Below are 57671 nucleotides of genomic sequence, written 5' to 3'. Positions count from 1 at the left end.
TCGGTCCAGTCGCCCTGACCCGAGATGTAGCGGTTCTCGCCCGTAGCGAACTGATGCTGGTTGATGCGGATGTCGTACTCCACCTTGGTCACGGTGAACTTCGGCGAGCCGGGCGTGACCGTCACGTTCTCGTAGTCGTTGATGGGATGGCGGTAGGAACCGGCGCCGTTGTCGTCGCCGAAGCTCTTTACCGGCTCATCGTTGGCGTCGCGCGCCAGCAGGTTCACGCGGAAGTACTGCTTGCTATCGTAGTCCTTCTGCACCGAGTCGGCGTCGGTGCCAGCCAGGAGCGCCTTGATCTCGTCGCCCTGGATCTCCATCTTCTTGCCGTCGGAGTAGGTAACCGTCAGCTTGTCCACATACTGGGCCGCCTGACGACGGATCTTCAGATAGTAAGAGTCGAAGTAGTTGTTGGGCATGGTCTGGGTCATGTGCAGCACCATGCCGGTGTTGTAGGTTTCGGCGCCCACAAAGTACAGGTTGCGGCCGCTGAAGTTGTAGGAGCTCCAGGGACCCTGCTCAGTATGGCAGGTGTTCTCGGGGCCGTACTCGTTGTACTGGGTGTTCACCTGGCGGAAATCGGCCAGCAGCGACACCTGGGACTTATAGCCCACGTCCAGGGCATAGTTGTACTCGCCATTGGAGGCGTAGGAGCTGTTGTGATGGCTATGGCAGTTGTCCCATGAGCCATAGGTGTACTGCGAGAAGCGATGACCCGCGCCCGGGGCGTTGGTAGTGCCACTGGCGTTGGAGTCGTACAGACCGGCGCGGTTGATGGTGTCGAAGTACATCTTCGACAGATAGATCTGCGACCGGTCGGCACGGGTGACCGGCGTGCCCAGCATACCGGGAATCATGTTCGCGCCGCGCAACTTCAGCAGGTAATTCTCAGTTGTGGCCGTCAGGTACTTCGAGGTATCGAAGTTCTGATCGGAGAAGCCCTCGAACACCACATTCTGCTCGCTCTTATTCGAGGAGTGGTCGACGGCCATGTCCTGCCACGAGGACAGCTTCACGGTCTTGAGGTTCTTAATGCCCCACTCGCGCAGGGTCTTCTCTTCGATGACGAAATCGCCCTCGTCGTTGAACGTATACTGGTTGCCCTTGGCGTCAACGAAGTAATCGGGCAGCGCCTCTTCGGCCGGCACGGGCGTGCGGCTGGAAGCGCGGTAGTCCGGATCGGGGAAGAGCTCTACCGTCACGGCCGGCTTAGTGTTGGCGCCGGCGCCCTCGTCGTAGCCCGTGAACACAATGGAGCCCACGGTGCCGCGCTTGAAGGTTTCGAACAGCTCGGCATTCACCGTAACGCGCGTGGTATGGAAACCCGTGTAGTCGCTCTTCGACGAGCCGTCCAGCTGCAGCGCCGATTCGTACTCGAGGGGCAGCTGCAGCGTAACGTCCAGGTCGTCCAACGTGGATACCGAGCGCTCGTTGTACAGGTTGGCCCACAGCTTGAAATCGCGGTCGTAGGGAATGCCCATAACCGTGCGCGAGCCATCGGAGCAGTTGCCGTCGCCCACGGCATGCTTGTTCATATAGTCATTGAAGTTGGGGCCGTACTGGCCATAGGTGTGCAGCGCTAGCGCGGGGAAATACACCTTGAAGTAGGCCTGGGCGCTATTCTTGTTGTTGGGGTGATCCAGCGGCGCCGTCTGCAACACCTGAGCCGTGGCGCGCACCTTCGAGTACTCAATGGGTGCGTTCTGGCCGCTGATGGTGCCTTCGGAGAATTTGTTGTTGTACCAGTGGTTCACCTTGCCGGTCAGCTTCACCTTCACGTCGCGGTTATTGGCGGCGTTCACATGTTTCTGACCTGCGGCAAAATGCGGGTCCACTTCGGAGTAGTTGAACTCGATGCGCTCCAAATACAGATCGGCGCAGTCGGCGAAGTCACCCGTGGTCATATCCAGCTCAAAGGTGTTGTCAGCCTGCTTGTTCGCCGTATACAGCGCCTGCAGCTGAGCCAGGGTCAGCTCGACTGTCTTGCCCTTGGCCACGGCCGTCTTCGTGCCGCCCTCGTCCTTCACATCGCGGAAGTAAAAGGTGGCACCCAGAAGAGCACTGCCCAACTTCGAGGGATCGTTGTCCTGGCGCACCGTGGTACCGAAGTTGAACAGAGCGTCGTTGAGAGTGACCGTGCGTGTCTTGAAGCCCTGAACGTCGTTGACCGGGTCCTTCAGGTAGGGGCTCAGGTCGTCGATGTTCACCGACAGCGTGGTGTCGTCGGCGCGGTTGTAGCCCGCATTCTTCATGGTGAAGGTGTAGGCGTTGCCGTCGGAATAATTGGCCACCTCTACCGCGGTGTTAGCGGCGCCGGTTACTTCGGTGCCCAGCTTCGGACGGGCGTTCTTGCTCTTGGTGACCGTCCAATCAATGCTGGAGCCGAACGTGCCGAAGGTCATGGTGGTGCCGCCGGCCATGAGGTTGGTGTTGCCGCTCATGCGTTTGCCGATGGGCAGCATCATGTCGGGGCCGTACGAGGCCGTGGTGGCAAAGCCGCGGATGTTCGTCGACACATTAGTATGGCTGTCGGCACGACCGTACAGGTACACCACCGGAGCATTGCTTCCCGTGGCATGGTCGTTCACCTTGCTGTAGCGCACGCGCACCATCTTCACGGGAGCCTTCTCGGAGGCGCCCGCAGAGACCGTGCCGTTTACCAGGCCATTCGTAGCCACCTTCAACGTAAGAGTTCCCTTGGCGGCATCCATGACCAAGGTGGAACCGTCGCCCATGTCCACCGAGCCGCCCGAGGCGCCCAGCTTCTTCAGGGCCGCGACGATGTCGTAGCTCTTGTTGGGAGCCACCTCTTTTTCGTCCTTCATAATGGTGCCTGTGGCGTTGTGCTGATCAAACACGTCGATGGAGCTGATCTCGCCATACTGGTAGTACCAACGTGTCTCGGTGATGGGCTGGTGGGTAGTCTCATCCTGCATCGGATTGCCTTCGCTATCCAACACCGCCACGGCACCGTACTTGAAGCCCGGCACCACTATGGAGCGCGTCAGGAAGCCGCGCCACACATCGCGCGTGCCATCGTTGGCCTTGGTCAAGTTGTTCACCAGCAAATCAGTGTCGAAATCGCTGATGGAGTAGTTGGAGTCGTTGGTGAGGTTGTAGCGGAAGTAGGCGATTTCGTCTTCCATGTCGCCCCAACGATAGGGTACCGCGCTGGCCTGATTGTTTCCCGCAGCATCGATATAACCGTAGGAGGCGCTGACGGCCGGAGCGATCGGCACATACATGGAGTGCAGCGTGGCGCTGTCGCCCTTGCCTAGGTTCGAGTTCGCATTCTCATAATCGGTACGGAAGTAGGAAGACACCGTGATGTCGCCCACCTCGTCAGGCGTACCGATGATCTCCACCATAGCTTGAGCTTGCTCGACGGTCTTGCTCTTCGAGAACTCTTCCAGGTTGATTTGCACATCCAGCAGGTAGGCAATGCCCAACGGTTCCAAATCGAGGTAGTAGTTGCCCGTAGCAACGCCGTCCTTGTACTCGGGCTTAAAGGAGCTGACTGATACCTCTTTCGTGCGGCGCAGCACATCGCCGGTGTTATTGGTAGCGTAGTAGCCCAAGGTGATCTTCTCGATGGGCGCCACCGCGTTGTCACCGAAGAAACCGGGCCCCAGCTTGATTTTGCTGGCCACAAACATATTTTTACGAGGCGTCGTGGGATCCAGCACCGTATTGCCCGAAGCATCGGTCAGGCGGCGCATGCCGTCGGGAATAGGGCCGATAGTAATGACAGCCGGAGCCATACGCGATTCAGATTCATTGCCAAAACGGAAGCGATAGCCGGCATTAGGCTGCTTAACCAAAGCATTCCGGCTGTCCGCCTCTTTGGCCATATTGGAGTCGGTTGTGCCCGACCCGTCATACATAGAGAATACCTTGTCTACATTCAGAGGCACAGGATTCTTGGGGGCAAAAGCGGCCATCACGGGTCGCGTCGTCACCTTCGGCTGATTGAACTTATTATTCTGCGCGCTCCAGCGACGCTCACCATAGGTGATGTCAGCGTAGTTGTCATACCGACCGCTAGTGCCATTCGATACGCGCTCCATCATGAGGCCCGTAACATCAATCGAGCTAGACACTTTGGTATCAGTGGGTAACTGATGTTTGAACAGCACACGGAACACGCCCGTAAAGACAGCCTCGATCTCGCCATCTTTGAAAGTGTATTTACGACCAGGGATCTCACCGATCTTCTTGGCGCGCAGCATCTGAGCGATGCCACCCCTCACGGTGTCGACCGTGCCTACGCGGTACAAGGCGTAGCTATCGTCGGCGGCGCGTTCCACCTCGGTGAGGGCAGCATCTAGGTTTACCCAGCTTACATTGTTACTCTTGTCTTTAACCTGGAACTGAATGACTCCATTATTTTTGGTGGTGTCGTACCAGTCGGACAGGGCCGCCGAACGATGGGCCTCGTCGCCTTCGCCCACCATCTGAGACTCTTCGCTCGCATTCACACGGATAGTGATGCCTGACAACTGGAAACCATGGGGCAACTGGTCGGACAACTCGGGGCCGTAGGTGGCCTTCGCATCCACACCAAACAGCGGAGTGTTTGATTTATTGTTGATAGAGTCGATCGTGTACGTGACCATCTCGCCAAGCGGAGCATCCTGACGTTCAGCCAAAGCCCCAGTGCTGATATGTTTGGCACTTTTTGCTAGCGTTACCTCATTTTTCGGATTAGCAAACTTGGAAATAGTCTGCTTCTCCTCCATCCATTGGTAGTCATTGGAGTTGCCGTCCTTGTCGTAACCGCGGTTACCGAAGTTCACCGTAGCGTAAGTCTTCAGCTTAGCAGTGGGTAGATCCTTGTCGCCACTGCCGTAGTTTGTTGTATAGGGCATGGCCACCAGCAACGTGTGAACGTTTGACTCATCCTCAGGCGGCGTATAAGTAGGACTTACCGATAGATTAGCCTTATCGGTATGAGAGAACAGGTGTTTACCATACGGCATATCCTCTTCTCGAATATCGACCGCAATCTGGCCCGCCTTGCCGCCCGTACCGTAGGCAAGCTCTTGTAGACCAAAATCTTTCACATTCGAGAAGTCAACAAAGTCAATTTGATTAATCTCATCATCAGTCAGCTTAGACACGTCATACACCAGGGCACCGCCCTGCTTCGGCTTTCCGATATACATGGCCGACTTCTCGTCGTAGGCAACGTTATCGTTCTTGTTGAACGCGCCCGTACCGTTCTTCTGCTTCCAGGTAAGCAAGTCCTCGGCTCGGATGCCGGGGGTAGAGCCCGTGGCTGCATCAAACATAAGTACATAGTTGAGGAAGTCGATTTCGGAGTCGCGCGTATCGGAGGTATTTTCCACCTGCACCTTATATACCGCATAGTTGTACTGATCCCACAACACGGGCGTATTCATAGAGCGGTTGGTGAGCTCCCATTTCAGGTTCGTTTGAATAAAAGTGGCACGCAGCACGTTGGAAGCGCCCTGAGCACGAGGTCGACCAGGTTCAACCTCAGTAGGGCTGTAACCCACTTTTTCGGTGCCATCGGCATTGGTGAGTGTTTGATACTTGTACCCCAAAAGAATGGTGGCGCCAGTGTTATCGGGCACCGTGCCGACGAAGCGCACCTGGCCCGTTAACGTTGAGGCACCAGGAAGCAATTGGTACAGCTTCTCACTACTCGTACCTTTATAGCGAACGTACCAAGTGCCAGAAAGGCCAGTATTGAGGGGGCCCGTCTCCTCATCGGTCATCTCTTCTGCGGTATACCAGTTGTTGCCATCCTGCGAGAAATCGTAACGATTGATGGCATCGGTGTCGGGAAAGTAGGCCAAGCGCTGGTGGTCGTTTTTGAACTTCACCTGGTTTTCAGGTACCAGCTGAGCTTTCTCCCACTCATCAACGCTGAGCGTTTCCTTGGAGCCCTTGGCATCGAAGTAAAGGTAGGGAATATCTAAGCGGAAGATAACGGCCTGATCGCGGCGCTCGTCCATCTCATATATTTCAGACTTACCTAGATAGCCCGATTTGTACGTAGGGTTCGGCTGCAGGCTCATGTACACCTGCTCCGATGTTTTGATCATCACCGTATTGGTAGTGTTGGGCACCGGCGTACCGTTGCCGATATGCAGGTTCGGATCCAAGTAGGTATCGGGCAGCTTGTCCACGCGGTCGTTGGCGAAGGGCATGATGCCGGTCATGGAGGTGAGCAGGAAATCGAAGCCCGTTACCGAGTCGTACAGCTGCGCCGGCGCGCTTTCGGGATGCTCCACGTAGTTGGCCGCGGGCTCTTCGGGCTCGGCCGGCTCTTCGGGCTGGTTGGCCTCGGCCGGCGGCTCGGGCAGATCGGCCCCCTGGGGCTCGTCGGCGGGCTGGTCGCCCTGGGCCGGCTGATCGCCCTCGGGCTCGTCGGTGCTTGCGGGCTGGTTGCCCTCGCCACCGATGGTGGGCAGACCGGGCAGCTGGGGCTGATCGGTTGGCTGAGCAGGCTCTTCTTCGGCCTTCTGCTGGGCCTCGACCTCTTCGTCGGTCATGAAGGCCTCGCCGTACTCGGCGGCCTGGAAGGCTGTCTCGATATCAAAGGACTCGGCGTACACCGTGTTGTCGCCGGCGGCCACTGCGGCCACCTGCACATCGAAATGCGCCTTCACCAGCTGAGACTTGTCCGCGTTGCCCTCGAAGGCCACGGTGTTTTCCGCATAGGGAGCAGCCACATACAGCGTACGGCTCTGACCAGCGTCGATATGACCGTCCTTACCGGAGCGCGACAACTGGATGCGGCCCTCTTCGGTAACAGAGTAGGGCAGCGCCTCCAGGCCCAGGGCCTCAACGGTAGAGGCCTTCAGGGGGTTGATGGAGGCAATTTCCTCGTCGGACAGGCCGGTAACATCCAGCACCATGACGCCGCCCTTACCGGGCACGCCCACGAAGGTGTTGTCCTCGCGCGTTTTCTTGGAGGTATCGACTTCGCCCTTGGAGCGGTTGGCCTCGGGCTGGTCGTCCTTGTTCATCTTGTAGGCCATGAGAGTTTCCAGGCCCAGACCGCCCTTGCCCTGATAGTCGGCCGGGAAGAACGCGCCCAAAGCCACGGCCGTAGCGTCGGGGGCCTTCTCGGGCACCGCGTAGGCAATAAGCTGAGTCAGGTAGCCCGTGCCGCGGCCGTCGGCCGTGCGAGGCATAGCGGCGGACAGCGGCTTCACAGCCAGGTTCGCCTTGGCATCGCTGGTTTCGTTGACCAGGGCGTACATGCCGGCGCTGCCACGCTTCACGTTACCGTACTGGGGCTTGGCGCCCTCCTCGGCGCCCGTGAAGGAGTGGTATTCGTATCCGTAGTAGACGGATACGGGAGCACCTTCAGGTGCTCCGCCCACGAAGCCCAGCTGTACCTGGGGAAGCGCCACGTTGGCGTCGAGCTTGCCGCCGTTGGCGTCGTAGCGCAACACCAGGCGGCCAGACACGCCGGCCTTCAGGTCGTCGGCGGAAAGCTGCAGGTACTGACCGTCATGCTCTTGCCACAACGACCAGCCGGCCGGCAGGGCGTCGGCGAACACGGCAGCGCGCATGGCGCCCTTCACCGTGGCTGCATCGGCAGCGGCGGTGGCAGCGGCGGTCTGGGCGTCTTTCAGCGAGGTGGCGGCATTGTCGGCCTTGGCGATGGCGCGCGAAGCCTCGTTGGCCAGGGCCGTGCGCAGTTTCCATTCTTCCTGAGAGTAGGTGGTGGCTACGTTGCCCTCGTCGTCGGTGTACAGGTACGGAGCCTCAATGGTGAACACGAAGCGATCGCCCTCGCGGGAGCCGGCAATGAAGCCGCCCTCCAGGCTGGCGTCCAAGTTGCCCAGCTCGAAGTTGGCGCGCGCCTTGGTGCCCTTCACGTACAGGCCCTGGGCGCCGCTGTAGGGAACGCCGGAAATGATGAGGTTGGGACGCACGCGCGAAGCCAGGTCGGCCTTCTTGGTTTCCTTCGCCTGATCGGCGTCGACCGTTACCTGGGGGAGCACTTCGGTAGCGGACGTGAGCTTCTGGGGCACCAGCGAGGCCAGCACCTTCTGGTCGAGCGCGGCGCCCTGCACCGTGGTGGCCCAGGCCGTCTTCTCGTCTTCGGCGGCCTTCTGACGCGCCTCTTCCTCAGCGGCCTTGGCGGCCTCTTCCTGATCGGCCGTGTCGGCCATGGGCGTGGCGTTGTCAGCCAGCTCGTCGGCGTAGGAGGTCAGGGCCGTGGCGTCGAACATCGTCAGCGCCAGCAGCAGCGACAGGCACACCGACAAAACCTTCGTCCACGTTTTCGCGGCAAAGGAGTTTATCGGCGCCGGGGCAGCCGGCACCTCCGTATGCCAATGGGCTTGGGAGTCGTAGGCGTTTTCACGCTGACGGTCGCTGCGCCCCTTCGCAAAGGCGCCCGCCAGGCCTCCCTTATTCGTGGCGTTTCCACGATTATTTTGCGTATTGTGTTCCATGGTGTTGCTCCGTTTTTGTTCCTCGCCCTCCGACTTTCCCTGATCGAAACGACCTGAAAAGCCAGTTTGGGCATTCTGATACAGCCGGCTGCGGACGCGTCGCCTTAAAGGCGGCGCCGACCATCACCAAACCGACCGCCGAAACCAACGCCAAGGGAGCCGCCGTGCTCGCAATGTCATTTGAAGCACCAGTCGGGCCCGCTGCCATGGGGGTACGATCGTCGGCAATGGACTCCGTGCCCGTAACCGCCAACGACCGCGAGCTGTCACCGGCCACCGACGCCGCCAAAGGCGTTGCGTTGTCGAGCACCGTGCTCACACGGCCCGTGCTCCCCATGCCGCCGAACACCGTGCAGGCCAAGGCGGCAACCAGGCATAATGCCAACACTATCGTCCAGGCACGCGAGGAGAACGAGCTGAGGGGCGCCGCCGTTGCCGCAACCTCGGTATGCCAATGGGCGTTCGAATCGCAGCGCGTCGCGTCCTCACGCGATGCGCGGGATGGATATGTCGGGGCCAGTTCCATAGGTGCATTTTTAACAATTCCGCGGACAAATGTAAAGAGAATGCGCCCGATAAAAAAGGAACCCGCACGATTCGGCGGGTTCCTTGGTCATGTTTTGCGGGAAGGCAGCGCTTACTGCTGGGCAGCGTCGCCCTCGGCCGCAGCGGCATCGCCCTCGGCGGCAGCGGCGTCGCCCTCGGCAGCGGCCTGGTCGCCCTCGGCCTGGGCAGCGTCGCCCTCGGCAGCGGCCTGATAGCCTTCGGCGGCAGCCTGATCACCCTCGGCAGCAGCCTGATCGGCAGCGGCGGCCTGGTCGGCAGCGGCCTGATCGCCCTCGGCGGCAGCAGCGTCGCCCTCGGCAGCGGCCTGATCGCCCTCGGCGGCAGCAGCGTCGCCCTCGGCAGCGGCCTGGTCGGCAGCCGTAGCGTCGGTGCCCTCGACGGTTGCGTCACCCTCGGTAGCAGCAGCGTCAGCGGCAGCCTGCTCCTCGTAGGGAGTCAGGTCGATGGCGTAGGGCAGGCCCTCGGGCATCGGATTCACCGTGATCTCGGCGTTCTCGCGGTACTCAGCGAACCAAGTGGAGAAGTTCTGAGAGGCGTTGGTGGACTCCATGTAGGTGAGGTACTCCTGGAACTCGCTGGGCAGCTGGTCCAGGGAGGTGATGCCACCCTCGGGCACAGTGAAGGTTTCGGTGCACTTGATGATGTGGTAACCGTAGTCGCTCTTCACCAGCGTGGACACCTGGTCGGTCTCCAGGCCGTTCAGGGCATCCTGGTACTCGGTAACGAAGCTGGTCAGCTTGTCCCAGCCCACGTTGCCGCCCTGCTCGGCGGAACCGGTGTCGGTGGAGTACTCCTTGGCGGCGTCCTCAAAGGCAATCTCGCCGTTGTTGATCTGATCGAGCACTTCCTGGGCCTTGGCCTCGTCCTCGACGCTGAACAGAATGTGGCTGGACTTCTTCGCGCCGTTCCAGCTGTCGGCCATCTCCTGGGCGGTCTGCAGCTTGGCATCGTCGCCACCCTCGGTGGTGTCGGCCGCAGCCACAGCCTCGGACAGCTTGGTCTGCAGCAGGTTGGGCTGGATGACCGTCTCGATGTAGGACTCCTCGGTCATGTTGCTGGCCTCGAGAGCCTGCTGGAAGGCCTCTTCGCTTTCGAACATGGACTTGGTCTGCTCCAGGGCCTCGTCGATGTCGGCCTGCTCGACCGTGACGTTGTACTCAGCAGCGGCCTGCTCGTACAGGTCCTGGTTCACGTAGTAGTCGATAACTTCCTGGCGAACCGTTTCGGGGGTGTAGCCGTTGGATACGAGCCACTGGCCCCAGGCCTCATCGGTTTCCAGCGAGGCAGACTTGCGGAAATCGGCCACGTAGTCGGTGACCGTCTGCTCCATAATGTCCTGGCCGTTCACCGTGGCAGCCACGTCGCCGCCGGCAGCACCGTCGCTGCCGCAGCCAGCCAGGCCAGCGCCAAGCGCCAACGCCAGCGAAAGAGCACCCACGCGCTTGAGCGCCGCGCCCTTCATAAACGAGGTGAATTTCATGAATCCCTCTACCTTTCTTCCTGGAGGCGCCCTATGCGCCTGCATCCTTGCCCAGCCGATGCCATGCCGTCCCTCCCAGGGGCGTCGGGTCATACCAGAATCTGAGCGCTAACTGGATATTGTAACCATTCTGTGGTTAGGCCGCTATTATTCCTCGGCTAATTAACACGGTGTCGCAAATCACAGAGACTACACAGAGTTGCACAATGACGCACATATTCCTGTAAAGAACCTGAAAATGACTGGCAGAGTCAGAGCAACGACGCAAGAGTAGAGCGATCGGAGCTTTCCTTAAGGACCCTTAGGCGCCCTGCAGCATGATGGAGACATGGAAGACGCTGCTCTCATGGGAGAACGTGGCGGTGCCTGCGTGGCGCTCGGCAATGGCGGTTATGCTGCGCAGGCCAAGGCCGCCGTGGTTCGGCTTTGTGGAGCGGTAGGTGTCGCCCCATGGCACGAGGGCTCCTCCGAAGCCGTTGTCCACCGTGATGGCCAGCATACGGCCCGATTGAGCCACGGCAGCACGGACGAAGCGGCCCTCAGGCGCGGCGTCGGCGGCTGCGGCCAGGGCGTTTTCCAGCGCATTGCCCACCACTACGGCCAGGTCGGTATCGGGCAGCGGCACCTTTCCCGGCAGCGCCACGTGAGCCTCGAAGGCCACGCCGACCTCCTCGGCCTTGCGACGGTAGTGGCTGAGCAGCGCATTGAGCGTGTCATCGGCGCCGTAGTGCGTCACGGCGAGCGGCTCCATAAGCGCCAGGTAGTCGTCGAGCTGCTGGAGTGCCCCGGCCCTATCGCCCGCCGCCAGGCGTCCTCGGATGGCCACCAGGTTGTGGCGCACATCATGGCGCACGCGACGGTCAGTTTCCAAGGTGGCGCACAGGTTCTCGTACTGTTCGGCCTGCACAGCGACCAGCAGCGCCGCATCATCGGCCGCCCGGCGCGCGGCCATCTGGTCGTGGGCCGCGCGCACAGTGAGCAGCACCGTGCCGTAGACGAACACCACCAGTGCTAGGAGCAAACAGAAGAGCGCCACGGCCACCGCATTCACCAGCGACGAGAAGCTGATACAGGCGAACACGGCCGCCAACAGCACGAACAGCACGGCCGAAAGCGCCGCCAAAAGACTGCTCTCCCGAACGGAGAGCCCGTCGCGCACGGGCAGGAAGCACCGGTGCAGCACCGCCGTCAGCAGCGGCAGTGCCACGACGTTTGCACCCACGATGAGCCACAGGCTCCAGCTGCGATAGGGCAGCCCGTCGTAGCCAGCCGCATCGAGTTGTCCCGTGGCAAACAGGTTGCACGCCGCCGTCACCGCCCAGGCGCTGGTCAACGCGAAGTCGAAGATGAAGAGTTTCTCCTGCCACGGCGCCCGTACCAGGACCCAGTAGTACCCCAAGCACGGCAAAAGCGCCACGAAGAACGCAGCGTTCACGACGTTGTACAGCTCGATGGTCGGCGGAAGGACAGCTGCGGCCGAGCATCCCACCCCGGCGAACAGGATGCCGAGCACGCCCACCAGGGCCGCCGTGAGCACCGCCGCCGACCGTGGTGCCAGGCGCAGCTGGTCGCGATAGGGATACAGGGCCAGCACGGCAAAGGGAACCACCTGGGCCAGGTAGCCCAGCAGCAGGCGAACGAACACGGCGGCTGTCATCGCAGCCCCCGGGCCATGGCGAACAGGAAGCGCTGGTAGCGCTCGCGCAATTCGGTGCGGTTGCCCCGCGAAAGCGAGATGACGGCGCCGTCGTCCATTTCCACGCTGCCCGAGCCGAACAGGCTCACGCGCGCCATGTTCACAACGAAGCTGCGCTGGACCCTGAGGAACCGCTCCGAGTCAAGCGCGTCGGTCAGGGCGTCGAGGCTCGTGTAGGTGCGCAGCAGGCCCTGGTCAGTGTGAAGCTCGCACACCTTGTTGCGCACCTCGATGTAGCTGATAGCGGCCTCGGGCACTGGCACCGGGCCCGTGGCCGTGCGCACGGTCAGCGTCCGCGGCGCATCGTTGGGAAGGCAGCGAGCAAGGGCCTCGGCCACTGCCTCGGCCGTCACAGGCTTCACCAGGTAGTGGGCGGCCCGCAGCCCGTAGGCCTCGATGGCATGATCGAGGCTCGTGGTCACGAACACCGTGCGCCGGCGCTGCTCGTCACTTAACGAAGCCACCACCTGAGTGCCCACGTCATCCCCTAGGTATACGTCCATGAACACCGCGTCGAAGAAGGTGCTACGTGCGGCGGCAAGGAAATCCTCGGCCGTGGCGTAGCAGACTACCTCGACGGGGTGTCCCTCGCGCTCGGCCCAGGCGCGCAGCAGCCCAGCCAGCTCATCGCGGGCTGCGGGTTCGTCGTCGCACACGGCGAGGCGCATGGGGCGCTCCGTTCTCTTCGGAAAGGGCCCGGCGTAGCGGACCCTGGGCATTCAGTTGCAGGCCGTCAAGCTAGCGGCGTCTTTGGGGGAGACGCCCTGCGGCGGCCCGAGCGCTCGGCGCGAGGCCGGCGGCCCGACGGGAGCGCGCGGCACACGCTGCGAGCGCGGCGGCAGCGGCCACGGCCGCTGCAAGGGCCCACCCCAGCATAGCAGACGCCGCATCCCCCGTCTCAGGAAGCTTCTTCGTCTCATCAGCATCCTTGCCAAAGTCATCGACCCGATCAGGGTTGACCGCCTCCGAGATGTCCGGGGAGGAATCCTCTTCAGCGCCAGCATCATCGGCGTCGCCGCCCGTCAGGCGCGCCTCCACGGCGAGCACGGGCGCGTCGCCCGAGGCCCGGGTGGCCTCGCCGTCGCGGGCCCAGGGCGTCCAGCCGGCGTCCTGCACGTAGGCGCGGTACTCGATGCCGCGCCCGGCGGCCGCCTCGCCGGAAAGCGAGGCCTTCAGGCTCACCATGGGCTCCATCAGCTCGCCGGTGATATCGTCGGAGGCGACCATCTCGCCGAAGCCCGCGCCGTTGTCAGCAGCGTAGTTGATCGTCAGGCCCTCGATGGGCGTAGCGAACCGGATGGCCGTCAGCGCCGGGCCCTTCTCGCTTCCCGTGATGGAGCCGTCGGTGGCCCAGAAGATGCCCGCGTCCTCGCACAGCCACCCGTCCTCGAAGGTGTGTCCCTCGTAGAACAGCGTCGCGTCGGTGGGGCGCATCATGCAGGCCATGGCGCCGTCGGCACCCGGAGCGATCATCCCCGCGTAGGTACCGCCGTTCCAGGCGGCCAGCACCAGGCGCCGATAGGCCTGCCCGTTGGTAAGGTAGAAGGTCATGGAGCCATCGTCGGTGGTGACCACGTCGTAGACGCCATATTCGTTGACGGCCACGGAGTCGTCCAGGCCACGCTCGGCCCCGTTCAAGTCGATGTTCACGATATGGAAGCCGATATCGGCCAGGTTCGTGTCGGCCGGCAGCCCCATGAACGTTACGGGCACAAGCTCCTCCCCGAACGCGTTCACCGGTGTCACTGAGGTGCTTTCCCCGTCGAGATTGCCGTCGTCGGCACCAGTCGTGCCGCCATCGGCACCCGGGGCTGCACCAGCATCGACGTCGGCGCCGCCCTCTTCCGCGAGCGCCGCGACTCCCCCGTCATCCGCCAGCGCGACCGCCACGTCGCTCACCGGCGCATCAAAGGCCACCGCGCTCAACGGCGCCGCAGCCGCTTGGGCGACAGGCTCAACGATCACTCCATTCCCTGCGGGCAGCACCGATCCGCCCGTGATGCGACATGAGTCGACATTAGCGATCCCGCGCCAACTCCTGCCTAAGTTGACCGTGCCGCCAGAGATTAAAACTTGTTGCACCTTGCCAGCGGGTGTATTCCTCTCAGACATGCGAGGCGCTCCACCAAGGGCGAACGGCGACGATGTAGAGAGATTGCCACCGGTTATGATAATCGAGCCAAACGTTCCTCCTTGCCCGGCACCAATAGCCACCCCCCACTCTGTGTCACCGCTATCCCGCCTCACCGTCAACGTTCCCCCTCGCATGACGAATGTGCCGCCTTTCGCATATCTACCCCCTCCTTTTGAGATTCCAGATCCAGCCCCAATGGCGGCGCAGCCCCAACCCTCATCGAATCTCGACGCTGGGTCGCCATAATTGGTCACATTAAGTTTGCCCTTGCCCCCAACCGTAAGCGTAGACCCTTCACCGATGAATATCGTAGGAGCAGTCGCTCCCGAATCTATTCCACCCGTTCTAAAATCATTAGAGCCGTAGAGGGTCAATTCGACCGTTGCGCCCCCCGTCACACTGACGGCTGGAGTGTCGGTGTCTATGTCGACAAACGTGTTTTTCAGATTAACCTTATGATCGCCAGAAAGCACGCTAAGAAGACCGCGGGCGTGACTGACATAATCCGGCATTGTGTCATCCGGTTCGTAGTCCCGATTACCACCCGTAAGCGTCAGGGTGCCTTGATAGTCAGTCCACTCCCGGTCTGGGTAATACCTGTATTGCTTCTGAACGCCCAATTCGTCTCTAAGCTGAATTGGGCCCCAGCGCAGGTTCAAATCAAGCGTCGGATCTTTCACTCCGCGCTCTACGTATTCATTCGGTACATATTGCAAAGAGACACTTAGGCTTTGCTCTCCTCCCCCCAGAATGCCCTCATAAGAGCCGTCGCCAAAAGCAATCTTTATCTTCGCCCCTGCCTTGAGACTGTCGGATTTCGGGAGGTACACGCAAGGAGCAGCCCCCTCGACCAGAGGATTGAAGCCGGCCACGTTGTAGCCAGCCGACGCACCGTTATCGCCTTCCTTGAAAAAGCCGGGGTCGTAAACCGCGCTCTCTCCGATAGTGATCGCAACTTGCGTGAGGTCGAGTCCGGCGGGCAAACCCGTCAACTGGACACCCGTTACAGGGAACGGCGCTGCAGGACCGGTGGCATAGGTGCCATACAGGGTGGGCTTAGCCTGGCCAGACAAGGTGAAACTGCCTCCCGCCACCGTCGCTTCCGCAACGTTAACCGCAGGGCTCTTCCAAGTGCCTCCTGAGGTCAATACCGAAGAACCCGAGAGGAACTCCACCGACCCTGCAGGGTTAGTGTCGAGGACATCCCCCAGTGCAGGCGCTTCGCCCACGCCGTCAAGACGAAGGCTCCCCGTCATGGCCAGGCGCACCGCGCCGAACGGATCGTCATCGTTCCACCCTGCACCGATTGCCGGACTACCGAAGCCGTCTCCGCCCGTCGCGCGCAGGCTGCCGGCGCCCAGGAGCGTCAGTGTGGCGCTCTCGGTCACTCTTATGGCGGCGTAATCGCTCGCACCGGTCAGCGAGACGCTGGCGCCCTCGGCGATGGTGAGGGTGGAGGCGCCCGACTTGAAGTCGAAGACGGGGCCGTCGTTGGCACCCGTGAGTGTGGTGCCCTTGGCAATGATGATGTCCGCGGCGCCCTCCACGGTCACAGACGCGCTGCCGTCTTTGAATTCCAAGGTGATGGGACCCGTGTAGGCCTGCGGGTTCGCGCCGTCGGCCTCGGTGGAGTAAGTCGTCTGGCCGTTCTGCTCCTTGAGGTACAGCTGCGTATCGACCTCCACCGTCGGCGAGGCGACAGACAGAGGCTCAATGCTTACGCCGGCCAGTTCGGCAGCTGGCCTCTCTTCACTGCTGCCGTCCGATACTTGCTCAGGATCTTTTGAGCCCTCATCGCCAGAGTCACCCTCGCGCACGGGGATGCTGCTGCCGGCGCCATCAGCCCCTTCGCCCAGAGTGCCGGAGTCGTCGCCGTGCGCGGGCCCCTTCTCTCCTGAAGCGCTGTCCTCGAGGCCCGAGCCGGCATTCCCGTCGGTTTCCCCCGTCGAGCCAGCCTCGCCGCCGGCCTTCCCGGCCGAGTCGGCGCCTTCGCCCGTTGTCGTCACCAGCGCTTTCGCATTCTCTGTGGGCCCGGGCACGTCCGACAGCTCCTCGCCGAAGGACATCGCAGAACCTTCGCCGGTGCCGAAAGCCGCCACCGGCAGCCCCAGGCCCAGGGCGAGCACCAGCGCGAGGGCCGCCCTTCCCGCCGCTACCCGGCGCTTTTTTCCGCTTTCCATCGTTCGCGTACTCATCGGCAGGCTCCTTCTCTCCGAAGCACTCCAAGGCGCCTTCCCATTCATGGCGCTCCTCTCGCAACAGCGCGCCCCACTCCCCGAGCGCACCGCTTTCGCTTATTCGAAGTAATCCTACCGAAACCTGTACCTCGGGGAACCTGCATTCCGCACCCCGAACCATACGTTTCGCGAACTCAGCGTCAGCCAGCCGCCCACTTTCCGCAGGCAAAAAAACAAGCGCCTACCGAAGTAGGCGCCCCAAATTTGGCGAAACCCAGAAATCGGGCAGGGCAGAGCTAGCTCAAAAGCGCAATGCGACGCCGCGCCGGCGCTTCAAGCCTATCGGCAGCCGATGGATAAAGTCCTGAGGCCCGCGCAAGCCCGCCCTCAAGTGATGCAAGCGTCTCGTCCAAAATAGCACCGGCCTCGGAAGCAGCCAGCCCCCACGAGATCGCCTCCGCTACTACATCTTCGCGAGCCACATCATCGGCGAGCACCTTGCCGTTGACGCGCAGCGAAAGATGGCGCGCTTCCGGCTCGATATCGCGCACGGGCACTACATCGTAAAGCGGCGAGAGTTCGGGGCTGCATACTTCCCTGTAGAGAAACGCATGGTTTTTCGCATGGGCATCCACGTTTCCAAGCGCGAGGTTCACAACAAGCTGACGCAGCAACTCGCCAAGCTCACGCTGAGACTCAGCAGCGTAGGCCGTGAGCCTCTGCGCTATGCCCCGATATGACGGATCGCTACCGGGAGAGCGAGCGACCGAGGCGTATTTAGACGCCGGCGGCAATCCGAGCGCCTGACAGCAATCCTCTTGGTGAAGACGAATCGTCCCCTCGGGAGTAATCGCCCGATCAAAGCGTCGCACAACCAACGTAAGCGGAGCGTTCTCTCTGCGCAGGAGGGCCGTCTCGGCACAGCGAGCCGCCGCAGAAGCGACCGACATCGCCCACGCTTCCGCCTCAATGAGCCCCGGGTACTTCCCGGTCAGCTGGGGTTTCAGGATATGAGTTGAGAGGGCAGCACCCTGCGGCAGGCCAAAACGCGCCTCAGCCACGTAACCATTTTGCACAACAACATCCTCGGCGGCCACAATCATCTTCTCCTGGTAGCCTCCAAGCGACACGCGCAGAGCCACCGACTCCACCGCATCGTAGGCGGGCAAGTCCCGCAAGCGCTCTGCGAGCTCAATATCAGACAGGGCTGTTACGCTCGTGCTCGCTGGATCGGAACAGCCCTCAGGTACAATCGAGACCGCGCCCGCGCACTCCCAGCCAACCTCCTCCAGAAGCCGATAATAATCACCCGGCGCACACTGAAGTTCGCGGCAAAGGCGCGTAAGTCGATCGCCTTCCGGCAGAAGATTCTCAAACCAGGCTCCTGTGAGCCCCTCGCCGTAGGGACGACGCTTGACCGGCAGCGACGTAGAGAGCAAAGGACGACCCTGATAGGCCTCCACCACGCCCTCGCTGTAGCGTAGACGGGCGCCTTTTCGCGTTCTCTCAAGTACGCCGATTGACTGGGCGCCCAGGCGAACCTCAAGCGATGCCATGGGATGCCTCCTCGGTTTCAGGGCGCTCTGTGACAACCACAATGGCGGACTTTGGCGCTATGACCAGACGCATATCGAGCAGTTGGAGGGCACGCTGCAACGTATCAGAGGAAACAGCCTTGCCTTGCTCGAGATTGGAGAGCGTCGTGTGCGAAACACCTAGCCGCTCCGCAAATTGCGCCTGGGTAAGGCCGCGCTCTTTGCGTGCATCGGCGATAAACTCCCCAATCTGACCGAGCGTGTACGAGTTCGTCCACATACTGCCCCCTGTCCAGAATACTTGATATTGCGCACTATAGCATAGTTATCCAGAATTCTGGACAATAACCCAATATGACAGGAAGATACAAAAAAACGAGCGCCTACCGAAGTAGACGCTCGATAAAATTTGGTGGAGCCTAGGGGGATCGAACCCCTGACCTCATGGCTGCCAGCCATGCGCTCTCCCAGCTGAGCTAAGGCCCCGAAAAAGTGCGAGGACTATATTAGCATAACGGCTCCCCGACGCAAGAGCTTTTTTGAAAAAGTTTCGCGAAAGCGCCGTCGGCGCACTCGCAGCGCATCCTTGCGTCCTGCTCGAAGGTCACCACGCGGCTCATTCGCGCCATGAGACCCCCCTGGGGGCACTGTCTCGCCTCTGTGTCTTATTCACGCGGGGCAAGACGCCGTTGGCGCAGGGCCAGGGTGCAGGCTGCTAGCGCTGCCAGGGCCAAGGTGATCGCCGGACGTGCGGAAGAGGCAACGTCACCGGTCTGGGCTAGGGGCTCGCCGGTCTTCTGACTACCTTCCGACTGAGATTCCTTCGCCTCGTCTTGGCCGGCATCGTCCTTCTCCTCGGGCTCATCGGTTTTCGCATCGCTTTCTCCCCCGCCCCCATCGGGCTGCGCGTTCTCGTTCGGATTGCCATCGCCCTTGCCAGGCTGCAGGTTCTCGCCGCTGCCTGCGGCGCCAGAGCCGTTGCCGCCGGAACCATTCGCTTCGCTGGACGGCGGATTCGCGCCCGCGCCCGCGTTGCCGTCACCCGCACCCATGTTGCCCGAGCCGTCGCCCTCGCCCGCACTCGCATCGCCCCCATCGCCGCCGGGCTCGGCGGGAGCCACGTACACGCCCTCGCCCTCGGCCAGCTGCGCGGGGTTGCCCAGGGCCTTGATCATGACATTGCCATAGGCCTCATCGTAAATGCTTTGGGCGTCCAGCTCATCGAATTCGCTATACACGTCGCACACGTCGCGCCACCCCTCGTCATCAAGCAGGTAGCTTTCCCCAGGATTGACAACAGCCGTGGCACGCAGGGAGATCTCATTCTCGGTTCCCTCGTTGGTCACGTCTGTGAGCGCTAGCTCTACCCCCGTAAACCAGAGCTTCTCGCCATCGGCCGCCGACCACTGCGTCTGCACGATGGAAAACGGCTGCCCTGCGGCAATGGCCACCGGTTCGTCCAGCCCGATACGTAGATACGTCTCGTCGGTGGTTCGATGAGTTTTCTGCGCCACCAGGTTGCCGTCGGTGGGCGTGCTCCAATCGGGCGCAAGCAGGTACACTTCCACCGCGACTTCAGTATCCGCCGAGACGGTAAACACCGTTGTCGCGGAGAGCTCCATGTCTTCCTGAGCCACGAACACATTCGCAGCGGCTACTGGCTCGTTATCCATAAACCCGCTGAAGGTCCCCGTCGTGGTGCCAAGTAAGTCATGCTGCAGTATTAGCGACGTTTCGGAAGCCTCATCAACCGGGTCGAGCCAATGGTACTCATCAATAGTGGCATCGTAGTAAGACAGGTAGAAATACCCCGTGCCGTCGATGCCCCAGTAGCAGACATTGCCCTCGGCTGCCGGGTCGCTCCCCCAGCTGTTCTTCAGAATCCAAGCGCCGTCGGCAGGGGGCTGGTGGCCTTCGTCGAAGTTCTCCTTGCTGAAGGTGTCATCCCAGCCAACAGCGGTGACCACGTGGTTGGCCTCAAGGGGCAGGTCGACGAAAATCGCCCCGTTCTTTTCGCTGGTGTACTCGTCGAGGCTGATTGTCTCGTTGCCGAAAGTCGCCTGCGAAGCGCAGTAGCTGAAGCCAAGTGCGCCGTGCTCCATCATGGCCGCCTTCATGGAGTCGATATAAGAGGGGTCGGACACGTAGGCATCGGGGTTCGCGGCGGCATAGTCCGCGAACTGCGCAAGCTCCGACACGGCAACGGGCTCGACGGACCCTCCGCCCATCGCCTGAAGCTGGTAAGTTTGCTTGGTGGCCAGCGACCGGTCGACCGACCAATCGCCTTCGGAATCCCACTGCGAGCTCTCGTGGTCCTTTCCATCCCAGCCCCGCACGGTAGCGATGTAGAGTTTTCCTTCCTTGTTGCGGTAGGGCGCATCGTCCTCGTCGACAAAGCCAGTGCCACGGGAGAGTACACCCAAGCTCTTTAAGAGGGCACCTCCGAAATCGAGCGGTGAGCAGCCTTCGATTTGCACCCCCTCTCCGGCCTGACCGGGCGCTCCCAGCGTGGCCGCTTCCTCTTCGGTGGCAACCCAATCGGAGAACGTGGCCAGCTGCAGCTCGGACAAGTCGACGTCGGCGGGATCGGCGTCCCGCTGCTTAAGCAGCCCGCTCTCAAACGCCGCCGCATCGCCGAAGGCCCAGCAGCTGCCGAAGTACCCTTGGCTCTTCACCGAGGTGGAGAGGCCCTCGTCGCGCAGATCGTAGGTTTCAGGCAGTGCTTCGTCCGCCAACGGGGCTACCGCAGACGCATCGGCGGACGTTGTGCCATGCAAGACGCCCTCGGGCGTCTTGAGGGGCGAGTCCGACTTCCCCACCGTCAAGCGTTCGGCCCACACCTGCGCCGACGCGGAGCCCTGGTCTTCGGCGGCCGAGGCAGCCAGCGGGGCGATGGTCAGGGCGCACGCCAGAAAGGCGGCCACCAGGCCGCGGGGCAGTCGGCGCCGGCAGCTCCGGGCGGCGCCGGGCGATTGAGCGCGATGTGCGTGGTAACGGGCCACGGGAAAGCCTCCTTGATGTTATGCGATAGCGCATCGGTGGCAGGGTTGCCCCGTCGGCTATTATGCGTCGGCGGTGCCAGCTGCAGGCCTTCTATCGAGCCGCAGCCAGCAGATATCGTCCTCCATCCTATCGAAACGCACCATCCCGCGACCCCGCATTTCGCACCCTCGGCCATACGTTTCGCGAACTCGGCGCGGGCACAGCTCGTCGGATGCTCGGTCGTCCTGCACCTCCGCAACGCCCCGCGCCGTCGCAATGCACGACGCGCCCCTTCCGCCCCGTCCAGGGCGCAATGCACAACGCGCTCTTTCCCTTCTTCCGCAACACAAAAAAGCGCCCGCAGGTCATGCGGGCGCTTTCCTTGGACGCTATAAGCCGCTCGACACTTGCGAGCTATTCGGCAGCCTCAGCGGTGGCGATTACCTGGTCGATGATGCCGTCGAGGGCACCCTCCACGTTGTAGGCCTCCACCTTGCCCTGATCCACCAGGCGGGCGAAGTTCGGGTCCATGGGCAGCGTGGCCACGGCAGGAATCTGGTACTTCTCGGCCACAGCGGCACCCTGGGGCTCACCGAAGATGTGGTGCTCCTTGCCGCAGTCGTCGCACTTGAAGTAGGCCATGTTCTCTACCAGGCCCACCACCGGCACGTCCATGGAGCGGGCCAGGTTCACGGCCTTGCCCACGATCATGGCCACCAGCTCCTGCGGAGCCGACACGGTGACGATGCCGTCCACGGGCAGCGACTGGAACACCGTCAGGAACACATCGGAGGTTCCCGGAGGCATGTCGACGAACATGTAGTCGATATCGCCCCAGTTCACTTCCTGCCAGAACTGCTTGATAGCACCGGTGACTACCGGGCCGCGCCACGCAACGGGCATGTCACCCTCGGGCAGCATGAGGTTCACGGACATGACCTCGATGCCGCTAGCGGTCTTCGCGGGGTTGATGCCGTCGGCGTCGGCCGTCAGGCGGCTGTCCACACCGAAGGACTTCGGGATGGAAGGGCCGGTGATGTCGGCGTCGAGGATGGCCACCTTCTGGCCGCGCTTCTGCATCTCGGAAGCCAGCAGGCTGGTGACGAGGGACTTGCCCACGCCGCCCTTGCCGGACACCACGCCGATAACGTGCTTGATGTTGGAGCGCTTGTTGGCCTCAAGGGTGCTGGGGCCAGCCTCCGCCGTGCGGTCGCCGCAGCCGGAAACGCCGCAGCTTGAGCACTCGTGAGAGCATTCTTCTGCCATGTCTTCTCCTCTTTTCTCATCGCTGGTCAGCAGCTTTGCGCCGCCGGAAGTTAATTCGACGGCATCATAGCACAACGACGCATTTCTGCGCCGTTGTGCTTGTTCACCACATTCTTCACTTTTCGAAAGGCATGCCGCTCATCAAACGAGCCTAGAAGTCCTCCGGCATGTCCTTGCCGTCGCCCGAGGCGTAAAAGGTGGCCTCGGCGAACAGGTCTTGCACCGACTTGCCATTGCAGAAAGGCAGCTCCACAAATTCGGCGATGGTGGGCACCAGCGCGCTGCAATCGACGTAGTGGCCCTTCTCGTTGAACTGGTTGGTGTCCTGGGCGCGCCAGTAACGGTCGTTGACATCGGTCAGATAGTACAGGCCATCGGCCACTTCCATATAGACCGCATGGTTGGTGTGCAGGTACGTGGGCAGCTCTTCGAAGGTAATTTCCAGAGCTTCGACGTCCTTCTTTCCCATGGAGGCTCCTTTGTGCGTCAGTCGGACAATATGCGATGGCCCCATAATAGCAATACCTGACCCACTTGCGCGGAATTCACGCATAACCGCATGGGAACAGTTTCGCGGCTCTAGGCCTCTTCGCCAAAGAACTGCGTGGCGATGCGCGTGGACTCGGCGGCGTCCTTAGCGTAGAAATCGGCGCCAATCTGGTCGGCGAACTCCTGGGTGATGACGGCGCCGCCCACCATGACCGCCGCCTGGGGCAACTGCTGGTGAACCAGCTGGATGGTGCGCTCCATGGCGCCCACGGTAGTGGTCATCAGGGCCGAAAGCCCGATGAGGCGCGCACCTGCTTCCCCCGCCGCATCCACAATGGCCTGCGGTGTCACATCGCGCCCCAGATCGATAACGGGGAAGCCGTAGTTTTCCAGCAGCATCTTCACGATGTTCTTGCCGATGTCGTGGATGTCGCCCTCCACCGTGGCCACCACAATGGCGCGGTTGGATGGGGAGGGTGCGGCGTGGTCCGGGGAGGTTGCCGCGGCGTCCGCGACTTCCTGCTGGGCGCGGATGACGTCGAAGCCGGCTTTGACTGCCTCGGCTGAGGCCATCAGCTGGGGCAGGAAGAAGGTGCCGTCATCGTATTTGAGGCCGACCACATCGAGCACGGGCACGAAGATGTCGTTGATGATGGCCAGGCCATCGTGGGTCTCCAGCAGCTGGGCCGTGGCTTCGGCCAAGGGGGCGCCCCGCCCCTCCAGGGCATACGCGGCCAGAGCGGCTACGGATTCGGGTACGTCGGCGAATGCGGCCGTAACGGGTATGGGGCAGGTGGCTGCGGATGGCGCGCCAGCGCCGCCTTGACGGTTGAATGCAGTATCGGTCGCAGCGCCAGCAGCACCCGATGCCCTCGCACTTTCACCGGGGGCAGCCGCGCCCGCCGATGCTTCCGCCGTGCCCGACGCAGGCCCGTCGTAGGGGTCGGCCACACCTGCATAGGTGTCGAGGAAGTACCGGCAACCCTCGTCCTGGCCGTTGAGCACGCGGAAGGTGTCCACCGTGTCGCGATAGCGGGCATTGAGCGGATTCAGAATGGGCATGTCCAGGCCCGCGCCGAAAGCAGCCGCCAAGAACGTGGCGTTTACCAACGGACGCTGGGGCAATCCGAAGCTGACATTGGACACGCCAAGCACCGTGCGCACGCCCAGCTCCTGCTTCACCAGCGTCACCGCGCGCAGAATTTCGCGCACCTCGGCCTGGTTGGTGGCCGCCGCCATAACCAGGCAGTCAATGGCCACGTCCTCGCGGGGAATGCCGTAGTTCGCCGCGGCCTCCACAATGCGGCGGGCAATGGCCAGGCGCTCCTCGGCCGTGGGCGGTATGCCGTTCTCGTCCAGGGTGAGCCCCACCACCGTGCAGCCGTAGCGCGCCACCACGGGCAGCACCGCTGCCAAGTTCGCCGCTTTGCCGTTCACGGAGTTCACCAGCGGACGCCCCGCGTAGATGCGGGCGGCCGCCTCGATAGCCGCCGGATCGGAGGAGTCCAGCTGCAGCGGCAAGGGCACCGTGGCCTGCAGCGTGCGCACCACCTGAGTGAGCAACGCGGGCTCATCCAGGCCGGGCACGCCCACGTTCACGTCCAGGATGTCGGCGCGAGCCCGTTGCTGGGCCGCCGCCTCGGCCACGAGGTAGTCTACGTCTCCCGCTTGCAAGGCCGCCTTCAGCTTCTTCTTGCCCGTAGGATTAATGCGCTCGCCGATAACGGCTACCGCCGCCTGTCCCTGGGGAAGAAGCACCAGTCGCTGGGCGCTGGCCACGGCAAAGACAGCCTCGTAGCGCGGGTTGGGAACGGAGCGCTTGCTGGCAGGGGTGCTGGAAGGCGCCGTCGGTGCGGCCGCCGCAGCCTCTTCCCGCGCCGGCGCTTCAGCCGACGAGCTAGATGCGGCCATCGGCGCTTCGGAAGATGCACTCGAGGCCATGGGGGCTCCGACGGCCGGGCTCGGCGCCGAGCGCCCGTCGAGCACGGTGCGCAAGGCCCGGATATGTTCGGGCGTGGTGCCGCAGCAGCCGCCCACCACGGTGGCGCCGGCATCAAGCAGGGCCTCCATGGCCTGAGCAAACTCCTCGGGACCCACGTCAAAGACCGTTTCGCCGTCCTGCAGACGCGGCAAGCCGGCATTCGGCTGCGCCATCACCAACGAGCGCGCGGCCGGTGCCAGTTGGTCCACCAAAGGCGCCAGCTCCACCGGGCCCAGCGAGCAGTTGAGCCCCACGACCTGGGCGCCCAGAGCCGACAAGGTGGTAGCGGCAATGGCGGGCGTGGTACCCAAGAAGGTGCGCCCGTCTTCGCCGAAGGTCATGGTGGCGAAAACCGGCAGCGACGTGTGCTCCACGGCCGCCAGCACCGCGGCCTTTGCCTCCAGCAAATCCGCCATGGTCTCGATGAGCACCACGTCGCATCCCGCGGCCTCGGCCGCACGAGCCTGTTCGGCGAAAATGTCATAGGCCTCATCGAAGGTCAGCGGACCCAGGGGTTCCAGCAGCGCGCCCGTGGGGCCGATGTCTCCCGCCACCAGGGGCGCCCCCGCCTCGCGCGCAATAGCCGCCGCAGCAGCATACACCTGGGCCACCGTGGCATCCGTGTCCTTCAGTTTCAAACGATTGGCGCTGAAGGTGTTCGTGGTAATACAGTCGGCTCCCGCCTCGACATAGCGGCGCTGAAGGGCAGCAATGTCCTGGGGATGGGTGAGGTTGAGCAGGTCGGGCACTTCGTGAACGGTGTGCAGACCCGCTGCCTGCACCAGCGTGCCCATGCCGCCGTCGCACAGCAAGTAGGCGCGGCCCTCCAGCACGGCTGCCAGATGGTCGCTGGTCACGGTTAGATTACGCGGGGTTGCCATAGCAGGTCCTTCCTTGAGCGCGAAGCGAGCACGTGGGGGCGAGAGGGCAGGTGGCGCAACGGTCTTGAGTCGCGGAGCTGGCGCCTCCCGCTGTTACAGGGGCCTTCTGTGGAGCGCCGACATCCTCCCCTTCCTCTGCCGGCTTCAGGCCGATAACCGCCGTAATGCTCTTTGTGGGCACCAGCATGTTCGCCGCCGTGGTGCGCAGGCCCAGGGCGCGATCGGCGCCGCACGCCGCAAGAAACGCCGGCTGGCACGTCAGGGGCAAGTCACCATAGCCCGGACTGTAGCGGCTCGTGGCGGTCAGCCCGCGGGCGGCAGCCTCCTCGACAATGAGACGATTCAGCTGGTTGGCCGCCTGCTCCACCAGGGACGAGGCGCAGGCGTCTACCAGCAGGCCGTCCGTCGCACCTAGCGCCGACTCGCGGCGCAGCACCAGCTCGCTTTCCGGCCCCAGGGTAGCAGCCATGAGCACCACCTCGGAGCAGCCGGCCACGTGGGCGGCAAGATCTCCGCCCGTCAGGAACAGGCGCGCGTCCTCCCAGGGCAGCGTTTGCCACACGCCGCGCGGCCTTAGCTCGGCCTCGCAGAGGGCGGCTGCTCGTTGGATGCGCGCAGCCAGATCGGGCCCGAGCGCCTGGCCGCGATGGCCCAGGAAGGCCAGGGCTTCGTCGATGTCAACCTGAGCCGTCAGCTCCATGGTGTCCTTTCTTGGGTTGCCTTCGCCGTGCTGCCGCGCTGTCAGAAAAGTAGCAGGCAGGACACCTTGGCGAGGGTCCTCCGTTAATTGGTCGCGTGCAGCGCTGCGGCGGTTACCCCCGCAGCGCCCGAAGATGCTACCACGTCATCGGCATTCGCCAGGGCTGGCCGCAGCCCGGCCGCCGCTATCGCAGCGGCCGCGGCCTGGGCAATATCGGGCTGGTTCATGGCGTACACGTGCAGGCCGTCCACGCCATGGCGCCCCAGGTCAACCAGCTGGCGGCAGGCATACTCGATACCCGCTTGGCGCAGCGAGACAGGATCGTCCTCGTACTTCGCCAGCAACTTGATGATAGGCGCCGGCAGCGAGCTTCCGCACAGGAACACCATGCGCTGGATTTGCGACTTCCCCAGAAACGGCATAATGCCACAGGTGATGGGCGCCTCCACGCCGGCCGCCTGGGCCGCCTCGCGGAAACGGTAGAAGTCGTCGTTGGTGAAGAACAGCTGCGTCACGAAGAAATCGGCGCCAGCCTCGTATTTCGCCTTCAAGTGCTCGATGTTCCGACGCGGATCCAAGCAATCGATGTGCCCCTCCGGATAGGCAGCCGCGCCCACGCACAGGCCGGCCTCCTTCAGCAGGGGAATCAAGTCGCAGGCGTAACGGAAGTCCACCGGCTCCTGGCCGTCGATCAGATCGCCGCGCAGGGCCAGCACCGTGCGCACCCCGGCCTCTCGCAGCTCCTCAATGGCCGCCCGGGCTGTTTCGTGCGTGGCGTTGACGCAGGTGAAGTGCGCTACGGACGGAATTGCGGCCTCGTCTTGCACCAGCTGGGCGATGGGGACCGTCTGCCCCGCGTTGCCGCTGCCGCCGGCGGAACACGTCACCGACACGAAGTCGGGCCGCGCCTGGGCCATGCCACCCACTACCTCGCGCGCCGCATCCAGGGTCAGCTGTCCTTTGGGCGGGAACATCTCCACCGAAAACGGCAGCGTGCCGCAAGCGCGGCAGTCTTCAAATACCTGGGCGACGGTTTTCATGGGGGCTTCGGCTTTCTCTTTCTCGAACATAATTGGGAAACCAAGACCTTGAGGCCAGGGCGACCGTTACGCAACCACTATCCTCAAGGCTTGATGCAACCGTTATTATAAAGAGAAGCGGCAAAGACGAAACAACGGCTTTGCCCTGCGGTTATGCAAAAGACCAAAGGATGGCCATCGGGCCAGGCGAAGGAGCATCCATGACGCGCATCGGCATTCTTTCAGACACCCACGGTTCCCTGGATCCGAAGGCCTACGCCGCCCTGGCCGACTGCGACGCCATCATCCACGCCGGTGATATTTGCGGGCCCGCCATCTTGCGCGAGCTGGAAACCTTGGCGCCGGTCACCGCCGTGCTGGGGAACAACGACTTCGACGAATACGGGAGCGCCGTCAGCCACTTCGCCCACCCCGTCATCGACGGCGTGCGCTTCTTGGTAGGCCACAAGCCCGGCGACGTGCGCATCAGCTTCTCGGGCTCGGCGGCCCTGGCCCCCGGCGACCCGCTGCCCGATGTGATCATTCACGGCCACACCCACGTGCCCCGCCTGGTAACCGGTCCCGATGCGCGACCGGCCAGCATCCTGCTGTGCCCCGGCGCCGTGTACCGCCCCCGCAGCGAATACGGGCGCACCCTGGCAAAGATGGACGTAGAGAACGGCCGCATCCTGCGCACGGTCATCGAGGACCTCAACGGCAAGGTGCTGTTCGAGAAATAGCGCGACGGGGCTGCTACACCCCCAGGCCCACGGTAAGATGCAGGGCTGTTACACCCCCACGGTCATGCGCATGGCGTAGAACGTGAAGCGCACGAGGAAGCAGGCGACCAGCACCAACAGCACGGCCGCACCTAGCAGCAACGGGCGCCCGCGGCGCACGGAGGCCGGAGCCGCCCCTTCACTTGCGCCCGCAACCAGGGCATTCTTCTCAGACGGAACGCCCCGCCGCGCCTTTCGGCAGCGCTCGGCCACGGCGCACAAGGCGAGCGCAGCCAAGGAAAGCACCAGGAAGCCACCAATGGCCGCGGGCGTCCAAGGCACTAGATCGGGGGCAGCCACCAGGGTGGTTTCGATGGCGGCAAGCTCATGCCATTGAACCAGCAGCACCGCCCCGTTGGCCACCGCCGCAACAGCAGCCACGACAAGCGCCGCCGCAACGAACCGCGGAGAGGGCTGCTGGCGCGCCACCGCGAGGCCGAGCAAGCCTACGACCACGCCGCTGACCAGCGCGTTCAGGAACAGCGTCAGCGGCACCGTAGGCAAGGCCCAGGTGGGAATCCACGGCACGCTGTAGGCCACGGATATGAAATAGAGAGCCACGAGCGCCGCAAGAAGCACCACGGCCACCGCCGCACGTCGCACGCCCAGCGTAATATCGTCGCGGAATGACACCATCCACCAGGCCCCGCCTGCCACGAGGAAGGCCACGACGGCAATTACCTCGTTGGCCAACGGAGAGCGCCCCACCCCGGCCAGCACGTACAGGGCGTTGGCCGGCGTTCCCAGATGGGTGGCCGAGGCAATGAGCCCGGTAATGACCAGCACGAGCGGAACCACCAGGTAGCGGCTGGCCGCCTCGGCCTGGGCGCGCTCGGAGGCCACCAGCGAGTACAGGGCCATCACGCCATAGCCCACCAGGCCCGCCGGCGCAATGGTGGTGAACAGCACAAGCGTGATCTCGGTCAGTGCGGTCTCCATGATGCTCCTCTCGAACGCTCGTGGACCCGACGCGTCGACGCCGGGCCCGTTGACGCCTCAGGCGCCAAACGACGGCAGCCCCGAGCTATCGGAGCTGCCGCTGATTATGCCAGGAATTCACCGGAGACGCGATGCCCTCCCTATCGTCGCATCGGCGAATTCGAGCGGCTGGCCTTGCGCAGGTAGCCGCGGAAGCACCTACAGGGCGATGCCCATGTACAGGCCGTAGAAGGCAATGCGCAGGACGAAAATGCCCACGGCGGCCAGCACCACGGCGGCCACGGCGAACACCGGCAGGGCCACGACACGCGGAGCCGCGGAGGCAGCGCCAGTCGTCGCCGCGCCGGCCGCTCCCCCAATACCCTTCTTCCCCAGGAAGAGGAGCACGGCGCAGGCCACGGCGCACAGGGCGAACAAGCCCACCATCAGGCCCAAGTCAGGCACAAGGGCACTTGCGGGACCCCAGATGTTCACCACGGCGCTCAAACCGGCCATCTGCGCGGCCCAAGCACCCAGAGCCAACACCAAGCCCACGGCCGCCAATGCGGCGCCCAGTACGGGCGCGCTCTTCGGCAGCGTCACGCGGGCTCCGGCGCACACCACAGCGCCCAGGGCCGCGCCGCCAATCAGCGCGTAGCCCACCATGGCCACCACGCCCAGCAGGTTGTCCCAGGTGGGAACCGTCGGGATGAGATAGGCCATGCCGCAGGCGCAGGCCAGCACTACTGATCCGATCGCCAGCACTACCAGCAGCCCCGCGCGGGCGCCGCCCTGGGCCGGCAGCTTGCCTGCCAGGCCCAGCAGCCAGTACACGAGCGCCACCAACGAGAACAGCACTACCACCAGAAGCTCGTTGGACAGAGGCGAGCGTCCCACGCCGGCGAACACGCCGGCCGCGGCCAGCGGATTGGCCAGATGGAAGAAGGCGGCTACGATAGCAACCAGCATCACCGCGGCGGGCACGGCCGTCCAGCGATCGAGGCGACGGGCCTCTTCGGCCGTGGGCTTGCCGGCGATAAAGGCATAGGCCAGCACGATGAACGAAGCCGCGGCCATGGGGGCCAAGGTCGTAAACAGGGCCAAAGGCGCCTCAGTCAATCCCGTTCCCATTTACTTCACCTCCAGTTTGTTGGCCACGCGGCAGTCGGTGGAGCCGGCCGGCTTCGACGCTGCGCAGGGCACGATGTACAAGTTCGGGTTGGTCACGTTGGCCTCGGGCAGCGGGGCCACGTTGGCACGCTCGCCCTCGGGCAACTGGTCGACGGGGGCGAACTGCAGAGCGCGCAGCGAGCAGGCGTCCACGCAGATGGGGTTCTTGCCCTCGGCGAGGCGCTCGGCGCAGCCGTTGCACTTCGTGGAATGCCCCGCCTCGCGGTCGACCTTCGGGTTGTCGTAAGGGCACGCCATGGCGCAGTAGCCGCAGCCGATGCAGCGCTCCTCGTCCACCGACACCAGGCCGTTCTCGTCCTTGTGCATGGCGCCCGTGGGGCACACCTCGGTGCAGGCCGGGTTGTCGCAGTGCTGGCAGGCGAACGAGGTGTAGTAGGTGTAGGAATCGGTGGTCCAGGCACCGGACGCGTCCTGCTTCCAGCCGCCGCCCTCGATCTCGTAGACGTGGCGGTACGTCTGCTCGGGCGTCAGGTTGTGGTAGTCGCGACACGCCGCCTCGCAGGTCTTGCAGCCCGTGCAGCGGGTGGCGTCGAAATGGAATCCGTACTGAGTCATGGGTTAGCCCTCCACCTTCTCGATCGAGCCGATCACGCTGTGCTGGCCCGTGCCCTTGGACACCGGGTTGCAGTGGCGGCTGGTAATGGTGTTCGTGCAGCCGCCGTAGTCGATGCGGTCGCCGTTCATATCAGCCGAATGCCACGCACCCTGGGGATGCATGATGGTGCCGGGGATGACGCGGTTCGTCACCTTCGCGATGGTGCGCATCTCGCCCTGGGCGCTCTTGAGCGCCACCGCGTCGCCGTCGGCAATGCCCAGCGGCTCGGCGTCGATGGGGTTGATCCACGCCTGGAAGGGCGAAAGCTTGTGCAGCACGTCCAGGTGCGCGTACGTGGAATGCACCGTGCCCTTGGCATGGAAGTCCACGATGAGGAACGGGTACTCGTCGGTGGTGGTGCCGGGGCCGTCGTAGCCGGGGTAGTACACCGGGATGGCGGAGATGACGTCGCCCTCGCCCAACTCCCAGGTCTCGGCAATTTCCGCCAGCTCCGGAGAGTAGATCTGGATCTTGCCCGTAGCGGTTTCCAGGGGGTTTGCCACCGGGTCGGCAATGAAGTCGTCCACGTCCGTCGAGGGTTCCACGTCCCAGGTGAACGAGCCCGTGGCCACGCCCTCGTCATAGGTGGGCAGATTCATCTCGGGCTTCTCGGCGCGCAGCTCCTCATAGAGCTTGCGGCACCAGTCCTCGCGGGTAAGGCCGCCCTCGGAGTACTCGTCGTAGACGCCCAGGCGCTTCGCCAGCTCGCCGCACACCTCGTAGACCTCGCGGCGCTCGAAGGCCGGCTCGCCGATGGGCTGGCCGAAGCGGATGCCGTAGATATCGTTGTCCTCGCCGGCCGCCGACAGGGAGTAGGTTTCCTGGGGCGTCAGGTCGGGCAGCACGATGTCGGCCCAGTTGCAGGAATCGGTCCAGGCCACGTCGTACTGCAGGATGAACTCGCAGAGGCTCTCGTCGCGCAGGATGTCGGTGGTGAAGTTGATGTCGGCGTTCTGGTTGGCCATCATGTTGTTGCCGTAGTTCACCAGGAACTTGATACCGCACTTCAGGCCGTCGGCGTTCATGATGCCGGCGTTGGTGGCAGTCAGCTTCGCGCCGTCGCGGATGGCCTCGGGCCACAGGAAGTTGGGGAACTTCTCCTGGATGGGGTTGTCGCCCGTCGGCAGCGAGGACAGGCCGATATCGTCGTTGCCCGTGGTGCCGCCGGAGTTCGTGCCGGGACGGCCCACCTGGCCCACCAGCTGGGGCAGCACCATAATGGCGCGCGAGGCGTTGTCGCCGTTGGTGTGACGCTGGGGGCCCAGGCCCTGGCAGATGTAGCAGGGGTCGGCCTCGGCAATCTCATGGGCCAGCTGCACGATGCGCTCGGCCGGCACGGACGTGATGGCGCTCGCCCACTCGGGGGTTTTCTCCACCTGGTCGTAGCCGGTGCCCAGGATGTAATCGCAGTAGGACAGGTTTTTACCCTTCGCGTCCTCGGGCAGGGTGGCCTCGTCGAAGCCCACGCAGTAGGTGTCGAGGAACTCGTGGTTCACCAGGTCCTTGGTGATGAGCTCATGGGCAATGCCAGCGGCCAGGGCCGCATCAGTGCCGGGCACGATGGGAATCCACTCGGCGCCCAGGTTGGCCGCCGTCTCGTTGCGGCGCGGGTCGATGACGATAACGCGCACGCCCTTCTGCTGCATGGCCACGGCCAAATCGTAGCCGGCGCCGTCGCCCGACATGCGCATGTCGTTGGGGGCGTAGCCGAACAGAACCGCCAGCTGCCCGGGCTGCAGCGTCTTCAGCGAACGCTTGCCCCAGCTGCCACCGTAGGTGTAGGGGTAGGCGCCGAAGTTGATGGACGCGCTCGAGTAGCTGCCATAGCGGGTCACTTCGCCGCCCAGCAGGTTAAACAGGCGGAAGAAGGGGTTGTTCATCATGATATTCTGCTCGACGCCCGAGCACTCCTGGATGAACACGGCCTCGTTGCCGTAGGTGTCCACCACGCGCTTGAACTCGCTGGCGATGGTGTCGAGGGCCTCGTCCCAGCTGATGCGCTCGTACTCGCCGTCACCGCGACGGGTGCCCGGCACGCGGCGCATGGGGTAGTTGAGGCGGTCGGCACTGCCGATCCACGAGCGGATGGAGCGGCCGCGCAGGCAGGCGCGGGCCTGGGTGCCTCCGAAGGTGCTGTCGCCGTTGGTGTCCGTTTCCACGTAGGCCAGTTCGCCATCGCGTACATGGCACTGCAGCACGCAGGCGCCGCCGCAGTTCACGTGGCAGTGGGTCCACACAATCTCGTCGTCGATCGCTTCGTCGGCCACGGCCGGAGCTGCGGGCACCATCGTAGCGAAGGCGGCGGACGCCCCCGCGCCCGTGGCCGCCAAGGCGCCCAGCGCACCAGTGGTCTTCACGAAGGTGCGACGATCGAGGGACCATTTCTCGTCTTGCATGTGAGCCTCCCTTGGGTCTCTCCTCTTGCGGCGCGGTTCCGCGGGCTCCGTCGAGCCCGATTCCGCGCCCGCCGCATCCTGACTGCGGAAGCGGCGCGAAAACTCATTGCATTGGCCATGCGATTGACGCCATGGTAGGACAAATCGAGCGCGAACTTTGTCACCAGATTCTGGTGGTTTTTAAGAAACACCAGGTCAAAGCTGGATGGTGACCGTAACCTGGTGACAAGTTTCGTCGCCTGACCGTCCCCCGCGCCCAGCGCGGCTGCTAGAATAAGCGCAACGAAAACGCGGCCGTCTGCGCAAACCGAGAGCGCCGCGGAAAGCTGAAAAGAGGGGAAGGGGGCGCCGTGAGCGCACTGCGGGCACTCCGGCCCGACGTGGCCAGTTTCGGCTATGCGGTCATCCTTTCCATCAACGCCGCTTCCATTTGGGGCGGCATCTTCCCCTACCTTCCCGTCTGGTGCCAAACCGACGTGGCCACTATCGGCTACTACAGTTTGCAGATGCTCGCCTTCGGCCTCACCTTCGTAGCAGCCATGGCGCTTATCTGGCGCCGTCCTACCATCAGTCGGCGCTCGTCGGTGCTGGCCTTCGCCGGACCTTTGTGCGCCGGCCCGCTTATGCTGGTGGGCGCCATGTACCTGGATGGGCTCGCGCCTTGGCTCATCGGCGCGGCCGCTGTGCTGGTAGGGTTTGGCTTGGCGGGATTCATGATGCGCTGGCAGCGCATCTTCGCCGCCATGGACGCCCAGCGGGGCAATTTGGCGCTCATCAAGGGGACGGGCTATTCGGCTCTGCTGTATCTGGGCATCTGCATGGTGCCGGCGGCCTTGACCGCGTACCTTATTCCCCTGGTGCTCGTGCCCCTGGCCGGCCTGTGCCTGTGGCTCGGCGATCGCGACGTGTCGCTCGACCAGCCCATGTTCGAGGACAACCCCCGCGAGCACCGCACCGTCTACGGCAACGCCCTGCGCGCCTCCCTCTCGCCGGCGCTGTCGGTAGGAGCCCTGGGGTTCTGCGCCGGCGCCATCCGCTTCATCGCCATTACGCACCAGGAGATCATGAGCGGCATCAACATCTTCTCGATGGTGCTGCTGCTCGCCGTCATGCTGGCGTTCTACACCCTGTGGCAACGGCGCACCCTGCGCATCGGGCTGCCCGTAGTGTTCCGCACCCTCTTCCCTGTCACGGCCGTCTGCCTCATGGTGCTGCCCTTTGCCGGCGGCGCGTTCACCACCGTGGGATTTGGCATCAGCAATGCCTGCTTCATGCTGGCCTGCGTGTTCATGATGATGCACTGCGGCCAGCTGTCCCGCGACAGCGGCATCAACCCCCTGTTCATCTACGCGTTTTACGGCGCCTTGGCCTACCTGCCGCAAATGGCGGGCTACGGAGCCGGGTTCCTCTCGGGCATCGAGGCGAGCTGGGGGCCCGAGCCCTTCTCGCTGGTGGCGCTTACCTCGCTCTTCGTGCTGCTGATGGTGTCGTTGTTCGGCTACCGCCAAACCACCCGGGCCAGCGATGCCCTGGAGTTTTTGGCCCTGGGGCTCGAGCGACCCCGCATGGAAGCGACGGTGGCCGCCGAAGAGCACGCGGGCCAGGCGCCGAGCGCGGAAGGGCTGCCCGGCGACCGCACGGAAGGAAGCGGCCCGTCGGAGAGCGCCGCGGGCGCCCGAGAAGAAACTTCCGGCGCAAACGCCGATCAGCCGAAGGCCATCGGGGTGCCAGCTTCGGTTTTGGTTGCGGGGCCCGGCTCAACCCCGATGGCGACGCCCCTTTCGAAAAGTCCCGAAGCTGTCTCCGGTCGCGCTTCCGAAGACCACCCCAGCGACCGCCTGGCACTGCAATGCCGGCTCGTCAGCGACGCCTTCGGCCTTTCCTCGCGCGAGACGGAAGTGATGGAGCTTATCGCCCGCGGCTATTCGGGACCGGCCATCGCCGAGATGCTGTTCATTTCCGAGAACACCATGCGCACCCACAACAAGCGCATCTACGCCAAGTTGGATATTCACAAGAAGCAGGACATGATCGACCTCATCAACGGCTTTTCCGCCTAAGAGGGGCCGTGCGTCGAACCCGCGAGCTCCAGCTTTTGGTCCTTCGCCTCCCACCCCTTGACGCCCCGCCTCGAGCCCTGCGTCCTAGACCCCCAGGCCCACGGTAAGGTGGCTCATGTAAAAGGTGAAGCGCATGATGAAGATGCCAGCCAGCACCAGCAGCGAAGCCACCACCAAGGGGCGCACCGCCAGGCCGCGACATACGGAGCGCCACGCCACCGTCAGGCCCGTGGCCGCCAGCAGCACGAACGCCACCACACAGGGCACGAACCCCGGCACGAGCTGGGAAACGGAGGCCAGCTCGTTGGCCATGCCGCTCAGCTGCGCTCCCATAACCAGGTACACGACAGCGTTCGCTGCCAGCGCCACGGCGGCCATGGCCACCAGCAGACGCCCCTCACCGGGGCCGTGGCCGCAATAACCGGCCGCCGCAAAGCCCAACAACGTGATAACGGGGCCTCCCACCAGCGCATTCAACATAAGCGACACAGGAACGAGCGGCAAGCTCCAGGTGATGATGGTATCCACGTGGTAGGCGAAGGCGATGGACACCACGAACAGCACGATGGAGAGGTCCACGGCTGCCACCAGCCAGCGCTGCAGCCACCGGCGCGGATGTTCCGCAAAGGCGTAGAGCCAGTACATGCCCGCCAGCGCCAAGAAGATGACGGCGCAGAGCACTTCCGTGGAAAGCGGGCTGCGCCCCACTCCCGTGAACACGTACAGAGCGTTCGAAGGGTTCCCCAAATGCGTAGCCGAGGCAATGAGCCCCACCATGGCAATGGCCAGCGGCAGGCACGAGTACTGGTCAAGGCGTCGGCGATCGTCCTCGTTCACGCGCCCCAGCAACACCGGCAAGCTCATGAGCAGATAGCCCACGGCCCCCGCCGGCGCCAAAGTGGTGAACAGCACCAGGGTGATCTCGTTGAAGGCAATGGAGAACCCGTCCACGGCGCACCTAACGGTAGAAACGCGGAACCGTTACGTCCAGCCGGCGCTCCTGCTGCAGCCCCTCGAGGCTCCGGCGCGTCAAGCGGGCCAAACCCTCGTAGAAGGGGTGCTCGGCCGCTTGCTCGAGCTGCTCCAGATAATGAGGCGCCCAGGTGAGCAGATGTCCGGCTGCATACTCGTCCACCAACTCAGGACGCTCTTGAACCAGGAAAGACAGCATGGCCAGCATCAGACCGATGTGGTCCTCCGGCGTGCGCTCATCGGTGGTGCGCTCGATGCCATGGGCGCGCATCCACGCGCGCAGGGCCAAGGTGCTCTCGCCGAAGATGACGCATTCGTGGTCGGTGTACACCGAGCCCCACGGGGGCGCCACCAAGCGATCCGGCCCCACGAACAGGCGGCGATAGGCCCACATGAGGTCCTCGTCGTCGATGCCGGCGGCCAGCCCCTGCTGCATGAGCGCCAAGGCCTCGCGGGCCTCGTCCTCGGCCACGAAAGGCCAATCGACCGCCGCTTCTTCTACCTCGAGCGCCTCCATGGCCTCAAACGAGGGCCGCGCCTCGCCGGTATGGGGATCCTCTAGGAAAAACGGCGCCAGGGCCGTACCAATGAACAGGACGTCTTCCATTGCATTCCTTCCTACACAATTTCACGGGGATTGAGCACCGCGCCATCGCGAGCCACGCGCTCGGGGTCGGCCTCGACACAAGCGGGCAGGGCGAGCGCCAAGTTCGGCGCGGTGGCCGAAGCGTCGGGCAGGGGCAACAGGTTGCTCTCGGCGCCGTAACGCGCGGCAACGTCGTCCGCAGGCCCGAAATCCAGGGCGCGCACGGGACAGGCTTCGACGCAGACGGGCTGCTTGCCCTCGGCCACACGGTTGGTGCAGCCATCGCACTTGACGCTGTGACCTGCATCGCGATCCACCTTCGGAGCACGATAGGGACACGACAGCGCGCAGTAGCCGCAGCCGATGCAGCGCTGCACGTCCACGCCCATCAGTCCGCGCTCATCTTTGTGCATGGCCCCCGTCGGGCACACTTGGGCGCAAGCGGGATCGGCGCAATGGTTGCACGCCACCGATACATAGTAGGTAAAGGCGTCCTGGGACACCGTGCCATCATCATGGCGCTCCCAGGAGCCGCCGCCATACTCGTAGATTTGACGAAAGGACACCGCAGAGCCAAGGTTGTGAAAATCCTTGCAGGCCAACATGCACGTTTTGCATCCAGTGCATCGCTTCGCATTGAAATGAAACGCGTACTGCATCGCACACCCCCTCTCGCAGATTTCTCTTCCCCCACCCCATTTGCCCCTAAATGGGCGTCGGCGGCCCAAGCCTACCTTGAGCCGCCGACAATCCTACCATGGGAGGGAATGGTAGCTAGCGGATTTCGCCCTCATTCAACACGGCACCAGAAGTGTCACCGACCGGCTTCGCATTCACCGGCTCCGTGATCACCAGGGACGGCTTCGTCTCGGAAGCGGCCGGCAGCGGTGCCAGCTCGGCCACGTCGCCGTAGGTGGCGCGCAGCTCCTCGATGTCGCCGAAGTCCAGAGCACGCAGCGGGCAGGCCTCAACGCAGATAGGCTGCTTGCCCTCGGCCACGCGATTGGCGCACATATCGCACTTCACGCTCTTCATCTGCTCCTGATCCACCTTCGGCGCGCCGTAGGGGCAGGAGTTCATGCAGGTGCCGCAGCCGATGCACTTCTCGGGATCGGACGTTACGATGCCAGTCTCATCGTCCTTAGAGATGGCGCCCTGCGGGCAGTTCGCCAGGCAAATGGGCATCTCGCAGTGGTTGCACGCGATGGAGACATGATAGGTGAACGCATCGTTGGTCCAGCACCCGGCCTCGTTCTGGCTCCAGCTGCCGCCGCCATACTCCTGGACGTTGCGGAAGTTGATCTCGTTGGAAAGATTCTTCTTATCTTTGCAGGCCAGCACGCAGGTTTTGCAGCCTGTGCAGCGCGTGCCGTCAAAATGAAAACCATACTGAGTCATGGTCGTCCTCCCCCTTAGGCCTTCTCAATTTGACCGATATTGCTGTGCTGCGGATTCGCCTTCGCCAAAGGAGTGGGGCGATACTTGGTCAGCGTGTTAATGCAGCCACCATGATCGACGCGGTCGCCGTTCATGTCGGCATCGTGCCACGTACCCTGCGGAATGCTCACATTGCCGGGGATGACGCGCGGCGTCACGCGAGCTTCGATGCGGATTTCACCGCAGTCGTTGAAGACGCGGATGGTGTCGCCGCTTTGGATGCCGCGGGCCGCTGCGTCGACCGGGTTCACCCAAGCCACATGGTGGGCCGCTGTCTGGATGACCTCGTTGTTCGCATAGCTGGAGTGCGTATGGGCCTTGTAGTGGAAGCCCGTGATCTGCAGCGGATACTCCTCGGTGCAGGCCTCATAGCCCAAAAAGCCCGGGTCGTAGATGGGCAGGGCCGCGACAACCTCGTCGTCGGCCAGCTCCCAGGTCTCCTCGAACCCAGCGAGCGTCTCGGAGTAGATCTCGATCTTGCCGGACGGGGTGGGCAGCGGATTCGCCTCGGGGTCTGCCACAAAATCGGCCAGGATGACGATGGGCTCGGGCTTCATCTTCCAAACGCCCATTTCGAAGCCCTCGTCCCAGGTGGGCATAGCCATGCCAGCCTCGGCGTTGGTTTCGCGAGCCGTCTCGTAAATCTCGCGCAGCCAGTCCTCGCGGGTCTTGCCCTCGGTGAACTCCTCGCCCACGCCCAGGCGCTCGGCCAAGTCGGCGCAGACTTCGTAAATGCCGCGACGCTCGAACTTCGGCTCGTACACCGGCTGACCGAAAATGACCGCGATCATGTTGTCCGAGTAGCCGTCGGAGGAAATGCTCAGCTGCTCCTGGGAAGTCAGGTCGGGAATGATGATGTCGGAGTACTTCGCCGAGTCGGTCATGAACACCTCGGAGGTGACGATGAACTCGACCAGGCTCTCGTCAGCCAGCAGGTCGTGGGTCATGTTGATGTCGGAGTGCTGGTTCGTCAAGCAGTTGCCCGCGTAGTTCCAGATGAACTTGATGCTCGTCGACATTTTGTCGGCGCCCTGCACGCCGGCGTTCAGCGCCGTCAGCTCCTCGCCGTGCAGAATGGCGTTGGGCCACTCGAAGGTGGGGATGTTCGTGGTCACCGGGTTGTCGCCCGTCGGCAGCATGCCCAGGCCCACCGAAGCGCAGCCCTCGCGACGGCCGTCGTTCATGCCCGGCTGGCCGATCTGGCCCAGCAGCTGGGGCAGCACCATGATGGCGCGGGCCGTGATCTCGCCATTGGCGCGACGCTGGGGGCCATAGCCCTGGCCGATGTAGACCGGATCGGACTCGTGCATCTCGCGCGCCAGGTCAATGATGCGCTGCTCGGGAATGAGCGTGATGGCCGAGGCCCAGGCCGGCGTCTTGGGGGTCTTGTCCGGGCCCTTGCCCAAGATGTAGTCCTTGTAGGAGGCATGCTTGCCCTTGGCGGACTCGGGCAGAGTCTCCTCGTCATAGCCGACGCAGTAGGTGTGGAGGAAGTCCTCGTCAGCCCAGCCGTTGTTGATGATCTCGTAGGCCAGAGCCGCGCACAGCGCGCCATCGGTGCCAGGACGAATGGGAATCCACTCGCCGCCCTGACCGCAGGTGGTGTCGGTCATACGGGGGTCGATGGTGATAACACGGCAATCCGTGGTCTCGCGAATATAGGCGAAGTCGTGGGTGTGGCCGCCCCCGCCCATGCGCGTATCGGCCGGGCTGTCGCCAAACAGCACTACCAGCTGACCCGGCTGGATGGACAGGAAGGAGCTGCCGTAGGTGCCACCGCCATAGGTGTAGGTGCCAGCCGCGGCAATGTGGGCCGAGCTGTAGGAGCCGTAGTAGTTCAAGTAGCCGCCCGTCAGGTTGAGCAGGCGCTTGACCGGGTTGCCCTGGATCTGGCCCTGGCACACGCCCGAAGAGTAGTGCGAGGTCATGGCCTCGTCGCCATAGGTCTCACGAATGCGCTTCATCTCGGAAGCGATGGTGTCGAGCGCCTCTTCCCAGGTAATCTCCTCGAACTTGCCCTCGCCGCGCTTGCCGACGCGCTTCAGCGGGGTGTTCAGGCGATCGGGGCTCTGCAGCCAGCGGCGAATGGAACGACCGCGCAAGCAGGCGCGCAGCTGCGGCTCGCCCAAGGTGGCATCGCCGGTGTTGTCGGACTCGATGTACGTGATTTCGCCATCGGTCGTGTGGCACTGCAGGGCGCAGCAGCTGCCGCAGTTCACGGCGCAATGCGTCCAGACGATGGTGTCCTCGACGGGCTGAGCCTCCTCGCCCGTAACCGCCAGGTCCTCCTCCTGGGCTGCCGGCGCACAGCCGAACAGCGACGTGGTGCCGAGAGCCGCGGCTCCCAACCCAGCGAGTGCCGAGCCCTTCACGAACGTGCGGCGCGACACCGCGCTCTTCTCAGAGTTCGTCATGGTCCCTCCCTCTTTCTTGTTTCGTCCACCCTCAGCGTAGCGCTTCGGGCTTCCGCCTTGCCCGCCGTTCAATGCGAACGGCAAGCCTCCTCTTCGCTCGACGGCCTCCTCAATTTGCCCTCGAGCCCTCGCGGCGAAGCCCCCTTCGGGTTTCTCCGTCGGGCTGCATTGTAGGCTGCAAAGCAATCCCGCCGTGTCACATAACTCATGTGAATTTCCCGTTTTCCCAGATCAAAAAGGTGGTTGCTCGGGTGACCCTTGCGCAGCCGTCCCTCCTGCACCCTGCGAAGCCGTTATACTATCAGACAAGTGGGAGGGGACGAATCGCGTGCAGACACCGACGTTCATAATGATGCTCAAGCCGAACGTGGCTTCGCTTGGGTACGGCCTGTTTCTGGCCATCAACGCCGCCAGCGTCTGGGGCGGATCGTTTCCCTTCCTGCCCATGGACTTCCAAACTCCCTCAGTGCTGTTCTGGTTCTTTCTGGCGCAGTCGGTGGTGTTCGCTCTGAGCTTTTTCGCAAGCGCCGTGGGAACGTATTTCTTTCCCGAGCAAACGCGCCATTTCCTCGTCAAGATCGTCGTGACGCCCTATCTCCTTGGTTGGTGCTTGCTTATCGGAGGAATTTACTTCCCCGAAGCGGCCCTGCCGCTGGCATGTGCAGGCGGCGGTCTTTTAGGCCTGGGGTCGGCGGGGTTCTACATGCTGTGGCAACGGCTCTTCGCCAGCCAAGAGGCCGAGGAGGGTAATCGCAATCTTATTGTAGGTACGGCTTGGGGCTCGCTGCTGTACTTCGCCCTGTATCTGATTCCCGTGGCCGTAACGGCCTACCTTATTCCACTGGTGTTTCTGCCGCTGTTCGGCCTGGCCGTGGTGCTGAAAAGCCGCACCATCGACCTCGACCAACCCATGTTCGAGGACATTCCCCGCGACCATCCGCGCACCTATCGTCATGTGGCCTCGCACTTGTGGCGTCCGGCTTTGGCCATAGGCGCCCTTGGCTTTTGCACCGGCATCATGCGGTCGCTCGCCGTGGTGGAGCCCTCGGTGGGCTCTTTGGTAAACGTGCTGTCGATGCTGGCCACCCTGGTGGCTGCCGTGGCGCTGCTGGGTGCTTGGACGGTGAAGAACCTACGCTTCAGCGTGGGCACTGCCTACCGCGTGTTCTTCCCCCTGGTTACCACCGCGCTGCTGGTGCTGCCCCTGGCGGGACCCGAGTATGCCCGCACCCTGGCGGCGGTGCTGTACGCGCTGTGGAGCGTGGCCATCATGCTGATGATGATCCAATGCGCTCAGCTGGCCCGCGACGGCGGCATCAACCCGGTGTTCGTGTACGGCCTGTTTGGCGGCATCGTGTACGCCCTGCACGACGTGGGCTTCATTGGCGGCCATTACGTGGAATCCCTGGTCATGTTTGGAGCGCCTTCGGTGGTGCTGGTGGTTGTGGTGGCCATTTGGCTTTTGGGCATCATGTACTTCATCGGCCAGGGCGGCTTCCGCTCGGCCATGGGCCAGAGCACCGCCGACGAGATCGAGCTGATGGCCCTGCGCCGCCCGCAGGCGTCGGCGGGTGTTCACGAAGACGAGGCATCAGCAGCTGCCGGTGGGCCAACGGGGATCGCGACGCTGACGGGAGAAATCACAACCCAGCACCAGGGCACGGCCTTTGACGCTCTAGGGAGCAAGCCCGACAACCACCCCGAGAGCGAATACCGCGATCGGTTCTCCAAGCAAATGGCCATGGTGCGCGAAGCCTATGGCCTGTCGGCCCGCGAGACCGAGGTGGCCGAGCTGATTGCCCGCGGCAATTCCGTGGCCCGCATTGCCGAGATGCTAGTAGTGTCCGAGAACACCATCCGCACCCATTCGAAGCGCATCTACAGCAAGTTGGACGTGCACAAACGCCAGGAGCTGATCGATCTGGTAGAAAGCTTCGAACCCGCCGAAGGGTAGGGAGCCGCGTGTGCGCTGCCGGCGAAAGAGAATGCGACGGGTCCAGACGACGGGTTCAGGTTCCGTCGTCTCCCGCGGCGTCCAGCGTGGCCAACCAGAGGGTATTTTCCATCGACACGACGTTAATAGGAACTTTTTGGCCAATCGAACCCCGTTTTCCGTCGATTCGGTGGCCAATCAGAGGGTGATTTCCATCAAGCAAATTGCCTGTCGGCATTTTCCCAGATCAGGAGCTTGCCGCAAAAGCGCGGTTTTCCCAGACAAAAGAAAATCGACGGAAATTGTAGGGTGATTGGCCAAAAACTCCTCTTTTTCGCGTCGCGGATGGAAAACACCCGCTGATTGGCCAGATTGATTGGCCAGATTCGACGGCGCCTGATAACACCTTCGAGAAGAAAACGCATCTCAGTATCCCCCGGCATGCCTTCGCAGCACCCTAGCTCTGGAAGCCGCCCTGAGCGCACGTGGGCAGAGAGGGCATCATCGATCAGCTTCTCCAGGGTCTTGGCTGAAACAACTCCTTACTTGGCCGAGCATCTTTGCAGGACATTCACCGTCCTTTAGCGCACAGCCAGTGTGTCTCGCGGCCTTGCTGAAGAGTTCGATCGCACCCTTCAAAGTGCGAAGCGGTCGCGAGCTCGTTGGGGCTTGGCGGCGGCTGAGGTGGCGCGGGCGGCTTCCTGACGGTCACGATGCCAGTTCATGAGGTAGAGCACGCAGTCGGTGCGATTGCTGGCGCGCAGGCGCTCGATTTGATGCTCGAAGAGCGCTTCGTCATCAAGAAAGCCCTCTTCGGCCAATGCGCGCACGAGGGCAATGTCCCCCTCGCGGGCCACGGCGGCCATGGCGTCCGTCGCTCGTTCGCGCAGCGCATCCACTATGCGCGCGGCCATGGCGGGTTCCAAGCGGAAAGGTGCCGCCAAGCGGTGGAGCAGGGCACCCAAATGATCAGGCAAGCCACGTCCGGCCAGTAGCTGGGTGTCGTAACGCTCGAAATCGAAGGGAATGCCGTCGGGTGCGTCGGTCAAGAAACAGCTGATGAGCTGGTCGGAGGTGATATGGACGACGGTATCGGCTGCGGCTAGGCGCACCACGGCGTACTCGAAACTGCCCTCGCCGATGGAGGTAACGGTGGCGGGGATGAGCACCGGCCCCACTAGCGTGCGCGAGCAGAAGCAGTGAGCGCCGATGCTTTGCAGCCCCTCGGACAGCATGAGTTTGCGGGTCCCCTTCGCGGTGTTGCCATCGGCAATGACGCGGACCGTTTCGGGGATGATCAGGGTGGCCGGCGCCGTGATCAAGGCGCGCTCGGCTATGGCCGTGAGCGCGGCTCCTTCCACGGCCCGCGGCAGCGCAAGGCGATCAGCCGTGGAGACAGGCGCCACCATGGCACTGGCAGCACTAGCGGCAATTTCGCGGGGCGAAAGCATGGCAGCCCCCTGCACGCGGGCGTGAGCTGCCGACGAGAAACGCCGCGAAACCGAATCCGGCGCAGGCGGTCCAGCCACGAGATGAGCCTCGCGGGCAACAGAGGATGAACGCGCAGCTCCGGACGCAATGCAAGCGTCGCCATCCATCGCCCGGCTCACTTCCATACGCACATCATCGGGCAGACCATCCTCTTCATGCGTCGCACTGAATCCGTACCAGCATTCTTCCTGTTCAACCGCTTGATAGTCGGTAATGCGACCGCCGCAGCGGGCGACAACGCGCTTCAATGCTGCGGGGTTGTCCGATCGCCAAAGGGTCTCTGGGGGCACCGAGCCGTCGACGCGCTCAAGCGATAAGGGCGCATCTAGCACCCGCGGCGGGGGGCAGCCCTTCGCAAAAGCAGCCGCACCCATGATACAGATGCCCGGGGGGAGCGCCACTTCCTCATCGTAGGGCGCCTCAACGAAGAGGAGTCGCGACGGCACAGCAGGGCGAGGCGAGGCTGCGGAAGCAAGCGCCGATCCAGAGTCCTCCGCGGACGCTGCTTTGTCCTCCCTTGCACGGGACGCGCAAACTGCGGCGTTTTCGCACATATCGGAATCGCACGCCGCGGCTTCGTTGGCGCCCATGCCGTTTTCGCAGGGTACCGCGCCTCCATGCGCGGCATTGCCATCGGCGCTCCCGCGCAACCGCTCCATCAGGCAGCCGTCTTGCACGAAGAATGTTTCATTCTGGGGATGCACCTGATAGCGACGGGCTTCCAGGCGCGGCGAAGGAAGCGCCATGTCGAGAGGGTCGGGATCGCAGGTGCGCACGTTGCGACCTAGGTAGATCGTCTCGGCGCATACCGAGCCGAAAGCTTGGGCGCCTACCACCTCTACGCTATCCGGAACCACCAGGAGCCGCACGCGCACGCCACTAGTGAAACGGCGCGCGAAGGCCTCGGAGGCAATGCGCACCACAGGGCGTCCTCCAATAGACGACGGCACGACAACTACCAAGTTATCGGCAGGAAGCCCGTGCTCGGCTAGCACCGAAAGATGCACAGCAGACAGCGCGTAGCCCTCGCCGTCCTCGCGTACTTTCACGGGCACATTGAGCGCGAAGCGTTCTTCTTCGCCGGCAACGCCATTGAGTGCAATTGTTTCACGGATTTCGCTCGGTGTTTCACGGCTAGCAAGGGGTGTTTCACGGTCGTAATCGAGTGTTTCACGGCAACTATGTGCAGCACCGCTCGCGCTATCTCCGCCCTGCGATTCTTCACCGCGCCACGGCGGCGTTAAACCCGCTTCCCAGAGCTGATGAGGTGCCATGCCAGCAGTCGAAGATGCCGCATCCGCCCTCCCAACCGCCGCCTTCGGCCCAGCGCCGTGCACCGCATCGCCGATCAGGGACTCGCGCTCCTCGTCGGAGATGCCCATGCCAAGCGCGCCCACAATAAGCAGGTCGCCATCAGTGCCGTCGAGCTCGTTACGCTCATCGAGGGCGGCATCGTGCACCCAAGGCTTGAAAGGCGCTAGCTGGGGCGCCCAGTTCTCCCCTTCAATGGGATGCCCGGGAATCTCGACAGTTACCTCGTCGAGGGAAAGCTCCAACGGATGCTGTTGCGTTTGCGCAATGATCTCACTTAACGCAGTGAAGCCGTCTCGGTTAACCAGGTAGTGATCGCTCATAACTTTTGTGCACCTTCCCAAAAGAGGCCTCTCCCCAGCGTTTACCGCCTTTCTGCGCCATGCTACACTACGGGCGAGCAGCGAAGCAAGGGGACGGGCGAGCAAAGGAGGGACCATGCAGGAACGCACTACTTCCGCGCCATTGCCTTCTTCCTCGCTGGCACCGGCTCCTTCCTCCCCGGCAGCGGCCCCTTCCTCCGGCTCATCGGCTTCTTCACGCAACTCAAGCGGCGGCGCGGCCTCCTCCCTCACTCCCCTCGCTCTTGACGCCCTGGCTCTGGTGCAGAACGAACTGCTGGTCAGCCTGCGCTTTATGAGCGCTGCGTTCGCGCGCCTGGAGCCCTTGCCCCTGACGGGCGCCACCTTCGCCGCCGACGGTGCGCATCTGCGCTTCGACCCCGCCTGGTGGGCGCGTCTCTATGCCACGGACAGCGCCTCGGCAGCCCGCGCCTACCTGCACATCATTCTCCACAACGTGTTCCTGCACCTGTATCCCGGCGCCGGCATCGAGCCCGATTTGTGGGACATCGCCTGCGACATGGTAGTGGAATCAGTCATCGACCAGCTGGACTTACCCGCTACGCGCACACCCCAAGCTGCAGCCTGCCGTCCCGAGCTGGAGCGCATGGCCGAAGAGGCAGGTCTCATGACCGCCGAGCGCGTCTACGCCGCCCTGCGCGAGCGGCGAGCGAACGGCGCCACCGACGAAGACCTGGCCCGCCTGGGCGCGCGCTTCTACGTCGACGATCACCGTCCCTGGCACGCCATCGCCATCGGCGAAGGGGCCGCAGGCGCCCCCGAAGAGGGCGACGCCGCCGAGGGCGAAGGCCGCCGCGCGGCGCCCGCAGGCAAAGCCGGCATTTCCGGCACTGACATGGACATGCCCGAAGAAGCTGAGGACGCCCCCTATTCGCACAAGGCCGAGCAGGCCATGGGGTCGGCCGACATCACCCAGAAAGAAGCGCCCCAAAACGCTGCGCCCGCCGTGGGCGAGCGCCTGGCGGACACGGTGCAGCTGGACCGCTCCCGCGAGCAGTGGGAAAACGCCGCCTTGGAAATGGGCATTCAGCTGGATGCCTACGCGCGTCTGTGGGGCATCGAGGGCTCGAACTTGGCCATGAACCTGCGCAAGGTCACCCGCGAAAAGCACGACTACCGCGCTTTTCTGCGCAAATTCGCCCGCATGGGCGAGCAGATTCGCGTGAACGACGATGAGTTCGACTACGTGTTCTACTGCTACGGCCTTTCCCTTTACGGCAACTTGCCCCTGGTGGAACCCGTGGAATTTGCCGAAGAGAAGCGCATTCGCGACTTCGTTATTGCCATCGACACCTCGGCGTCCACCAAAGACGGCCTGGTGCGTAAGTTCATCGAGCGCACCTACTCCATCTTGGCCGACGAGACTAGCTTCTTCTCGAAAATGAACGTGCTCATCATCCAGTGCGACGCCGCCGTGACCGATGTCACCCGCATCGAGAGCCTGCGCGACCTTGACCGCTACCTGGATCACCTGGAAATCCGCGGTTTGGGCGGTACCGATTTCCGCCCGGTGTTCGACTACGTCGACGAGGCCCTTATGCGTGGCGACCTGGACGATTTAGGCGGCCTCATTTACTTCACCGACGGCCAGGGCACCTACCCCAAGCATCGCCCCGCCTACGAAACCGCCTTTGTGTTTCTAGATTCCGACGATGCGGCCCACAGTGCCCCCGTGCCCCCGTGGGCCATGAAAGTAGTACTGGACGAAACCTTCGTGCTTGAGAACGAACCCCTGTAATGCCCGTTAGCAAGGAGCCCCTATGAACATCCGTGAAGCCAAGCAGCAAATTCGCAACGCCATGGTGGCCTACTTCACCAAGGACGAATTCGGCAACTACCTGCTGCCACCGGAGCGCCAACGCCCCGTGTTCCTCATCGGTGCGCCCGGCATTGGCAAGACGGCCATCATGGAGCAAATTGCCCGCGAGCTGGAAGTGGGATTCGTGGCCTACTCCATGACGCACCATACGCGCCAAAGCGCCCTGGGCCTCCCCTTTATTGCCAGCAAGAACTACGGCGGCGTGGAGTACCAGGTGTCGGAGTACACCATGAGCGAGATCATTGCCTCGGTTTACGAGGCCATGGAGGAAACGGGTCGCACCGAGGGCATCCTGTTCCTGGACGAGATCAACTGCGTATCCGAGACCCTGACTCCAGCCATGCTGCAGTTTCTGCAGTACAAGGTGTTCGGCCGCCACAAGGTGCCCGATGGGTGGATTGTGGTGACCGCCGGCAATCCGCCGGAGTACAACCGCACGGCCCACGACTTCGACATTGCCACCTGGGACCGCTTGAAGCGCATCGACGTGGAGCCCGACTACGACGTGTGGCGCGAGTACGCCGTGTCGGCCGAAGTGCATCCGGCCGTCATCACCTACCTGGATATCGAGCGCAGCCATTTCTACGCCGTGGAAGCCACGCCCGACGGCGCCTCCTTCGTGACGGCCCGCGGCTGGGACGACCTTTCCGCCATGATCAAGCTCTACGAAGCCCAAGGGATCTTGGTGGACGAGCTGCTGGTGGAGCAGTACGTGCAGAATCCGGACATTGCCAAGCGCTTCGCCCTGTACTACGACCTCTTCACGAAGTACCGCTCGGATTATCAGATCGATCGCATCCTGGACGGCACCGCCGATGCGGCGTTGGCTGAGCGCGCGCGACTGGCACCCTTTGACGAGCGCGTGGCCGTTATGGGTCTCATCGTGGACGCTACGGTGGGACAGCTGCGCAGCGCCGTGCTAGAGGAGAAGGCGGCAGCCTTTGCGCACCAGGCCTTAGGGGAGCTGAAGGAAGGGGTCTTTAGCTGTGGCCTTATCGAAAGTGATGATATTGCCGAAATCGTTAAGACCACAGCAGCAACCCTGGCCCGCACCCGCGACACCGAGCGCGCCAACAGCTTGCTGGACGAGGAGCGCTATCGCGCCTACGAGCGCACCATCGCTCTTCTGGACACCGCCCTGCGCCTGGGGGCCGATCTGCCAGGCGGCACCACATTCTCGCTGGTGCGGCAACTGTTCGGCGAAATGCTCGACGAGCTGGACGGTGCTATCGAAGCAGCCTCGCTGGCGCTGGACAACGTTTTTCGCTTCGTGGAGACGGCCTTCGGCGAAGGCCAGGAGATGCTCATGCTGGTAACGGACCTGTCAGTCAGCCGTGCCGGCATGACCTTCATCAATGATCACGGATCCGAGCGCTACTTCGCCCACAACCAGAACCTGCAGTTCTATGAGCGCGGAAGCGATCTGGCCGACCGCATCAATCGCATCGTCCTTGAGGAGGAGTAGGGGCGCGAAGCCCGCGCCTGTGCGGCTGCGGGCTCTAACATAGAATTGAAGAAATCGCATGCGCGTGGCACCGCGCAAGCCGTGGAAGCCGAGCATCCGCGGCACCGCGCCGGCGCGCAATGATGCAGGGCTAATGGGGCCACCGAGGTCCAGGCGCCCCGTAAAAGCCCTGTATACAACGGGTAGACTACTCCCACTGATGTATCTCCGTGGCTCGTCCGTGATAAGGGGTTGCCGTCGTCCGAAAACCGTGCTGGAGCGTGATAGTGTGCGCTTCAGCACAAAACACCGTGCCTTCGAGCACAACGGACAACCCCCTCATTGGACCCTTTAAGGAGATACGAATGAACAACCTCAACAACACCCCGAACAACCAGCCCCTGCTCTCCGGCAGCGCCGACGTGGCTCCGCCGAGCGCCCCGGCCTTCAACCTGGACGAGTCCGTGGTGGCCAGCGTGGAGAACAACGTGCCCAACGCCAAGGCGAAGATGGGCGGCCGCACCTTCCTGACCGGCTTTGCCGGCGCGGCTCTGGCCTGCATGCTGGCGTTCGGCGTGCAAAGCGCCGTCATCGATCCCGCTACGGCCGAAGCCACCGGCAGCGAGACCGCGCCCCTCACCCAGACCGTCATCAACACCAACGACGATGTCACCCTGCCCGAGGCCGTGGCCGCCAAGTGCCTGCCCTCCGTGGTAGCCGTGGATGTGTACGTGGACGCCTCAGCCAGCATGGGCCAGTTCGCCGGCATGAGCCAGCAGAACCAGAGCCAGCAGGGCGACGAGAGCAACCTGCAGGCCTACTCCCAGGGCTCGGGCGTGGTGCTTTCCCAGGACGGCTACATCATCACCAACAACCACGTGGTCGAGGGCGGCAGCGCCTATAAAGTCACCGTCGGCGGCGAGACCTACGACGCCGAGCTGGTGGGCGCCGACCCCTCCTCCGACGTGGCCGTGCTGAAGGCCAAGGACGCCAAGAACCTGACCGTCATGGAGTTGGGCGACTCCGACGACCTGACCATCGGCGAGTGGGTCATGACCCTGGGCAGCCCCTTCGGCCTGGAGCAGTCCGTGGCCACGGGCATCGTCTCGGCCACCAGCCGCTCCCAGATCATGGACGCCCAGGAGTCCATGCAGTCCGGCGGCACCGGTGAGACCACCATCTACCCGAACATGATCCAGACCGACGCGGCCATCAACCCGGGCAACTCCGGCGGCGCGCTGGTTGACAGCGACGGCAAGCTCATCGGCATCAACACGCTGATCACCTCGTACTCCGGCAACTACTCGGGCGTCGGCTTCGCCATCCCGGTGAACTACGCCGTGAACCTGGCCAATCAGATCATCGCCGGCGAGAACCCCACCCATGCCCAGCTCGGCGTGAGCCTGTCCTCCGTGAACGACCAGACCGCCTCCGCTTACGGCCTGCCCACTGACGAGGGCGCCTACGTGGCCGCCGTATCCGAAGGATCGGGCGCTGCCGCTGCGGGCATTCAGGCCGGCGACATCATCACCGCCTTCGACGGCGAGAAGGTTGAGAGCGCGTCTGACCTCATGCTGGCCGTGCGCGGCAAGCAGCCCGGCGACACGGTGAAGCTGACCGTGAACACCGACGGCAAGGAGCGCGAGGTGGCAGTGACCCTGGGCGACGACTCCGCCACCCAGCAGGAGAAGGCCGAAGCCGAGAAGCAGGAGCAGCAGGCCCCCGAGACCGACCAGCGCGGCAACGGCGACAACCAGAGCACGCCCGACAACGGCGATCAGCGCGGCAACGAGGGCTGGGGCCAAGACGACCGCGGCAACGGCTACGGTGACGACTACGGCTACGGCTGGGGCGGCGGGAACGACTACGGCTATGGCAACGGTGGCAGCCTGGAGGATCTCTTCGGTCAGCGCTAAGCCATCCCGACGGCCACAAGCCTCACTGCAGCACAAACGCAGTTCATTCGCAGCATAAACGTACCGAGGGCGGCCCTAAAGGGTCGCCCTCTTCTTGTTGGCTATTGCTGGCTATTGCGGGGCGCGGCTCCTATACCGCCACTACCTCCAGGGAGCCGCTCAGAATATCGAAGTCAAGCTTGCAGATCGCCCCTTCGCCGCTCTGAGCACCTTCGAAATCATTACGGAAGCTACCGGTGGTTTTATCCACTTGGGCCGTCAGTGCCGTTTCGGTCGGAAGCTCCAGCACAATGCGGCCCGATGCCAGCGAGCCTGTGATGTCAGCAGGGGGTGCCGTGGCCGAACTCAGGATGAACTCGCCCGAGGCCTGCTCGACAGACACGGTCTGAGCCACCGTGCCTTCGTAGGAAACGCGCCCACTGGCCAAGGTAAGATCGAGCGCATCCACCGTTACATTGCTCACCGCCACCGACCCCGAGGCCACGTCCAGCTCAAACTGGGAGCACAGCGCGTCCCCCGAGACGCCATCGATGGTGTAATCGCCCGAGGCCGCATCGAGCTCGAAGCGCTCCAGGTGGTCTTGCAGCGATGCAGGAATGAGTAGCTCCAGCTCCTTGCCCGCACCCCACGCGTTGGAGCATCCGGACAAGCCGCCGTAACTTGGCAGGTAGTCGATGGAAAGCGTGCCGCTCTCGGACACTTCCCACAGAAGTTCCGGCACCCGCCCGCTCAACGTTTCCGTAGCACGAATAGCGCCGTTGGTCTCCTCGTCAGGAACCACCAGCACGTTCACCGTGCCCGCCAGCCAGTTCAGCTCAATGGCCGACACCTTCGCCGCATCCACCTCGAAGCTTCCCTGCCCCCAGGCATCGGCATGGGCATTTCTCGGCCCCTCGTAGTCGTCGGGCGCAACGACAGCGCTCTCTTTGACGACATCGGACAGCGGCTCAAGAGCCACGCAGCCCGCTACGCCGCCCAGTGGCCACCAGGGGCTTCCCCACGCATCCCAGTCGCGATTGCCACGCAGACAACCGCCCAGCCACCCGCACACCAGCAGGCACAGCAACAGGATAAGGCCGATCTTCACGTAGGTGCTCTTTGCCAGCTTCATCGGTCGCCTCCCTCTTCTTCAGAAGGGTCGGACGACGCAGGAGCGGCAGATTGAGGCCCCGAGACCGATGCCGCCGAGGAGGTGCATCCAACGGATGACGCACCGCCGAAGCTCGCGGCACGCTGGACACGCTCAGCTTTCCATTCCTGAAAACCCGGATCGGCTTCCAGCACATTCACCACCCAGTAATAGAAGGGGATAGTCAGGAAAATGACCCAGCCCGGATGCCACCATCCGAAGCAAAAGCCCACCAGCAGAAAGATGACGGCGCACAGCAGCGGATAGGGGAAACTCTGCAGCGGATCCTTCGGCGCGGGCGCAGGCACGGGAGCGGGCATCGGCGTGGGAGCGGATGCCATGGGTGCCACGGGAGCGGGAGAAGCAGGAGGCACCGACGCGGGAGGCACCGGGGGCACGGGCCGGGCCGCACCGTAGGCCGTCCCCTGCGTGAAAGGCGGCTGCTGAGCCGGTACGCCGGGCATCGGCGCGACCGTCGGGCCGGGCATCGGCGGGGCGACTGGCCGAGGCGCGTTCACCTCGACAACCACCTTCGCGGGCTCCGCCGACTCCTTGGCGGCGGTGGCCACGGTAGCCGCCTCGGCCGCAGCCGACTCGGCGCGCACCGCCGCTTGCTGGGCCGCAGCGGCCGCTTCAACCACCTCGTGCTCTGCCGAGGCCGCGCGCTCCTGGGCCTCGTAGCGCATGTCCTCTTCTACTTCGGGGCTCACGCGCAGCAGCTCGTCGATGGTTACTTCGTACAGGTCGGCCAGGGCAATGAGGTTACCCATATCGGGGGCCGACTCGGCGCGCTCCCACTTCGACACAGCCTGGCGCGACAACCCCAATTGCGTGGCCAGGTCCTCCTGAGAGAACCCGCGCTCGCGGCGCAGTTCGGCGAGGCGCTGGGCGATTTCGACGTTCATCACGGTTCCCTTTCGCGTCTTCTTCGTCACATCTCGCCTCTCACCCTATGGTTTCCGCGCCAGTTGCACCAGCACCTTCTGTGGTCAATTTACCAGAAACGGGCTAGGTTCCGTGCGACAACCAACGGTTGCGGGAGCCACGACCAGGGAGTTTACGCCGCTTTGCGACGATGCCACCATTCGGAACCCTTCACAAGGCAGATCTCCACGAGCGGAATGGTGAGGAAAATGACCCAGGCGGGGCCGCGCCAATTGGTATCGATGAACACCATCCAGAGAAACCAGGCGATGCAGCCAATAGGGTACAGCGCGCAGAGCATGGGGGCGATGCGGCCCGTCACGATGGCCGCGCCCACGAGATAGTAGATGGGAATAAGGAACAGCAGAAACAGGCCGGGAATCCAGCTGGTGCCGCTCACCATGCCAAGCAGCAGGTACACCACCAGCACAATGGCCCAGAAGGGGAACTTGAGCCACTTCTTAGCGTAGGCAACATCGATGTTCTTGAAAGGACCGCGGCCAGCAAAGGGGCGGTCGCCAGGATGCTTCGTGAACAGGTGGTCCGCGGCGCCGGGCTCCGTGGCGTTGACGCGTACGCCATCCCAGCCCACGTGCACTTCCTGACCGTAGCGATCCACCACATGCACGCCGTCAGCCCAGGATACATGAACGTGGTCCTTTCCGTCATCGACATTGATGCCATCGAAGCCAATATGAACCGTGCCCTTGCCCTCTTTCTCGAAGTCGAAGCCCCCGTCGGCGGACTCGGAGTCGGTGCCGGCATCGGCCTCGCCGTTGCCGGCAGCATGGGCGTCGCCGTTGGCGGCCGCCGCATCTGCTGCTGGTGCCTCGCCGTCTACCCCCGCCGCAGGAGCTCCTTCTGCCCGGCGTCCAGAAAAGGCCGATTCCCGAGCAGAGCCCCGCGCCTGTGCCCGATCAGCCGCCTCGAAGGCCACGTCGTCTTCGATGGACTCGTCCACGTAGAGCAGCTCGTCGAGCGACACGCCGTACAGCTTCGCCAGGGCAATAAGATTGTCGGTGTCGGGAGACGACTCGGAGCGCTCCCATTTGGAAACGGCTTGGCGCGACACCCCGAGCTTCTCGGCCAGGGCCTCCTGGGAGAGCCCCGCCTGCTTCCGTCGGGCGGCCAGTCGCTCGGCGATTTCAACGTTCATGGTGTGCTGCCTTTCTGCCTCGGTGCGTTCGTCAACTCGCCTTCGAGCCTACCGAAAGCCGCGCCGCCACGGAACCAATTCCCGTTGTCATTTCCCGCAATTATTGGTTGCGGAAGCTGTGAACTGGGGAAACGCCGCTCATTTTACCGAAAGGAGCCGAAGCCCCGCGCCGCCGACAGCTCCTGCCTGCCGTCGCGCACGACCGCCGGCCGCCCCTATTTACCGTCACGCAAAGCCTTCAACTTTGCCAGCGTGTCGGCGGGAATGCGCTCGGCCACGGTGTTCTTGCGCGCCACCTTGGGGGAATCGTCGAGCCGCGCCTCGTGGTAGTACTCGCCTACCTCGTGGGAGAAGCCGTCGGCGCTCATGCGGTCGACGCCGCCACCGAACACCGTGTCCTGAATGGTGGCGTCGCTAGTGACCACCATGGTCTCGATGCCCCGGTTGCCGGCGTCGTAGGCCAGCTTCTCAATAACCTTGTCGGCCGACTGCCCCGCCGGCGAGAACATAATGCGGATACCGCCGATCTTCTGGCTTTTGCCTTCCGAAAAGTCGTTGCCGCCGCCGTCGAACACGATGATGGCGCCCATGTCGTTGCCCGCGTAGTTGATGACGTCGTTGATGAGCTTGTCACGCGCCGTGTTCCACCAATCGTCGGTGTAGTCCTCGGCGGTTTCGGGCAGGCGGCGATAGCGGCTGCCACTGCGCAGCACGTTGTAGCCGTCGACGATCAGCAGTTTCTTCCGTTGCTTCGCCATGAAACCCTACGCCCAGTTCTGACGCAGCCATTCGTACATGCAGGCGGTGGAAGCCTGGGCCACGTTCAGCGAGGAGATTTCGCCCACCTGGGGCAGCTTCACGCCGAAATCACAGTTTTCCAGGACGAGGCGCGACACGCCCTCGCCCTCGTTGCCCATGACCAGGGCAATCTTACCCTTCAGGTTCGCCTGCCAAATAAGGTCGGAGGCGTGCTCGGTGGCGGCGGCTACCCAGAAGCCCTCGTCCTTCAGGCGATCGAGGGTGCTCACGATGTTGGCCACCTGGCTGACGGGGATGTGCGAGATGGCGCCCGCCGAGCTTTTGTAGGTGGCGGCCGTCACGCGGGCGGCGCGCTTGTTGGGGATGATCAGGCCAGCTGCGCCCACCGATTCGGCGGAACGGGCGATGGCACCCAGGTTGCCAGCGTCAGTGATGTGGTCGAGCACCACAATGAGCGCACGGCCGTCGTACTCTTCGGCGGATTTCGCGGCAGCCTCAAGGATGGTGGTGACGTTCACGTACTTGAAGGGCTCGGCCTCGGCCATGACGCCCTGATGGCTGCCGCGCTCAGAGATTTCCTCGAGCTTCTTCTTCGACACCTTCTTGATGGGCACGTTCAGGTTCTTCGCCTTGCGCTGGATATCGCGCACCAGGCTGTCGGCCTGGCTGAGATTGTCGGCCATCAGGATGTATTTCAGCGGCACGCTGGTACGCAGCGCCTCGATGACGGGGCGCTTGCCCTCGATGAAATCTGCCATGGGATCACTTTCCGCGACGGGGTTTGCTTCAGTCGTCCCAGTGTACCACGGAAGCCCAGGCGCACCGAGGCGCCTACGGCCAACTACGGAGAAGTGTCATGAGAGAGGTGCGGGTGCGGCGCAGGCGGTTCGCGTCATTCACGAAACGCTGCAAAATTTGACCTCTTTCCACAAATGCTTGTCGCAACATTTTGTATCTTATTTAATACAAAATACTGAAAATATGGTTATTATCCTTTAAATAAAGCTATAATTTGTATCATATTTAAAACAAAAGGAGTTGCATGCTTTCCGAGAACAAGATCGCCGAGCGCGTTCGCCTAAGCCGCAAGGTGCTCGGCCTTTCGCAAACCGCCCTCGCCCAGGCCGCTGGGGTCAGTCGTGCCACGGTCGCTCGCATTGAAGCGGGCGAAGCGAATAGCGTCGCACTCGGCACCCTCCTTTCCGTACTCAACGCCCTCAGCTGGGATCTTTCGCTCGAGCGTGGTGTGACACCAGCAGCGACGAGCAGCTCGTTCGATATGGAAACTTACCTCGATTCGCTGTTCGGAAGCGCCCGATGATCAGCCGCCATCGGCATCTTGAGATATTCGTCGCTGGCAAACACGCTGGCGAGCTACGCATGTCTCCCCAGGGAGCACTCTCATTTATCTATGACAGCTCTTACGATGGGCCCGACCTCTCAGTGGCGCTCCCCTTCTCCAGCGTTCCCCATTCAGGCAAAACCGTTTATGCCTGGTTTGACAACCTACTGCCTGACGACCCGCAAGTACGCCTCGGCATGGCCGCTGAGGCCAAATCGAGCACAGGGCTTTTCCCTCTCCTTCGGCATTTCGGTCTCGATCTCCCCGGCGCCGTCCAAGCGGTAGCACCCGACAACCTCACTTCGCTCTACCAACGCGAAGAGAGATATGTCCAGCTCACTCGTAGCCAGGTCGCCGAGCGATTAGCCCGCATCGCCGCAGCGGTAGACGAGCACCGTGCGAGAGCATGGGCCCAAAGCGATGAGCACTGGTCGCTCGGCGGTATGCAAACTAAGCTGGCACTCCGTGAATGGGACGGCCACTGGTACGAATGCCTTGGCGCCAGCGCTTCAAATGTTATCGTGAAGCCAGGAGCCTGGGGGCTTCGCCGGCAAGCTCTAGTCGAATGCGTGACCATGGATCTTGCCAGACGATGCGGCCTCCCTTCTGCCTCGATCAAAATAGAGTCGTTCGACGGGATGCCAGCTTTAGTAGCGCAGCGCTACGACCGCTTCACCTCGCCAGACACAGGCGCCATCGCGCGCATCCACCAAGAGGACTTTTGCCAGGCGACGGGAACCGTTTCGACCTGCAAATACGCGACTGACGGAGGTCCCTCTGCCCTTGATCTCATGGAAATTCTCAACGCTGCCGAAGGAAATAGCCGCGGCCGCTTCGTAGATGCCCTGCTGTTCAACTACCTTACTGCCTCCACTGATGCTCACGCGAAAAACTATTCAGTACTGCACCCCGAAGGGCGCCGATTCCTGCTCGCGCCGCTCTATGACGTGGCCAGCGCCGCACCCTATCTTAAGAAGGGAAAGACCTACCATCTAGCGATGCCTATTGGCGGCGAAAACCGTCTAGGTTGGCTGAGAAAGTCGGCTCTGTCGAGATGCGCCCAAGCGAACGACCTGGAGCTTCCCGCGCTTACAGCGCGCACTGATGAGTTAGCAGAGGCCATTAAGCAGAACCTGGAAGTGAGCCTGAATGCCTACAGCCAATGCGAAGGCATCGACGAGTTAGCAGAGACGTTGGTACCACGCCTTACCGCCCTCTGCAGCGCAACGCAGCGAAACGTCAGTTGCGAAGGTACCCATTTCAAGCCCGTGGACATTACCCGGTTCGGCAGATAGCGGCTAAGGGCAAAGCTTTAAAAACCACCGCCTTGACACGCCCCCCCCCCCCGTCAATAATACGGGTATGAGGCTTGACCTGCAAATGCGCAAT

At 63.2% G+C, this 57671-nt stretch carries 36 protein-coding genes and 1 tRNA gene (1 of these 37 running past the window's edge); 8 read left to right on the top strand and 29 right to left on the bottom strand.

What is annotated here, in order from left to right; all coding sequences use genetic code 11:
* The 14 genes from QZ307_RS00380 to QZ307_RS00315 form a co-directional block, all read right to left on the bottom strand.
* Positions 1-8441, bottom strand: partial view of a PASTA domain-containing protein gene (locus tag QZ307_RS00380; RefSeq protein ID WP_295994214.1) — the 5' portion only. Its footprint begins 29887 nt before the window's first position; the window shows 8441 of its 38328 coding nt (coding positions 1-8441); the start codon lies at positions 8439-8441; its stop codon lies off the left edge, out of view.
* Between the two features lie 637 nt (positions 8442-9078).
* The gene (locus QZ307_RS00375; RefSeq protein ID WP_295994212.1) at positions 9079-10488 is read right to left on the bottom strand and encodes a peptidylprolyl isomerase; all 1410 of its coding nucleotides are present in this window, start codon (positions 10486-10488) and stop codon (positions 9079-9081) included.
* Positions 10489-10789: 301 nt separating this feature from the next.
* The gene (locus QZ307_RS00370; RefSeq protein ID WP_295994210.1) at positions 10790-12133 is read right to left on the bottom strand and encodes a GHKL domain-containing protein; all 1344 of its coding nucleotides are present in this window, start codon (positions 12131-12133) and stop codon (positions 10790-10792) included.
* 8 nt (positions 12134-12141) lie between these two features.
* On the bottom strand, positions 12142-12852 hold the full coding sequence (locus QZ307_RS00365) for a LytTR family DNA-binding domain-containing protein (RefSeq protein ID WP_295994208.1): 711 nt from the start codon (positions 12850-12852) through the stop codon (positions 12142-12144).
* 70 nt (positions 12853-12922) lie between these two features.
* The gene (locus QZ307_RS00360; RefSeq protein ID WP_295994204.1) at positions 12923-16513 is read right to left on the bottom strand and encodes a hypothetical protein; all 3591 of its coding nucleotides are present in this window, start codon (positions 16511-16513) and stop codon (positions 12923-12925) included.
* 278 nt (positions 16514-16791) lie between these two features.
* On the bottom strand, positions 16792-18051 hold the full coding sequence (locus QZ307_RS00355) for a HipA domain-containing protein (RefSeq protein ID WP_295994202.1): 1260 nt from the start codon (positions 18049-18051) through the stop codon (positions 16792-16794).
* Positions 18038-18310 carry a helix-turn-helix transcriptional regulator gene (locus QZ307_RS00350; RefSeq protein ID WP_295994200.1) on the bottom strand — a complete coding sequence of 91 codons (273 nt, stop codon included), beginning with the start codon at positions 18308-18310 and terminating at the stop codon, positions 18038-18040. Before QZ307_RS00350 ends, QZ307_RS00355 begins: the two co-directional genes overlap by 14 nt.
* A 130-nt stretch (positions 18311-18440) precedes the next feature.
* Positions 18441-18516 (bottom strand) — tRNA-Ala (locus tag QZ307_RS00345).
* Positions 18517-18695: 179 nt separating this feature from the next.
* On the bottom strand, positions 18696-21032 hold the full coding sequence (locus QZ307_RS00340; RefSeq protein ID WP_295994196.1) for a lectin like domain-containing protein: 2337 nt from the start codon (positions 21030-21032) through the stop codon (positions 18696-18698).
* A 394-nt stretch (positions 21033-21426) separates the two neighbouring features.
* On the bottom strand, positions 21427-22278 hold the full coding sequence (locus QZ307_RS00335; protein ID WP_295994194.1) for an Mrp/NBP35 family ATP-binding protein: 852 nt from the start codon (positions 22276-22278) through the stop codon (positions 21427-21429).
* Between the two features lie 151 nt (positions 22279-22429).
* A complete protein-coding gene (locus QZ307_RS00330) occupies positions 22430-22747 on the bottom strand; it encodes a CDP-alcohol phosphatidyltransferase (RefSeq protein WP_295994192.1) in 318 nt (105 codons plus the stop codon).
* A gap of 110 nt (positions 22748-22857) precedes the next feature.
* Positions 22858-25629, bottom strand: coding sequence for a homocysteine S-methyltransferase family protein (locus QZ307_RS00325; protein ID WP_295994191.1), 2772 nt, complete (start codon positions 25627-25629; stop codon positions 22858-22860).
* A complete protein-coding gene (locus QZ307_RS00320) occupies positions 25613-26329 on the bottom strand; it encodes a vitamin B12 dependent methionine synthase (RefSeq protein WP_295994189.1) in 717 nt (238 codons plus the stop codon). Before QZ307_RS00320 ends, QZ307_RS00325 begins: the two co-directional genes overlap by 17 nt.
* An 83-nt stretch (positions 26330-26412) precedes the next feature.
* Positions 26413-27369 carry a methylenetetrahydrofolate reductase gene (locus tag QZ307_RS00315; RefSeq protein ID WP_295994187.1) on the bottom strand — a complete coding sequence of 319 codons (957 nt, stop codon included), beginning with the start codon at positions 27367-27369 and terminating at the stop codon, positions 26413-26415.
* Positions 27370-27569: 200 nt separating this feature from the next.
* On the opposite strand from QZ307_RS00315, the gene QZ307_RS00310 reads away from it, so the two are divergent.
* Entirely contained in the window at positions 27570-28088 is a 519-nt protein-coding gene (locus QZ307_RS00310) for a metallophosphoesterase (protein ID WP_295994185.1), read from the top strand.
* A 48-nt stretch (positions 28089-28136) separates the two neighbouring features.
* Here QZ307_RS00310 and QZ307_RS00305 read toward each other — a convergent pair whose 3' ends face one another.
* The 4 genes from QZ307_RS00305 to QZ307_RS00290 all read right to left on the bottom strand — a co-directional run bounded on the left by QZ307_RS00305 (position 28137) and on the right by QZ307_RS00290 (position 33227).
* Positions 28137-29066 carry a DmsC/YnfH family molybdoenzyme membrane anchor subunit gene (locus QZ307_RS00305; protein ID WP_295994183.1) on the bottom strand — a complete coding sequence of 310 codons (930 nt, stop codon included), beginning with the start codon at positions 29064-29066 and terminating at the stop codon, positions 28137-28139.
* Positions 29067-29264: 198 nt separating this feature from the next.
* Positions 29265-30176 (bottom strand): DmsC/YnfH family molybdoenzyme membrane anchor subunit, encoded by a 912-nt coding sequence (locus tag QZ307_RS00300; RefSeq protein ID WP_295994182.1) that lies wholly within the window; start codon positions 30174-30176, stop codon positions 29265-29267.
* Positions 30177-30791 carry a 4Fe-4S dicluster domain-containing protein gene (locus tag QZ307_RS00295; RefSeq protein ID WP_295994180.1) on the bottom strand — a complete coding sequence of 205 codons (615 nt, stop codon included), beginning with the start codon at positions 30789-30791 and terminating at the stop codon, positions 30177-30179. It abuts the gene before it with no gap.
* A 3-nt stretch (positions 30792-30794) separates the two neighbouring features.
* Positions 30795-33227 carry a DMSO/selenate family reductase complex A subunit gene (locus QZ307_RS00290; RefSeq protein ID WP_295994178.1) on the bottom strand — a complete coding sequence of 811 codons (2433 nt, stop codon included), beginning with the start codon at positions 33225-33227 and terminating at the stop codon, positions 30795-30797.
* 350 nt (positions 33228-33577) lie between these two features.
* On the opposite strand from QZ307_RS00290, the gene QZ307_RS00285 reads away from it, so the two are divergent.
* On the top strand, positions 33578-35287 hold the full coding sequence (locus tag QZ307_RS00285) for a LuxR C-terminal-related transcriptional regulator (protein WP_295994176.1): 1710 nt from the start codon (positions 33578-33580) through the stop codon (positions 35285-35287).
* 84 nt (positions 35288-35371) lie between these two features.
* Here the strand turns inward: QZ307_RS00285 and QZ307_RS00280 are convergent, their stop codons facing one another.
* From QZ307_RS00280 to QZ307_RS00260, 5 genes are all read right to left on the bottom strand, one after another.
* Positions 35372-36238: a DmsC/YnfH family molybdoenzyme membrane anchor subunit gene (locus QZ307_RS00280; protein WP_295994175.1), complete on the bottom strand. Its 867-nt coding sequence runs from the start codon at positions 36236-36238 to the stop codon at positions 35372-35374.
* 7 nt (positions 36239-36245) lie between these two features.
* Positions 36246-36866, bottom strand: coding sequence for a Tat proofreading chaperone DmsD (gene dmsD / locus QZ307_RS00275; RefSeq protein ID WP_295994174.1), 621 nt, complete (start codon positions 36864-36866; stop codon positions 36246-36248).
* A gap of 11 nt (positions 36867-36877) precedes the next feature.
* Positions 36878-37450 carry a 4Fe-4S dicluster domain-containing protein gene (locus QZ307_RS00270; protein ID WP_295994172.1) on the bottom strand — a complete coding sequence of 191 codons (573 nt, stop codon included), beginning with the start codon at positions 37448-37450 and terminating at the stop codon, positions 36878-36880.
* A gap of 169 nt (positions 37451-37619) precedes the next feature.
* Positions 37620-38243 carry a DMSO/selenate family reductase complex B subunit gene (locus QZ307_RS00265; RefSeq protein ID WP_295994170.1) on the bottom strand — a complete coding sequence of 208 codons (624 nt, stop codon included), beginning with the start codon at positions 38241-38243 and terminating at the stop codon, positions 37620-37622.
* A gap of 14 nt (positions 38244-38257) precedes the next feature.
* Positions 38258-40696 (bottom strand): DMSO/selenate family reductase complex A subunit, encoded by a 2439-nt coding sequence (locus QZ307_RS00260; RefSeq protein ID WP_295994168.1) that lies wholly within the window; start codon positions 40694-40696, stop codon positions 38258-38260.
* Between the two features lie 328 nt (positions 40697-41024).
* Here QZ307_RS00260 and QZ307_RS00255 point away from each other — a divergent pair, with 328 nt between their 5' ends.
* Positions 41025-42650 carry a helix-turn-helix transcriptional regulator gene (locus QZ307_RS00255; RefSeq protein ID WP_295994166.1) on the top strand — a complete coding sequence of 542 codons (1626 nt, stop codon included), beginning with the start codon at positions 41025-41027 and terminating at the stop codon, positions 42648-42650.
* A gap of 614 nt (positions 42651-43264) precedes the next feature.
* On the opposite strand, the gene QZ307_RS00250 is transcribed toward QZ307_RS00255, so the two are convergent.
* Positions 43265-45754: a hypothetical protein gene (locus tag QZ307_RS00250; RefSeq protein WP_295994164.1), complete on the bottom strand. Its 2490-nt coding sequence runs from the start codon at positions 45752-45754 to the stop codon at positions 43265-43267.
* 115 nt (positions 45755-45869) lie between these two features.
* Here QZ307_RS00250 and QZ307_RS00245 point away from each other — a divergent pair, with 115 nt between their 5' ends.
* The 3 genes from QZ307_RS00245 to QZ307_RS00235 all read left to right on the top strand — a co-directional run bounded on the left by QZ307_RS00245 (position 45870) and on the right by QZ307_RS00235 (position 50972).
* A complete protein-coding gene (locus tag QZ307_RS00245; protein WP_295994161.1) occupies positions 45870-47531 on the top strand; it encodes a VWA-like domain-containing protein in 1662 nt (553 codons plus the stop codon).
* 22 nt (positions 47532-47553) lie between these two features.
* Entirely contained in the window at positions 47554-49077 is a 1524-nt protein-coding gene (locus QZ307_RS00240; protein WP_295994159.1) for a MoxR family ATPase, read from the top strand.
* A 344-nt stretch (positions 49078-49421) separates the two neighbouring features.
* Entirely contained in the window at positions 49422-50972 is a 1551-nt protein-coding gene (locus QZ307_RS00235) for a trypsin-like peptidase domain-containing protein (protein ID WP_295994158.1), read from the top strand.
* A 130-nt stretch (positions 50973-51102) separates the two neighbouring features.
* Here the strand turns inward: QZ307_RS00235 and QZ307_RS00230 are convergent, their stop codons facing one another.
* The 5 genes from QZ307_RS00230 to rlmB all read right to left on the bottom strand — a co-directional run bounded on the left by QZ307_RS00230 (position 51103) and on the right by rlmB (position 55698).
* The gene (locus tag QZ307_RS00230; RefSeq protein WP_295994156.1) at positions 51103-52083 is read right to left on the bottom strand and encodes a DUF4097 family beta strand repeat-containing protein; all 981 of its coding nucleotides are present in this window, start codon (positions 52081-52083) and stop codon (positions 51103-51105) included.
* Complete coding sequence (locus QZ307_RS00225) at positions 52080-53006, bottom strand: helix-turn-helix transcriptional regulator (protein WP_295994155.1); 927 nt, start codon at positions 53004-53006, stop codon at positions 52080-52082. Before QZ307_RS00225 ends, QZ307_RS00230 begins: the two co-directional genes overlap by 4 nt.
* A gap of 152 nt (positions 53007-53158) precedes the next feature.
* The gene (locus QZ307_RS00220; RefSeq protein WP_295994153.1) at positions 53159-54181 is read right to left on the bottom strand and encodes a helix-turn-helix transcriptional regulator; all 1023 of its coding nucleotides are present in this window, start codon (positions 54179-54181) and stop codon (positions 53159-53161) included.
* A 215-nt stretch (positions 54182-54396) separates the two neighbouring features.
* The gene (locus QZ307_RS00215) at positions 54397-54939 is read right to left on the bottom strand and encodes an NYN domain-containing protein (protein WP_295994151.1); all 543 of its coding nucleotides are present in this window, start codon (positions 54937-54939) and stop codon (positions 54397-54399) included.
* 6 nt (positions 54940-54945) lie between these two features.
* Positions 54946-55698 carry a 23S rRNA (guanosine(2251)-2'-O)-methyltransferase RlmB gene (rlmB, locus tag QZ307_RS00210; protein WP_295994149.1) on the bottom strand — a complete coding sequence of 251 codons (753 nt, stop codon included), beginning with the start codon at positions 55696-55698 and terminating at the stop codon, positions 54946-54948.
* 284 nt (positions 55699-55982) lie between these two features.
* Between rlmB and QZ307_RS00205 the strand changes: the two genes are divergently transcribed.
* On the top strand, positions 55983-56261 hold the full coding sequence (locus tag QZ307_RS00205) for a helix-turn-helix transcriptional regulator (RefSeq protein WP_295994147.1): 279 nt from the start codon (positions 55983-55985) through the stop codon (positions 56259-56261).
* On the top strand, positions 56258-57577 hold the full coding sequence (locus QZ307_RS00200; RefSeq protein WP_295994145.1) for a HipA domain-containing protein: 1320 nt from the start codon (positions 56258-56260) through the stop codon (positions 57575-57577). The genes QZ307_RS00205 and QZ307_RS00200 overlap by 4 nt, the downstream gene beginning before the upstream one ends.
* Positions 57578-57671: the final 94 nt, after the last annotated feature.

This window comes from uncultured Adlercreutzia sp., from assembly GCA_910585575.1.
In the GTDB taxonomy this organism is placed as follows: Bacteria; Actinomycetota; Coriobacteriia; order Coriobacteriales; family Eggerthellaceae; genus Adlercreutzia.
This window is presented reverse-complemented; position numbering and strand designations above follow the sequence as displayed.

Bases quoted from the DNA above. Each gene is read 5' to 3' on its own strand.
- QZ307_RS00225 (WP_295994155.1), bottom strand. From the start codon at position 53,006: ATGAACGTCGAAATCGCCCAGCGCCTCGCCGAACTGCGCCGCGAGCGC.
- QZ307_RS00325 (WP_295994191.1), bottom strand. From the start codon at position 25,629: ATGGCAACCCCGCGTAATCTAACCGTGACCAGCGACCATCTGGCAGCC.
- QZ307_RS00240 (WP_295994159.1), top strand. From the start codon at position 47,554: ATGAACATCCGTGAAGCCAAGCAGCAAATTCGCAACGCCATGGTGGCC.
- QZ307_RS00300 (WP_295994182.1), bottom strand. From the start codon at position 30,176: ATGGGAACGGGATTGACTGAGGCGCCTTTGGCCCTGTTTACGACCTTG.
- QZ307_RS00310 (WP_295994185.1), top strand. From the start codon at position 27,570: ATGACGCGCATCGGCATTCTTTCAGACACCCACGGTTCCCTGGATCCG.
- QZ307_RS00200 (WP_295994145.1), top strand. From the start codon at position 56,258: ATGATCAGCCGCCATCGGCATCTTGAGATATTCGTCGCTGGCAAACAC.
- QZ307_RS00360 (WP_295994204.1), bottom strand. From the start codon at position 16,513: ATGAGTACGCGAACGATGGAAAGCGGAAAAAAGCGCCGGGTAGCGGCG.
- QZ307_RS00205 (WP_295994147.1), top strand. From the start codon at position 55,983: ATGCTTTCCGAGAACAAGATCGCCGAGCGCGTTCGCCTAAGCCGCAAG.
- QZ307_RS00305 (WP_295994183.1), bottom strand. From the start codon at position 29,066: ATGGAGACCGCACTGACCGAGATCACGCTTGTGCTGTTCACCACCATT.
- QZ307_RS00335 (WP_295994194.1), bottom strand. From the start codon at position 22,278: ATGGCAGAAGAATGCTCTCACGAGTGCTCAAGCTGCGGCGTTTCCGGC.
- dmsD (WP_295994174.1), bottom strand. From the start codon at position 36,866: ATGGAAGACGTCCTGTTCATTGGTACGGCCCTGGCGCCGTTTTTCCTA.
- QZ307_RS00265 (WP_295994170.1), bottom strand. From the start codon at position 38,243: ATGACTCAGTATGGTTTTCATTTTGACGGCACGCGCTGCACAGGCTGC.
- QZ307_RS00330 (WP_295994192.1), bottom strand. From the start codon at position 22,747: ATGGGAAAGAAGGACGTCGAAGCTCTGGAAATTACCTTCGAAGAGCTG.
- QZ307_RS00215 (WP_295994151.1), bottom strand. From the start codon at position 54,939: ATGGCGAAGCAACGGAAGAAACTGCTGATCGTCGACGGCTACAACGTG.
- QZ307_RS00260 (WP_295994168.1), bottom strand. From the start codon at position 40,696: ATGACGAACTCTGAGAAGAGCGCGGTGTCGCGCCGCACGTTCGTGAAG.
- QZ307_RS00315 (WP_295994187.1), bottom strand. From the start codon at position 27,369: ATGAAAACCGTCGCCCAGGTATTTGAAGACTGCCGCGCTTGCGGCACG.
- QZ307_RS00365 (WP_295994208.1), bottom strand. From the start codon at position 12,852: ATGCGCCTCGCCGTGTGCGACGACGAACCCGCAGCCCGCGATGAGCTG.
- QZ307_RS00375 (WP_295994212.1), bottom strand. From the start codon at position 10,488: ATGAAATTCACCTCGTTTATGAAGGGCGCGGCGCTCAAGCGCGTGGGT.
- QZ307_RS00295 (WP_295994180.1), bottom strand. From the start codon at position 30,791: ATGACTCAGTACGGATTCCATTTCGACGCCACCCGCTGCACGGGCTGC.
- QZ307_RS00230 (WP_295994156.1), bottom strand. From the start codon at position 52,083: ATGAAGCTGGCAAAGAGCACCTACGTGAAGATCGGCCTTATCCTGTTG.
- QZ307_RS00355 (WP_295994202.1), bottom strand. From the start codon at position 18,051: ATGGCATCGCTTGAGGTTCGCCTGGGCGCCCAGTCAATCGGCGTACTT.
- QZ307_RS00245 (WP_295994161.1), top strand. From the start codon at position 45,870: ATGCAGGAACGCACTACTTCCGCGCCATTGCCTTCTTCCTCGCTGGCA.
- QZ307_RS00220 (WP_295994153.1), bottom strand. From the start codon at position 54,181: ATGAACGTTGAAATCGCCGAGCGACTGGCCGCCCGACGGAAGCAGGCG.
- QZ307_RS00270 (WP_295994172.1), bottom strand. From the start codon at position 37,450: ATGTTGGCCTGCAAGGATTTTCACAACCTTGGCTCTGCGGTGTCCTTT.
- QZ307_RS00320 (WP_295994189.1), bottom strand. From the start codon at position 26,329: ATGGAGCTGACGGCTCAGGTTGACATCGACGAAGCCCTGGCCTTCCTG.
- QZ307_RS00235 (WP_295994158.1), top strand. From the start codon at position 49,422: ATGAACAACCTCAACAACACCCCGAACAACCAGCCCCTGCTCTCCGGC.
- rlmB (WP_295994149.1), bottom strand. From the start codon at position 55,698: ATGGCAGATTTCATCGAGGGCAAGCGCCCCGTCATCGAGGCGCTGCGT.
- QZ307_RS00250 (WP_295994164.1), bottom strand. From the start codon at position 45,754: ATGAGCGATCACTACCTGGTTAACCGAGACGGCTTCACTGCGTTAAGT.
- QZ307_RS00350 (WP_295994200.1), bottom strand. From the start codon at position 18,310: ATGTGGACGAACTCGTACACGCTCGGTCAGATTGGGGAGTTTATCGCC.
- QZ307_RS00290 (WP_295994178.1), bottom strand. From the start codon at position 33,227: ATGCAAGACGAGAAATGGTCCCTCGATCGTCGCACCTTCGTGAAGACC.